At 58.6% G+C, this 56,089-nt stretch carries 53 protein-coding genes (1 of these 53 cut by a window edge); 33 read left to right on the top strand and 20 right to left on the bottom strand.

The genetic code is table 11. From position 1 onward, the window contains the following. The first annotated feature begins 28 nt into the window (after positions 1-28). Both ACQ4N7_RS17450 and ACQ4N7_RS17455 read left to right on the top strand, forming a co-directional pair. The gene (locus tag ACQ4N7_RS17450) at positions 29-1,456 is read left to right on the top strand and encodes an acyl-CoA dehydrogenase family protein (RefSeq protein ID WP_430712774.1); all 1,428 of its coding nucleotides are present in this window, start codon (positions 29-31) and stop codon (positions 1,454-1,456) included. A 223-nt stretch (positions 1,457-1,679) separates the two neighbouring features. Then, complete coding sequence (locus ACQ4N7_RS17455) at positions 1,680-3,611, top strand: primary-amine oxidase (protein ID WP_430712775.1); 1,932 nt, start codon at positions 1,680-1,682, stop codon at positions 3,609-3,611. 193 nt (positions 3,612-3,804) lie between these two features. Here the strand turns inward: ACQ4N7_RS17455 and ACQ4N7_RS17460 are convergent, their stop codons facing one another. Next, complete coding sequence (locus ACQ4N7_RS17460; RefSeq protein ID WP_430712776.1) at positions 3,805-4,635, bottom strand: pentapeptide repeat-containing protein; 831 nt, start codon at positions 4,633-4,635, stop codon at positions 3,805-3,807. Positions 4,636-4,872: 237 nt separating this feature from the next. Between ACQ4N7_RS17460 and ACQ4N7_RS17465 the strand changes: the two genes are divergently transcribed. The 7 genes from ACQ4N7_RS17465 (at position 4,873) to ACQ4N7_RS17495 (ending at position 12,724) form a co-directional block, all read left to right on the top strand. Further along, a complete protein-coding gene (locus ACQ4N7_RS17465) occupies positions 4,873-6,708 on the top strand; it encodes a DUF1989 domain-containing protein (RefSeq protein WP_430712777.1) in 1,836 nt (611 codons plus the stop codon). Further along, positions 6,705-7,220 carry a hypothetical protein gene (locus ACQ4N7_RS17470; protein ID WP_430712778.1) on the top strand — a complete coding sequence of 172 codons (516 nt, stop codon included), beginning with the start codon at positions 6,705-6,707 and terminating at the stop codon, positions 7,218-7,220. Before ACQ4N7_RS17465 ends, ACQ4N7_RS17470 begins: the two co-directional genes overlap by 4 nt. 315 nt (positions 7,221-7,535) lie before the next feature. Continuing rightward, on the top strand, positions 7,536-8,942 hold the full coding sequence (locus ACQ4N7_RS17475; protein ID WP_430712779.1) for an ammonium transporter: 1,407 nt from the start codon (positions 7,536-7,538) through the stop codon (positions 8,940-8,942). 38 nt (positions 8,943-8,980) lie between these two features. Further along, positions 8,981-9,415 (top strand): hypothetical protein, encoded by a 435-nt coding sequence (locus ACQ4N7_RS17480; protein WP_430712780.1) that lies wholly within the window; start codon positions 8,981-8,983, stop codon positions 9,413-9,415. 197 nt (positions 9,416-9,612) lie between these two features. Further along, positions 9,613-11,247 carry a CapA family protein gene (locus ACQ4N7_RS17485; RefSeq protein WP_430712781.1) on the top strand — a complete coding sequence of 545 codons (1,635 nt, stop codon included), beginning with the start codon at positions 9,613-9,615 and terminating at the stop codon, positions 11,245-11,247. 245 nt (positions 11,248-11,492) lie between these two features. Further along, a complete protein-coding gene (locus tag ACQ4N7_RS17490) occupies positions 11,493-11,783 on the top strand; it encodes a hypothetical protein (RefSeq protein WP_430712782.1) in 291 nt (96 codons plus the stop codon). A gap of 65 nt (positions 11,784-11,848) precedes the next feature. Further along, a complete protein-coding gene (locus ACQ4N7_RS17495) occupies positions 11,849-12,724 on the top strand; it encodes a DUF2267 domain-containing protein (protein WP_430712783.1) in 876 nt (291 codons plus the stop codon). Positions 12,725-12,891: 167 nt separating this feature from the next. On the opposite strand, the gene ACQ4N7_RS17500 is transcribed toward ACQ4N7_RS17495, so the two are convergent. Next, complete coding sequence (locus ACQ4N7_RS17500) at positions 12,892-13,812, bottom strand: vitamin K epoxide reductase family protein (protein WP_430712784.1); 921 nt, start codon at positions 13,810-13,812, stop codon at positions 12,892-12,894. Between the two features lie 185 nt (positions 13,813-13,997). Next, positions 13,998-14,843 carry a photosystem I biogenesis protein BtpA gene (gene btpA, locus ACQ4N7_RS17505; RefSeq protein WP_430712785.1) on the bottom strand — a complete coding sequence of 282 codons (846 nt, stop codon included), beginning with the start codon at positions 14,841-14,843 and terminating at the stop codon, positions 13,998-14,000. 382 nt (positions 14,844-15,225) lie between these two features. On the opposite strand from btpA, the gene rimO reads away from it, so the two are divergent. The 4 genes from rimO to ACQ4N7_RS17525 all read left to right on the top strand — a co-directional run bounded on the left by rimO (position 15,226) and on the right by ACQ4N7_RS17525 (position 19,165). Further along, on the top strand, positions 15,226-16,581 hold the full coding sequence (gene rimO / locus ACQ4N7_RS17510; RefSeq protein WP_430712786.1) for a 30S ribosomal protein S12 methylthiotransferase RimO: 1,356 nt from the start codon (positions 15,226-15,228) through the stop codon (positions 16,579-16,581). 56 nt (positions 16,582-16,637) lie between these two features. Next, complete coding sequence (locus ACQ4N7_RS17515; protein ID WP_430712787.1) at positions 16,638-18,047, top strand: DEAD/DEAH box helicase; 1,410 nt, start codon at positions 16,638-16,640, stop codon at positions 18,045-18,047. A gap of 223 nt (positions 18,048-18,270) precedes the next feature. After that, complete coding sequence (locus ACQ4N7_RS17520; RefSeq protein WP_430712788.1) at positions 18,271-18,468, top strand: hypothetical protein; 198 nt, start codon at positions 18,271-18,273, stop codon at positions 18,466-18,468. Between the two features lie 202 nt (positions 18,469-18,670). Then, the gene (locus ACQ4N7_RS17525) at positions 18,671-19,165 is read left to right on the top strand and encodes a Tic20 family protein (protein ID WP_194052492.1); all 495 of its coding nucleotides are present in this window, start codon (positions 18,671-18,673) and stop codon (positions 19,163-19,165) included. On the opposite strand, the gene ACQ4N7_RS17530 is transcribed toward ACQ4N7_RS17525, so the two are convergent. Further along, positions 19,162-19,938 (bottom strand): fumarylacetoacetate hydrolase family protein, encoded by a 777-nt coding sequence (locus ACQ4N7_RS17530; protein ID WP_430712789.1) that lies wholly within the window; start codon positions 19,936-19,938, stop codon positions 19,162-19,164. The two genes, ACQ4N7_RS17525 and ACQ4N7_RS17530, sit on opposite strands and share 4 nt — an antisense overlap. Positions 19,939-20,113: 175 nt before the next feature. Here ACQ4N7_RS17530 and rpsF point away from each other — a divergent pair, with 175 nt between their 5' ends. Both rpsF and ACQ4N7_RS17540 read left to right on the top strand, forming a co-directional pair. After that, positions 20,114-20,479, top strand: a complete 366-nt coding sequence (gene rpsF / locus ACQ4N7_RS17535) for a 30S ribosomal protein S6 (RefSeq protein ID WP_430712790.1) — start codon at positions 20,114-20,116, stop codon at positions 20,477-20,479. Positions 20,480-20,893: 414 nt separating this feature from the next. Next, on the top strand, positions 20,894-21,439 hold the full coding sequence (locus ACQ4N7_RS17540; protein WP_430712791.1) for an Npun_F5560 family protein: 546 nt from the start codon (positions 20,894-20,896) through the stop codon (positions 21,437-21,439). Between the two features lie 9 nt (positions 21,440-21,448). Here ACQ4N7_RS17540 and ACQ4N7_RS17545 read toward each other — a convergent pair whose 3' ends face one another. Next, positions 21,449-22,306 carry an S-layer homology domain-containing protein gene (locus ACQ4N7_RS17545; protein ID WP_430712792.1) on the bottom strand — a complete coding sequence of 286 codons (858 nt, stop codon included), beginning with the start codon at positions 22,304-22,306 and terminating at the stop codon, positions 21,449-21,451. 302 nt (positions 22,307-22,608) lie between these two features. Here ACQ4N7_RS17545 and ACQ4N7_RS17550 point away from each other — a divergent pair, with 302 nt between their 5' ends. After that, positions 22,609-23,340, top strand: coding sequence for a hypothetical protein (locus tag ACQ4N7_RS17550; RefSeq protein WP_430712793.1), 732 nt, complete (start codon positions 22,609-22,611; stop codon positions 23,338-23,340). A 205-nt stretch (positions 23,341-23,545) separates the two neighbouring features. Here the strand turns inward: ACQ4N7_RS17550 and ACQ4N7_RS17555 are convergent, their stop codons facing one another. From ACQ4N7_RS17555 to ACQ4N7_RS17565, 3 genes are all read right to left on the bottom strand, one after another. Continuing rightward, positions 23,546-25,075 (bottom strand): anthranilate synthase component I family protein, encoded by a 1,530-nt coding sequence (locus ACQ4N7_RS17555; RefSeq protein WP_430712794.1) that lies wholly within the window; start codon positions 25,073-25,075, stop codon positions 23,546-23,548. A 174-nt stretch (positions 25,076-25,249) separates the two neighbouring features. Next, entirely contained in the window at positions 25,250-25,678 is a 429-nt protein-coding gene (locus tag ACQ4N7_RS17560) for a photosystem I reaction center subunit II PsaD (RefSeq protein ID WP_430712795.1), read from the bottom strand. A 224-nt stretch (positions 25,679-25,902) separates the two neighbouring features. After that, positions 25,903-26,712 carry a glucose 1-dehydrogenase gene (locus tag ACQ4N7_RS17565; RefSeq protein ID WP_430712796.1) on the bottom strand — a complete coding sequence of 270 codons (810 nt, stop codon included), beginning with the start codon at positions 26,710-26,712 and terminating at the stop codon, positions 25,903-25,905. Between the two features lie 199 nt (positions 26,713-26,911). Here ACQ4N7_RS17565 and ACQ4N7_RS17570 point away from each other — a divergent pair, with 199 nt between their 5' ends. After that, entirely contained in the window at positions 26,912-27,589 is a 678-nt protein-coding gene (locus ACQ4N7_RS17570) for a potassium channel family protein (RefSeq protein ID WP_106920807.1), read from the top strand. 338 nt (positions 27,590-27,927) lie between these two features. Here the strand turns inward: ACQ4N7_RS17570 and ACQ4N7_RS17575 are convergent, their stop codons facing one another. Next, entirely contained in the window at positions 27,928-29,565 is a 1,638-nt protein-coding gene (locus ACQ4N7_RS17575; RefSeq protein WP_430712797.1) for a cation:proton antiporter, read from the bottom strand. Positions 29,566-29,888: 323 nt separating this feature from the next. Between ACQ4N7_RS17575 and ACQ4N7_RS17580 the strand changes: the two genes are divergently transcribed. Further along, positions 29,889-30,497 (top strand): CPP1-like family protein, encoded by a 609-nt coding sequence (locus tag ACQ4N7_RS17580; protein ID WP_430712798.1) that lies wholly within the window; start codon positions 29,889-29,891, stop codon positions 30,495-30,497. Between the two features lie 104 nt (positions 30,498-30,601). Here the strand turns inward: ACQ4N7_RS17580 and ACQ4N7_RS17585 are convergent, their stop codons facing one another. The 3 genes from ACQ4N7_RS17585 to ACQ4N7_RS17595 all read right to left on the bottom strand — a co-directional run bounded on the left by ACQ4N7_RS17585 (position 30,602) and on the right by ACQ4N7_RS17595 (position 34,008). Then, positions 30,602-31,714 (bottom strand): 4-hydroxyphenylpyruvate dioxygenase family protein, encoded by a 1,113-nt coding sequence (locus ACQ4N7_RS17585; protein ID WP_430712799.1) that lies wholly within the window; start codon positions 31,712-31,714, stop codon positions 30,602-30,604. Between the two features lie 190 nt (positions 31,715-31,904). Beyond that, positions 31,905-32,699 carry a hypothetical protein gene (locus ACQ4N7_RS17590; RefSeq protein ID WP_430712800.1) on the bottom strand — a complete coding sequence of 265 codons (795 nt, stop codon included), beginning with the start codon at positions 32,697-32,699 and terminating at the stop codon, positions 31,905-31,907. Between the two features lie 169 nt (positions 32,700-32,868). Next, positions 32,869-34,008, bottom strand: coding sequence for a Gfo/Idh/MocA family protein (locus ACQ4N7_RS17595; protein ID WP_430712801.1), 1,140 nt, complete (start codon positions 34,006-34,008; stop codon positions 32,869-32,871). A gap of 186 nt (positions 34,009-34,194) precedes the next feature. Here ACQ4N7_RS17595 and ACQ4N7_RS17600 point away from each other — a divergent pair, with 186 nt between their 5' ends. The 5 genes from ACQ4N7_RS17600 (at position 34,195) to ACQ4N7_RS17620 (ending at position 38,720) form a co-directional block, all read left to right on the top strand. Further along, entirely contained in the window at positions 34,195-35,535 is a 1,341-nt protein-coding gene (locus ACQ4N7_RS17600) for an efflux RND transporter periplasmic adaptor subunit (protein ID WP_430712802.1), read from the top strand. A gap of 131 nt (positions 35,536-35,666) precedes the next feature. Then, entirely contained in the window at positions 35,667-36,890 is a 1,224-nt protein-coding gene (locus ACQ4N7_RS17605; protein ID WP_430712803.1) for an ABC transporter permease, read from the top strand. A gap of 135 nt (positions 36,891-37,025) precedes the next feature. Beyond that, positions 37,026-37,496: a hypothetical protein gene (locus ACQ4N7_RS17610; protein ID WP_430712804.1), complete on the top strand. Its 471-nt coding sequence runs from the start codon at positions 37,026-37,028 to the stop codon at positions 37,494-37,496. A gap of 34 nt (positions 37,497-37,530) precedes the next feature. Next, positions 37,531-38,205, top strand: a complete 675-nt coding sequence (locus ACQ4N7_RS17615) for a VOC family protein (protein ID WP_430712805.1) — start codon at positions 37,531-37,533, stop codon at positions 38,203-38,205. Between the two features lie 41 nt (positions 38,206-38,246). Then, entirely contained in the window at positions 38,247-38,720 is a 474-nt protein-coding gene (locus tag ACQ4N7_RS17620; protein WP_430712806.1) for an N-acetyltransferase family protein, read from the top strand. Positions 38,721-38,749: 29 nt separating this feature from the next. On the opposite strand, the gene ACQ4N7_RS17625 is transcribed toward ACQ4N7_RS17620, so the two are convergent. Beyond that, complete coding sequence (locus tag ACQ4N7_RS17625) at positions 38,750-40,141, bottom strand: NAD-dependent malic enzyme (RefSeq protein WP_430712807.1); 1,392 nt, start codon at positions 40,139-40,141, stop codon at positions 38,750-38,752. Positions 40,142-40,437: 296 nt separating this feature from the next. Between ACQ4N7_RS17625 and ACQ4N7_RS17630 the strand changes: the two genes are divergently transcribed. Beyond that, positions 40,438-40,887 (top strand): SRPBCC domain-containing protein, encoded by a 450-nt coding sequence (locus tag ACQ4N7_RS17630; protein WP_430712808.1) that lies wholly within the window; start codon positions 40,438-40,440, stop codon positions 40,885-40,887. A gap of 237 nt (positions 40,888-41,124) precedes the next feature. Here ACQ4N7_RS17630 and ACQ4N7_RS17635 read toward each other — a convergent pair whose 3' ends face one another. Together ACQ4N7_RS17635 and ACQ4N7_RS17640 are read right to left on the bottom strand one after the other, a co-directional pair. After that, entirely contained in the window at positions 41,125-41,577 is a 453-nt protein-coding gene (locus ACQ4N7_RS17635) for a DUF29 domain-containing protein (RefSeq protein ID WP_430712809.1), read from the bottom strand. A gap of 109 nt (positions 41,578-41,686) precedes the next feature. Continuing rightward, positions 41,687-41,953, bottom strand: coding sequence for a hypothetical protein (locus tag ACQ4N7_RS17640; RefSeq protein WP_430712810.1), 267 nt, complete (start codon positions 41,951-41,953; stop codon positions 41,687-41,689). A 233-nt stretch (positions 41,954-42,186) separates the two neighbouring features. Here ACQ4N7_RS17640 and ACQ4N7_RS17645 point away from each other — a divergent pair, with 233 nt between their 5' ends. Both ACQ4N7_RS17645 and ACQ4N7_RS17650 read left to right on the top strand, forming a co-directional pair. After that, a complete protein-coding gene (locus ACQ4N7_RS17645; protein WP_430712811.1) occupies positions 42,187-42,342 on the top strand; it encodes a hypothetical protein in 156 nt (51 codons plus the stop codon). Between the two features lie 371 nt (positions 42,343-42,713). After that, a complete protein-coding gene (locus ACQ4N7_RS17650; protein ID WP_430712812.1) occupies positions 42,714-43,973 on the top strand; it encodes a DEAD/DEAH box helicase in 1,260 nt (419 codons plus the stop codon). A gap of 314 nt (positions 43,974-44,287) precedes the next feature. Here the strand turns inward: ACQ4N7_RS17650 and ppk1 are convergent, their stop codons facing one another. After that, entirely contained in the window at positions 44,288-46,498 is a 2,211-nt protein-coding gene (gene ppk1 / locus ACQ4N7_RS17655; RefSeq protein ID WP_430712813.1) for a polyphosphate kinase 1, read from the bottom strand. A gap of 270 nt (positions 46,499-46,768) precedes the next feature. Here ppk1 and atpD point away from each other — a divergent pair, with 270 nt between their 5' ends. Beyond that, positions 46,769-48,223 carry a F0F1 ATP synthase subunit beta gene (gene atpD / locus ACQ4N7_RS17660; protein ID WP_430712814.1) on the top strand — a complete coding sequence of 485 codons (1,455 nt, stop codon included), beginning with the start codon at positions 46,769-46,771 and terminating at the stop codon, positions 48,221-48,223. A gap of 69 nt (positions 48,224-48,292) precedes the next feature. Next, a complete protein-coding gene (atpC, locus tag ACQ4N7_RS17665) occupies positions 48,293-48,700 on the top strand; it encodes an ATP synthase F1 subunit epsilon (RefSeq protein ID WP_430712815.1) in 408 nt (135 codons plus the stop codon). Between the two features lie 154 nt (positions 48,701-48,854). Here the strand turns inward: atpC and ACQ4N7_RS17670 are convergent, their stop codons facing one another. Further along, entirely contained in the window at positions 48,855-49,193 is a 339-nt protein-coding gene (locus ACQ4N7_RS17670) for a 30S ribosomal protein PSRP-3 (protein WP_225887097.1), read from the bottom strand. Positions 49,194-49,240: 47 nt separating this feature from the next. Here ACQ4N7_RS17670 and ACQ4N7_RS17675 point away from each other — a divergent pair, with 47 nt between their 5' ends. Then, on the top strand, positions 49,241-50,056 hold the full coding sequence (locus ACQ4N7_RS17675) for a TIGR01548 family HAD-type hydrolase (RefSeq protein ID WP_430712816.1): 816 nt from the start codon (positions 49,241-49,243) through the stop codon (positions 50,054-50,056). 186 nt (positions 50,057-50,242) lie between these two features. Here the strand turns inward: ACQ4N7_RS17675 and ACQ4N7_RS17680 are convergent, their stop codons facing one another. Next, positions 50,243-50,986, bottom strand: a complete 744-nt coding sequence (locus tag ACQ4N7_RS17680; protein WP_430712817.1) for a DUF4114 domain-containing protein — start codon at positions 50,984-50,986, stop codon at positions 50,243-50,245. Between the two features lie 485 nt (positions 50,987-51,471). Between ACQ4N7_RS17680 and ACQ4N7_RS17685 the strand changes: the two genes are divergently transcribed. Beyond that, positions 51,472-52,416: a LysR substrate-binding domain-containing protein gene (locus tag ACQ4N7_RS17685; protein WP_430712819.1), complete on the top strand. Its 945-nt coding sequence runs from the start codon at positions 51,472-51,474 to the stop codon at positions 52,414-52,416. A gap of 152 nt (positions 52,417-52,568) precedes the next feature. On the opposite strand, the gene thrC is transcribed toward ACQ4N7_RS17685, so the two are convergent. Next, positions 52,569-53,675: a threonine synthase gene (gene thrC, locus ACQ4N7_RS17690; RefSeq protein WP_430712852.1), complete on the bottom strand. Its 1,107-nt coding sequence runs from the start codon at positions 53,673-53,675 to the stop codon at positions 52,569-52,571. A 327-nt stretch (positions 53,676-54,002) separates the two neighbouring features. Here thrC and ACQ4N7_RS17695 point away from each other — a divergent pair, with 327 nt between their 5' ends. The 3 genes from ACQ4N7_RS17695 to ACQ4N7_RS17705 all read left to right on the top strand — a co-directional run bounded on the left by ACQ4N7_RS17695 (position 54,003) and on the right by ACQ4N7_RS17705 (position 56,037). Further along, entirely contained in the window at positions 54,003-54,287 is a 285-nt protein-coding gene (locus ACQ4N7_RS17695; protein ID WP_430712820.1) for a hypothetical protein, read from the top strand. 148 nt (positions 54,288-54,435) lie between these two features. After that, complete coding sequence (locus tag ACQ4N7_RS17700) at positions 54,436-55,314, top strand: hypothetical protein (protein WP_430712821.1); 879 nt, start codon at positions 54,436-54,438, stop codon at positions 55,312-55,314. A 204-nt stretch (positions 55,315-55,518) separates the two neighbouring features. Continuing rightward, positions 55,519-56,037, top strand: coding sequence for a hypothetical protein (locus ACQ4N7_RS17705; RefSeq protein WP_430712822.1), 519 nt, complete (start codon positions 55,519-55,521; stop codon positions 56,035-56,037). 10 nt (positions 56,038-56,047) lie between these two features. Here the strand turns inward: ACQ4N7_RS17705 and ACQ4N7_RS17710 are convergent, their stop codons facing one another. Further along, on the bottom strand, positions 56,048-56,089 hold the 3' end of the coding sequence (locus ACQ4N7_RS17710) for a hypothetical protein (protein WP_430712823.1). 792 nt of this gene lie beyond the right edge of the window; 42 of the gene's 834 nt are visible here — the last part of the coding sequence; its start codon lies off the right edge, out of view; the stop codon is at positions 56,048-56,050.

The raw sequence follows: 56,089 nt of genomic DNA on the forward strand, positions 1-56,089 counted from the left end.
CCCCCTACCCATCCACCCATAGACCCCCATGTCCACCAAAACCTGGAACGGCCTTCCCTTTACCGGCCTGAGCGAAGATTTTGACCCTCAGTGGCTGCTAACGCCGGAGCAGCAGGAACTTCAGGCGAAGCTGATCGAGCTGTGTGCGGCGGTGCTCAGGCCCAATGCGATCGCCTCTGATCGCGGCCTGATCTACCCCCGCGCCAACTTTGAGGCGCTGGCCTCGCTGGGTTTGCTCAGTCTGTTCGTACCAAAAGAATGGGGCGGGCTGGGCGAAAACCACGTCTGCGCCGCCATGGTGGTGGAAACTATTGCTCGCTACGGCTGCCCGAGCACGGCGATGTGCTACACCATGCATCTGGGGGCGGTGGCGGCGGCCCTGTTTCGCGCCCACGAAAGTCCTGAACTGCAAAACCTGCTGAAGCGGCTGGATAGCGAGGTGCTGATCGGCACTCTGTCCTATTCCGACCCGGAGACGGGGTCGCACTTCTGGTATCCAGTGTCCTCGAAGGCGACGGCCACCCCGGACGGTTGGCAGGTCAATAAGAAAGCTTCTTGGACGACTTCGGCGGGGTTTGCCGACTGGTACATTGTGCAGACTACCAGCCCCCACTTCGACGGCGATTTCTCAGACCTGTCGTGCTTTTTGATCTATGCCGCCGAGGTGCAGGCCGAGCCCCACAAGTGGGATGCCCTAGGCCTGCGCGGCAACCAGTCGGGCACGCTGCTGGTGGATGGGGTCACGGTGCCCCGCGATCGCATGGTTGGCCCCGAAGGCGACGGCACCGCCAGCAACGACGAGATTGTCGACCCGTTCTTTTTGCTGTGCTCGTCGGCTTGCTGGAACGGCATTGCCCTGGGGGCGATCGACATCGCCAGGGGCCACGTCACCCGCAAAAAGCACGTGGATGTGGGCATGCGCGTGGCCGACTACCCCACCATTCAAGATTATTTCGGCGAAGCGATCATGGACACCAGCGCCTGTCGCATGTTCACCTTCTCGATGGGGCAATTGATGGATCAGCTCACTAACGGCTGTGACTGGGCGATCCACGCCGATGTGACGGCCCTGCCCCGCGCTGCCTACCTGCACTGGTACTGGCAAATTAAGTTCGAGGCGGCCAAGAATGTGGCCCAGGTCTGCGACAAAATGCTCCACGCCTGCGGCGGCTCTGGCTTTAAGAAGGACATGGAGATCGAGCGCTACCTGCGCGACGGCAAGGCGGGCTGGGTAATGGGGCCAACCAATGAGGTGCTGCGCCAGTTCGTCGGCAAGTCGGCCCTGCTGGGCTTCGACTCGCTCGACTACTGGAACCAGTCGGTGAACGAGCGCGTGCTGCACAACGAGCTGAAGAAGATGGATGCCGACGCCAAGCGCAAGCTGGCCGAGGCGCTGCTGGCCGATCTGGAAGAAGCGGAAAAACCTGCTACCCCTATCCCCGTCGGTGCCGCGTAGGGTGGGCATTGCCCACCAGAAGAAGTCCGCACCCCTCGATTTGCTCCCTTTACCTGTTGCTCGAACGGTGGGTTACGGCCAAACCAAAGGATAACGGCCCAGCAAAATTCGTCTAAGCCTAACCCACCTTCCCCACTCCATCCATCTCCCCATGCCCGGTACGGGCGCACAGCAGTGCGCCCCGACACCACCCCTCTCCAACTACCCCACAGGAGCGTATCCCATGACCATTGCCCAAGAACGACCCACCGCGATCGCCGTTGCCCACCCCCTCGAACCCCTCACCCCCGAGGAGATCGCCGCCGCCGTCGCCATTCTGCGCGAGGAAAAGTCGCTGGGGGCCAGCACCCGGTTTGCCACCGTCACCCTCAACGAGCCTGCCAAAGAAACGGTGATGGGGTTTAGGCCGGGGGATGCCATTGTGCGGGAAGCCTTCGCCATCATTCTCGACAACGCCACGGCCCAGACCTACGAGGCGATCGTGTCGCTGACCGAGGGCGGCGTCATCTCGTGGCAGCAGATCCCCGACGTGCAGCCGCCGATCATGCTGGATGAGTTTCTGGAGTGCGAGAATGCGGTCAAGGCTTGCCCGGAGTTCATTGAGGCGATCGCCAAGCGCGGCATTACCGACACCAGCCTGGTGATGGTCGATCCCTGGTCTGCCGGTAACTACGGGATCGAGGACGAAGACGGCATGCGCCTCTCTCGCGCCCTGTGCTGGGTGCGGGCCAACCCCACCGACAACGGCTACGCTCGCCCCATCGAAGGCGTTATCCCCGTGGTTGACCTTAACAAAATGGAGGTGATCCGGGTCGAAGACCACGGCGTGGTGCCCCTGCCCCCCAACGCCGCCAACTACTCCCAGGAGTACGTCAAAGACTTCCGCACCGACCTCAAGCCGCTCGAAATCATCCAGCCCGAAGGCCCCAGCTTCACCGTCGAGGGCCACGAGATTCGCTGGCAAAAGTGGAAGATGCGCATCGGCTTCACCCCCCGCGAAGGGCTGGTGCTCTATACCGTGTCCTACACCGACGGCGGCGAAGAGCGGCCCATTCTCTACCGCGCCTCGTTAGCTGAAATGACCGTGCCCTACGGCGACCCCCAGCCCCACCACTACCGTAAAAACGCCTTCGACGTGGGCGAGTACGGCGTCGGCACCCTGGCCAACTCCCTCAAGCTGGGCTGCGACTGCCTGGGCGAAATCTACTACTTCGACGCCTTTATGACCAACTCGCGCGGCGAGGTGGCCCAGATCGAGCACGCCGTCTGCCTCCACGAAGAGGACTTTGGCATTCTCTGGAAGCATGTGGACTGGCGCACCGAAGAGACCGAGGTGAGGCGATCGCGCCGCCTGGTGGTTTCCTTCATTGCCACCGTGGGCAACTACGAGTACGGCTTTTTCTGGTACTTCTACCAGGACGGCACCATTCAGTACGAGGTCAAGCTGACGGGTATGCTTAGCACCGCCGCCGTGCCCCCCGGCGAAGTGCCCAAGTACGGCACCCTGATCGCCCCGCAGCTCTACGCCCCCGCCCACCAGCACATCTTCAACGTGCGCATGGATATGTGCATTGACGGCATGCAGAACTCGGTGTACGAGGTGGATGTAGAGCCCGAAGAAGACGAAACCCTCAACCCCTACGGCAACGCGTTCTACGCCAAATCCACCCTGCTCGCCACCGAGCAGCAGGCTCAGCGGCTGATCGACCCCATGAAGGCCCGCTACTGGAAGATCGTCAACCCCAATGAGACCAACGCGATGGGCTACCCCACCGCCTACAAGCTGATGCCCGGTGAAAACACCCTGCCCCTGGCCCGCCCCCATGCCAGCGTCACCAAGCGCGCCACCTACATGACCAAGCACCTGTGGGTGACCCCCTACGCCCCCGACGAAAAATTCCCGGCGGGCAACTACCCCAACCAGCACCCCGGTGGTGAAGGGCTGCCCAAGTGGACCGAGGCCGATCGCTCTGTCGCCAACACCGACCTGGTGGTGTGGTACACCTTTGCCCATACGCACATTCCCCGCGCTGAGGACTGGCCGGTGATGCCCACGGCCTACGTGGGCTTTATGCTCAAGCCGCTGAACTTCTTCGACGAAAACCCCGCCAACGACGTACCCCCAGCCGCCAGCAAACACAGCTGCTGCAACTGATGCAGGAGACGTGCCTCCAGTACCCATGACGTACTATGGGAATACTGGAGGCGCTGGGGTGCTGCCGCAAAAATGACCACAACGTCGAATCAAGATCCCACCATTGAGGGATTATCAGCCCAGATGCAAAGTTTGTCTGACAAAATAGACAAGCTCTCTACGGGTATGGAATGCTCCAACGACAAGTTTGACGTTAATCCCACTGGTGTTGTCGAGCTTCATAGACTATCTCTTGAGCCTCTTCGAGGGAAATATCATAGCGAGCGCTCAAAAGTTGAGGAATGCGAGCGCAGTCGCGATCGGGATTTACGTCTGGTCGGCTCGAATAATCAGGCAGTGCAACGTTACACAAAAAAGGCGACTGTTTCGCCTCTAGCTGAATTGGTTCAAGATTTAGAGTTTCTCGTGAATTGATAAAAAACAGCAAGGCCCCGCTGAGGTTAGCATCGCTGAGGTTGGCGTCGATGAGTAGGGTGCAGTTGAGGTCAGCCCCGCTGAGGTTGGCATGTCTCAGATCGGCTCTGCTGAGGTTGGCATATCTGAGGTCGGCATTGCTGAGGTTGGCGTATCTGAGCTGAGCACTGCTGAGGTCGGCCCCGTTGAGGTTGGCCCCGTTGAGGTCAGCCCCGTTGAGGTTCGTGCCGCTGAGGTTGGCTCCGCTGAGGTTGGCCCCGCTGAGGTCGGCCCCGTTGAGGTCAGCACCGCTGAAATTGGCCTCAATGAGGTTGGCCCCCCTGAGGTTGGCTGTCTCTGCATTTTTGCTAGCCGTGCGGGAACTGAGAAGCAGCACGGCTCCACCGGCAACCGTTGCGATCGCCCCAAAACCGCCGATGAGGGTGTCACGATAGGGGTGAGCAAGGGTTATTGTTTCGTTGTGGGATAGGCGATCGTGCTCTAGCGGAAGACTACGCTCGGGGAGTATCAACCACACCACCCAGAGAAAAACTGGAGTGGCGATCGCCCCCATCACCCACCATCTGCTGATCCTATTCTTTGACGACCACTGCTTGAATCGCTCCCGCATGCTTGAGACTCCCTCGCTGCTGAGTCCATTATCGCTACCCTGGCTGTGGAAACGCTCTAATCTTTAGGTACGCTTAACCGCCCCCATTCACGCCTGCTCCCAAAAAGTGCGCCATTCATTTTCAAGGGCGTGGCAGGCGCTGCACATAAAAATGAGCGATCGCCGCCAGCATGAGATCGACCGGGTTCTGTAGTCTGCACCACTGCGGCGGCGGTTAGCATTTGGTGCAATCTTGTTATGACAACTGCACTTAAGATTTCACCAACTGAACCGTTTACCGATATTCCGCCGCCCCTGGGCGAGGTGGTGGCGGAGTACCGCGTTGCGGCGGGGGATGCCGTTGCCTACCCCGTCACCGCTGGGCAACACATCCAAATTATTGATGTCGAAGGCTCCCAGTGCTCCGACTTTTTGGCCTTTGGCGGCGATCGCTACCATGACCCACTCGATGCCACCGTGACCCGCACCCTAACGGGACTAGCGGTACCTCAGGCGGGGCTGCCCAGCAAGGTCTTTTCGCAATCAATGCAGCCGCTGGTGGAGGTGGTGCAGGATACCTGCGGCGCTCACGACAGTTTTTTGCTCGCCTGCACCGCTCGCTACTACGAAGACTCGGGCTACCCCGGCCACCCCAGCTGTAGCGACAATTTCAACCGATTGCTGGCCCCCTACGGCATTGCGCCGCGCTCCGGCTGGCCGGCGCTTAACTTTTTCTACAACACCAGCATTGACGGCCACGGGGCGATCGGCTTCGAAGAACCGCTCTCGCGCCCTGGTGACTACGTGCTGCTGCTGGCCCATCAAGATTTGCTCTGCGCCAGTTCGGCTTGCCCCGACGATATTGACCCGGCCAATGGTTGGCACCCAACACCCGTTCATGTGCGCGTTTATGCGGCAGGGCAAACCTTTGCAAAAGCGATCGGGCGGCGGGTGGCGGCAGACCTGCCCCTGCGCCTGACCCAGGACAGCGCCTTTACCCCCAATATTCGCCAGCTCACGGATGATTTACTTGAGTACAACGGCTTTTGGGTGCCGCGCAGCTTTGCCCACCAGGGCGACCAGGCCGAATACTGGGCCTTGCGCCAGCGGGCGGCGCTGATGGATCTCTCGGCCCTGCGCAAGTTTGATATTCATGGTAAAAATGCCTTTGCGCTCTTGCAGTATGCCTTTTCGCGCAATTTAGAAAAAGTCGCGGCGGGGCAGGCGGCCTACGGCTGTTTGCTCAACCCCCACGGCGGCATTGTGGATGACGGCATTGTGTTTTGCTTTGGCCCCGCCCGCTACCGCTACGTGGGCAACTGCGACACCGATGGCGACTGGCTGCGAAAAATAGCTCAGGAGAAGACCTGGTCGGTGACGGTGGAGGCAGTCAGCGATCGCCTGCACAATCTTGCCCTGCAGGGTCCTCTCTCCCGCGACATTCTCAAAACCCTGGTGCCAGAGGTTGTAGACCTGGGCTACTTCAACTTTATAGAAGCCCAGATTCACGGCATTCCGGTGCTGATTTCCCGCACGGGCTACACCGGGGAGCTGGGCTATGAGCTGTTTGTGCATCCCCAGCCAGGCGCGGCCCTTTGGGAAATTCTCTTGGCGGCGGGAAAGCCGTTGGCCATGCTGCCCCTGGGCATGAAGGCGCTCGATCGCGCCCGTATCGAAGCCGGGTTGCTGGCCATGGGCCACGAGTTTGATGATTTGACCTCGCCCTACCAGGCGGGCATTGGCTGGGCCGTGGCGATGAAAAAGCCCGACTTTATCGGCAAAGCAGCGCTGGAGGAGATCCGCCGTCATCCCCCCAAAATAGCCGTGGGGCTGGTGCTGAAGGGGCCTGAGGTGGTCGCCCACGGGCAATCGGTATTTGCGGCTGGAGAACGCTGGCGAGTGGGGCAGATTACCAGCGCCACGTTTTCGCCCATGCTCAATGCCAGCATTGCGATGGCCCAGGTCGTCCCTGAGTATGCCGAACCGGGAACGATCGTTGAGGTCGGCCTGCTGGATGGGATCAAGCGCCGGGTACGGGCCACGGTGGGACCGCTGGCGGCCTTTGACCCGACTAAAAGCCGGGTGCGAATATGAACAAATTCACAGTCTTGCAGCCCTGGGATATGGCGGGAGCCGATGGTCTGGTGGCCGCGCGAGCCTTGTTTGGCGAGCAGGTAGATCACCTGGCACCGTTTCAGTCGATGGAGACCAAACTGGATGGGTTGCCCTGTGCGGTGCTGCGGCTGTGCGATCGCAACTTTCGCGTCACCTACTCAGGACCTTTTGATCAGCAGGTCGCAGCCCTCAACCTCAACCTGTGGGTCAAGCAGCTCGATTGGCTGGGGGCGATCGCCCTACCAGCGGAGAATTTGCCTGCGATCGCGGCACTGGCTACAGTTCGGGCACCTCATCGACTTTTCCCGTTACCCCTGCACTGTGCCGTGCCGATTCAAATAGGCAATATTGCAGTGCTGGTTTGGCACCATCCTTTAGGGGAAAATTCTGCGTTGGAATTACACCTGGCCCGCCACCAATTTAAAGGTTTTTGGGCTACGATTCAGTCGCTCAACTGCAGTTCAGTATCGCTCACTACAGCCTTTACCTAGGTTGCATTGCACACTCTTGACATAACAAGTTAGTTAAATTGTCTCGACTAACTTAGTTATGCCAAGACCAGCTCAGGATACAGAGTTTTCTCTCGGCAAGCCTTCCTTCTGGCCTTGGATGTGGTCTGTTTAGGTCTGGCTTTGTTCCAGCTTCAATAAGTCCTCCAAGTGAATCGCAGTGCTTCCCCTTGGCGCAGCGAACTGACCGCACTAGCCAGTTTTCTCCACCTATTTAGCCCGCTTGTAGTTCACAGGTTGGTCGTTCCATTTGAGTCAGTGTTCTCGTACAACTTAGTTGATAGCTAGGAGTGATCTATGTCTCCTGAATCGCAAGAGTTTTTAGCAACTTTTGTCTCAGAGTCTTACTACTACTGGGCCTCTGTGCTCATGGTGCTAATTCACGTGGGCTTTTTAGCGTATGAAGGTGGCGCAGCCCGCTCCAAAAACGTTCTGGCCACTATGGTCAAAAACTTGATGACCCTATCGCTGGTGGGGCTAACCTTTTTCTTCTTTGGCTGGTGGGTCTACAACGCCTTTCCGCTGTTTCCGCTCCAGGGCGGCATCGTTGGCCCCTGGACTGACCCGGCTGCCGATGGGGTCGTGGGTGACGTTTTGGGGCTTGTTCAGGCCTCTTACCCCTGGTCGCCTGCTCTGGGGCCAAACCTTGCCGACAACCTGACGGGCGTGTTCTGGTTTGCCTTTGCGCTGTTTGCCATGACCACCGCCTCGATTTTGTCTGGTGCCGTCATTGAACGCATCAAGATTGGGGCTTACGGTATTTTGGCCATTGTGCTGGGCTCGTTCACTTGGGTCGTGGCCGCTGCCTGGGGCTGGAACCCCTACGGCTGGTTCTTTACCCAAATGGGCTATCACGACTTTGGCTGCTCTGCCGTGCTTCACGCTGTCGCCGGGTTCTTCGCGCTGGGCGTGCTCATTAACCTCGGCCCCCGCATCGGTAAATTCGATGCCCAGGGCAAGCCGCGCGTCATTATGCCCCACAATTTGCCCCTGACCATGGTGGGGCTGATGCTGATTTTTGTCGGCTTTTACGCCTTCCTGGCCGCCTGCGTCATTTTTGTGCCGGGCCAAACCGGCGCGATCACCATCTACGGCACGCCGATGACGCTGTCCTCCATTGGAGTCAACACCACCCTGGCCCTGTCGGCAGGTCTGGTGGGGGCCTACATGGGGTCAAAAGCTGATCCGTTCTACACCATCTCGGGCGGTCTGGCCGGGATTATTTCTGTGGGGGCAGGCATGGACCTCTACAGCCCGGCGGTTGTTATTTTGCTAGCCTTTATCGGGGCCTACACGATGCCTTTTGTGGGCAACGCCATTGAAAAAGCCGGTATTGACGATGCTGTTGGCGCGTTTGCGGTGCACGGCTACTGCGGTATGTTTGGAGCCCTGATGGTAGGTATTGTTGCCGCTGGTTATCCTCAGCCTGAGGGCGTTCCGGCTATTAATTTTGGAGCCCAGCTAATTGGGGCCTTGATCTGTTCTATCCTGCTGGGCTTTGTCCCTGGGTATGGCGTTAGCTTCGTGCTCAAAAAACTGGGTATGCTGCGCGTTTCTGAAGCCGAAGAAATTGCCGGTCTAGACCTTGCTGACTTTGGTATCGGTGGCTATCCAGAATATTCGATTTTGCCTGAGCAAAACGGTCACTCTACGATGCCCTCCATGGTGCCTGAGGCAACCATTCATAAGGCTTTAGATGCGTAGTTTGACAGAGTGCTTAAAAACTTTGAGGAGCAAGTGCCATGTCAAGTCCATTCTCTACCTACGAAGAGTTTGAGGGGGCCATTGATGGCCCGACCGGAGGTGCCATTTACACCTTTGCTAACAGCCCGGCTATCAACACTATTCTTTTGTTAATTTGCGTTGGGCTGTTCATTTGGTTTTTGATTAGAACCTTTAAAACCCACTACGAGGTGCCTGCGGTCGATAAATCGCTAAACCACCTCAGCGCTTTTATTGTGGCGGGGCTGCTTTCGCTGGCCGGGGCAGAGTACCGTCAAACCCCTCAGCCTCATCAGGCTACCGAAGCTCAACCTCAGGCTATGATGCAGCGACCTGGCGCTAAATCGGCACTGGGGCTGCTGGGGCTGGCTGGGGTTGGCCTGCCGCTGCGATCGCGAAGCACCAAGGCATCGCGTCGCAAAGGTCTTTACCGCGATATCACGTCGTCTCGATAGAGCAGTAGCTCTGCGGTTCTAGCGTTCACTCGTTAGCGTTCAATAGCGTTCCACACAAACCCACTCTTGCCCCGCTGGTGTCTTGCTAGCGGGGTCTTTTTTTGGCAAATGTGGAACATCGGCCAAAAAATCGGCTCTGGCAGTATTATTGAGCGTAGCGGAGCGCAGGATGCTTCTTTCTGGTGAATACTACCGATTTGACTGAATCAGCCGAGAATCGGGCTGAAACTTCAGGCCCGTTTGCCGAAGATCCGTCTTTGCAGGCCATTGCTCAACTAATTCGTAACGCAATCGACGATCGCCAGGTGCGGGTGGAGGTTTCTCGCCGCGATCGCACTCTCTACATTTTTCTCACCCAGGCCGAGCCGCCGCTGCTGGAGCGCTATCTGTCATGCATTCACGCTGCCGTGAGCGCGCTGGGCCTGGAAACCATCACCCAACTCAAAGTGGTCGACGGCACCGACAAGCGCCTGCTCAACCGCTGGCAGTACGTCTTTGACCTGCAGCCTAAACGGCCTGCGATCTCGACACCACAGGCTACTGTGCCTGACCCGGCGGTAGCGGCTAGTGATCAGGCTAAACCCGTGGCGCTGACTGTAGCACCGATTGTTGCTTTAGAACCAAATACGGTTTGGCAGCGCGATCGCCGCTGGCGGTGGGTGGTGCTACCGAGTGCGATCGTACTGAGCTTTGGGCTGGCAGCCGGGGTTACCCAGTGGCGCTACAACCAGCGTGCCGCTGACCCAGCCGCAGTTGTCACCGTCTCGGCGGCCACAACGTCGGTAGAACCCGCTGCTTCCACCCAGCCCATTCAATCCCTGCGGCTGGATGAGCGGGCGGCCAGTCTCACCTCACCGCCCCTAACCGCGCCAGTTGCCCTCACCATTAAGGCAGTCGGCGACATCATTCCCGGCACCGACTACCAGCGCTACCGACTGCCCGACGAGTGGCAATACCTGTTTGGCGGCATTCAGTACCACCTGGGCGATGCCGACATTACCTTTGGCAATTTTGAGAGCACCCTGACCGAGGTACCCCACAGCGCCAAAAACACGGCTAGCGCCAACACCTTTGCCTTTCGCACCCCGCCCTGGTACGCCAGCGTGCTGGGGGCGGCTGGGTTCGACGTGCTGAGCGTGGCCAACAACCACTCGATGGATTTTTTTGAGCAGGGCTTTGAAGACACCATTGCCCATATCGAAGCGGCGGGAATGAAGGCCGTGGGCCGCAAGGGCGAGGTTGTCGTGGTCGAAGCCCAGGGGCAACGGGTGGCCTTTATTGGCTTTAGCAACTATGCAGAGCACAACCGGGTGCAGGATCTGGAGGGCGCGATCGCCCTGGTAGATGCCGCCCAGCAGCAGGCCGACATGGTTGTTGTCTCGTTTCACGCGGGCAAAGAGGGCACCGACGCCACCGTCACCCGCGACCAGGACGAGCTGTTTTACTCCGAAAATCGCGGCAACGTCGTGCGCTTCTCTCGCACCGTCATCGACCACGGGGCCGACCTGGTGCTGGGCCACGGCCCCCACGTTCCGCGTGCGCTGGAACTGTACAACGGCAAACTGATCGCCTACTCCCTGGGCAACTTTTTGGGCTACCGCAGCCTCTCAACGGTCGGTCCTCTTGGTACGTCGCTGATCTTGCAGACTAATCTGGATAGCCAGGGCAACTTCGTCAGCGGCCGCATTATTCCTGTCGCCCTCGATCGCAACGGTGTGCCCTACCTCGACGATCACTTCGGCGGCGTGGTGCTGGTGCGTCAGTTTACCCAGCGCGACTTTCCCGATACCCCGCTTGCGATCGACGACCTGGGCTACGTCTGGTCCCGCTGATCGCGCGGCTGAGCAAAACAAGATTAGGCCCAGCAATACAGGCAGTTTGGGGATAGCACGTCACGTCAAGATCTGGCTAAAGGCGGAAGGCGAATAGGTATGAACTGCTCCCAACGACAGTGTTGTGCGCTGCGGTGGCCACGTTAGCTTGTCTGAGAAATGTCGCAGTTGCTGGCAGCAAGCGATCGCCCTGGGCGATCGGCGGGCCTCAGCACCGCGACAGTTGTAACTAACCATTAGCCCCTATGACTGACGACAAGACTCGGCCTCAGCAGGTCGGTAATCCCAAAGAAGCTGAGCCTGGCCGTGGCGCTCCCGGCAACCAGTGGGCTGTGCAAACCGCGCAGTCAACCGACGTCAACCCCGCCGATGAAAAAATTCCATCCAACGTGGATGTAGAGCAAAACCAGCAGCAAATCGAAGACTACGCGGCCCAAGAAGAGGGCACGCTGCCTACATCTCACGGATTCGTGATCGATGAGTCTGGCAGACTTGATAACTTCCCTGTTGAACCCCCCATGTACGTCGAAGAGTAGCGATGGTGGCCGGGCTACCGGCAGCGACGCTGACTAACCTATATCTTCATTTCAAAGGAGGCCGTATGCCAATTGCTATCCGCGACGACGCAGTGTTCATTATTCTCAGAAAAATCGACGAATTTAACCAGGGCGACGGGCAGAGAGACATCAATTTTTCTGCCACCGATTTCACCGGTCTGGGGTTAACCAAATCTGACCTGCTGGGTCACTTAGACTATCTAAACCAGCGGCAGTACATCGATGCCGAATTCACCGGCAATGCCTACGGCAATCAAGAAGATGTGCCCAGCGTGGTGGATTCAGACGAGGTCGGCTTTCGCGTGGCCAACACCTATGGTGCTGAAGATGGCCCCCTGCCCCACCTGATTACCTTCAAGCGAGCTACCCTCACCGAAAAGGGGAAAAGCATGCTGAAGGATATGGAGGAGAACCCGCCTAAGGATCTGGATAAAGGGCCGAGAGTGCCGCTGATTACCGAGCACACTCCTTTTCTCGAAAAGGTCAAAGTCAAGGGTGGCCTGCCCGATATCTACGATGCGCGGGATATTACTGAAACAGTCTTTCGCGTTATGCGCGACGTGATGTCAACAGCCGAGGCTGACCGAGTGCAGGCAGAACTGCACGACTCTGCTCTGCCAACCGACGAAAAAGCCCTCCAAATGGAGGTGGCTGATCTTTGGAAAGACAGGAATCCCATTGTGGGCTTGCTGAGCCGCATTCGCCCCCCGCTGAAAGGGCCAGCCCCTATCGGTATTGACTCCAAGCTGTTTTTGACGCGGGTAGATAACGAAGGTGGTGTACCCAAAACGGTCAATGCAGAAATCGTAGTCTCTGCCGTATTTTCAGCCACCAAAGATGAGCTGTCCCAAGACCGCATTGAGGCCGTGGCCCAGTGGCTACCGGAAGGCAAAGTGCGCGAAATTTGGCAAGCGGCCTAGCGCAATTAGCTAGTTCCATCAACCTCAAAACAGAAAGGGTGCATCACCAGCCAGCGGTGATGCACCCTCTTTTATTTATTGCCCCCGTATGTAGGGACATTGGCTATGCACCTACCGGGTATCGGTTTTAGATCGGGGTATTGTGATGCAGAGTCGAGATCAAACGGCTAGCGCTGGAAGTTGGTTGGCCCGCTGTAGCCCGAGAGCTCAGCCAATCGCGCCAGGCTCTGGGTGCCCGAGTAAAACTCACCGTTGATTTCCCAGGTGGGGAAGCCGGTAATCTCGGGCTTAGAGCGGCACAGATCAGGCTGAGGATTTTGGCCGTCTTCGGCGCACTCAACGTAGTTGAAGGTCTGGGCGGCTTCAGCCCCGAATAGCTGCTTTTGATCGTGGCAGTGGGGGCACCACCAGGCACCGTACATGGTGGCACCGATGTCGTTGAGGTGGTTGGCCAGGGCGACTTCGGCAGGGCCAGAGGCGGTGGTAATGGGTGGCCCGGCCTGCCCCGCGACATCGGCGCTGGGGCTGTTGCCAGCGCTGATGGGGGCATAGATAGCCAGCGTAGCGACAATCGTCACTACGCCAACAATCAGGCCAATAAAGGCAAGCTGGCCCAGATCGTCCCAGCGGTTGCCCAGCAAGATAATCACAAACATGGAGAGGGCAAACAGCGCCGAGCCAATGCAGTAGGGACAGACGGCCTGTAGTTCAAAGGCCAGTATCGTCATCAGGTAGCCGCTAAACACCAGCATGGCCGAGGCCAGCATAAACATCAGCGGCCAGGTCCAGGTTTCGAGCTTCTGGCGCAAAGCCTTGTTTTGGTCGGCATTGACCAGCAGAGGCACAACGGCCATCACCAGCATGGTGCCGTAGGCCAGAAAGCCAAATAGCGTCAGGGGCAGGCCGAAGACAGTACCCCAGGGGCTAGAGAGCACGCGATCGCACCCCTCTGTGGGGCAGGCTCCGCCGCCCGTCAGCTTAGCAATAGTTAGATAGCCTGTACCCAGGGCACCAATTAGGGCAATGCCAGCCACTAGCCAGCGCGACCAGCGATGAATCCAACGGCTCTCCTGACGACGACGTCTCATGATGCGTCTCTCTTCCACAACAATTGACCCAAACTCTAAATGTTCAACCAGGGTAGCCAATCGCTTGCTAAAACGTGTCTAACCCCGTGTCTATCTTAATGCCTAGGCCTTAGGGTGGTCAGCCAGGCCCTTGGCGAGCCCCAGTCCATCATTTCTAGAATGTCATTTTCTTTAAGACAGCATCCCTAAGACCGCACCATGGTCGGCAACGGCAGCGTACCCTCTAGGGCCTGCAGGCCTTCCTGCATTGCCTCGACAAACTGCCCCACCCGAATCGGGTCGATGGGCTGGTTGATGTCGCCCTGGCGCTTGAGAGAGCTGGCAACAATTACGCCATCGGCGGCTTTCATTAGGGTGCCAATGTTGTCAACATCGGCTCCGCTGCCGATGAAAACGGGGCGATCGCCCGCTGCCGCCTTGGCCAACTCCAAATCTTCGAGGCTCGGGGGGCTGCCCGTAGCCCAGCCCGACAAAATAATGCCGTCAGCTAACCCCCGGTGCAGAGTTTCCTGCACAGCTGTGGTCAGGTTGGGCGATCCCAGCGGGCGGGCATGCTTGACCAGCACGTCGGCCAAAATTTTCACTGAGCTGCCTAGCTCTTTGCGGTAGCGCAGCAGGTCGTGGGCGCAGCCCTCGATCAGTCCCTGGTCAGTAGCCATCACCCCGGTCAGCACGTTGACGCGAATGAAGGCGGCCCCGGTGCAAGTGGCGATCGCCAGGGCGCTGCGGGCGTCGTTGCGCAGCACGTTGATGCCCAGCGGTACCGTAATCAGGGTTTGCAGGCGCTGCACCACCAGGCCCATGGCGCTGACCACCGCCGGGTCAACGGGACCTTTGGTGAAGGGGGCGTCAAAGAAATTCTCGATGATAATGCCGTGGACACCGCCCGAGGCGAGGGCCGTAGCCTCTTGCTCAGCGCGATCGACAACGGCCTGTAAATCCCCCTGCCAGCGGGGTGAGGTGGGCAGGGGCAAGAGGTGTAGAACCCCAATGACCGGGTTATGGGTGTTGAAGACTTCGATTAAGTCCACGTGAATTTTGCCTGGACTCGCAGAACGTTAAAGAACAGTGGCAGATTTTAGCTCATCGCAGCACCAGCCACGACAAACGCCAACCCACCCTATCAGCATATCAACCCCTGGGGCTCGATTTAGGACACCCCTTGCTTTTGTGTTGTATTATTTATGAGTGTTAATTTGTATTGCCCCCTGGTGCCGCTGGCCAAAATATTTGCTGGGCAATTCGTCAACACAGGATTGATGGATGCCTGAGCTGTAATGTCAGGGTGTGTCGTTAGGAATGTCAGCGTTTGCTAGCGTATTGCGCGATCGCCTGAAGGCGGTTGAGTTACCCACCCCAAGCTTTTGGCAGAATTGGCGTGTTCATTAGATTATACGAGACACAAAGGACACCATGGGGCTAAAGCCAACGGTTGCATTCAACCACCTGGGCTGCGAAAAGAACCGGGTTGATACCGAGCACATGCTGGGTCTGCTAGTGCAGGCTGGCTACCAGGTCGACGCCAACGAGGAGCTGGCCGACTACGTGGTGGTCAACACCTGTAGCTTTATCGAAGCGGCGCGGGAAGAGTCGGTGCGCACGCTAGTTGAGCTAGCCGCCGCCCAAAAGAAAGTGGTGATTACGGGCTGCTTGGCTCAGCACTTTCAGCACGAGCTGCTGGAAGAAATCCCCGAAGCAGTCGCCCTGGTCGGCACTGGCGACTACAACCGCATTGTCGAAGTGATCGAGCGGGCCGAGGCGGGCGAACGGGTGAAGCTGGTGTCGCCCGAGCCCACCTACATTGCCGACGAAACGGTGCCCCGCTACCGTACTACGGCCTCCAGCGTGGCCTACCTGCGGGTGGCCGAGGGCTGCGACTACCGCTGCGCCTTCTGCATCATTCCGCACCTGCGCGGCAACCAGCGATCGCGCTCCATCGAGTCGATTGTGGCCGAAGCCCACCAGCTTGCCGCCGAAGGGGTGCAAGAGCTAGTGCTGATCTCCCAGATCACCACCAACTACGGCCTTGATCTCTACGGCAAGCCCCGTCTGGCTGATCTGCTGCGCGCCCTGGGCGAAGTAGACGTACCCTGGATTCGCATGCACTACGCCTACCCCACCGGGCTCACCCCTGAGGTCATCGCCGCCATTCGCGAAACCCCCAATGTGCTGCCCTACCTCGATCTGCCGCTGCAGCACTCGCACCCCGAGGTGCTGCGGGCCATGAACCGCCCCTGGCAGGGTCAGGTCAACGACAATGTCATTCACCGCATCAAAGAGGCTTTGCCCGAGGCCGTGCTGCGAACGACGTTCATCGTCGGTTTTCCAGGCGAAACCGAGGCCCACTTCGAGCATCTGCTGGCCTTTGTTGAGCGGCATCGGTTTGACCACGTGGGCGTGTTTAGCTTTTCTGCCGAGGAGGGCACCCCGGCCTACGATTTGCCCGACCAGGTGCCCGAGGCCGAGCGCGATCGCCGCCGTGAAATCCTCATGCTGGCCCAGCAGCCGATCGCCTGGGAGCACAACCGGGCTCACATTGGTCGCGTGGTCGATGTGCTAATCGAGCAGGAGAACCCGGCCACAGGCATGGCGCTCGGACGATCGGCCCGCTTCGCCCCTGAGGTAGACGGCCTGGTCTACGTGAGCGGGGCCGCACCCCTCAACGCGATCGTGCCCGTTGCCATTACCGCCGCCGATACCTACGACCTGTTTGGTGAAGTTGTCCCTGTAGCCCCAGCGCTAGAGCCTTCGCTGAGCCTGGCCCCCTGAGGTCTGCCCACACCCGTTTGACCCATACCCTTTGTCCATCGTCCCGAGGAATCACTATGACCTTATCGTTTACTAGCCTGGGGTTGTCAGAAGCCCGCGTTACCCACCTAGAGAGCATGGGCTACGCAGAACCCACGGCCATTCAGGCGGAGGCCATTCCCCATCTGCTCTCGGGGCGCGATCTAATTGGTCAGGCCCAGACCGGCACCGGCAAAACCGCCGCCTTTGCGCTCCCGCTCATGGAGCAGGTTGACTCCAGCAACCCTGCCGTACAGGCCCTGGTGCTCACCCCCACCCGCGAACTGGCCATTCAGGTCTGTCAGGCCATGCGCGGCTTTCGCATCAGCGGTCGTCCCAAGGTGCTGGCTCTCTACGGCGGGCAGTCCATCGAGCGGCAGCAGGAGCAGCTCAATCGGGGTACTCAGATTGTGGTAGGTACCCCTGGGCGCGTGCTCGATCTGCTCAACCGGGGCAGCCTGTCGCTCAAAGGCCTGGGCTGGCTGGTGCTCGACGAAGCCGACGAAATGCTTAACATGGGCTTTATTCAAGACGTCGAAAAAATTCTCAGCAAGGCCCCAGCCAATCGGCAAACCGCCTTTTTCTCCGCCACTATGGCCCCCGAAATTCGCGAGTTGGCCACCAAGTATCTTCACTCCCCAGTGACGGTGACGGTGCAGTCGCCCAAGGCTTCACCCAAGCAAATTCAGCAGGTGAGCTACATCGTGCCGCGCGGCTGGACCAAGGTGCGCGCGCTCCAGCCCATTCTGGAGCTGGAAGACCCCGAGACCGCCATTATTTTTGTGCGCACCCGCCGCACCGCTGGCGACCTCACCCGCCAGCTCCAGGCGGCAGGCTACAGCGTTGACGAGTACCACGGCGACCTCAGCCAGTCTCAGCGCGAGCGGCTGATGATGCGGTTCCGTCAGCAGCAGGTGAAGCTGGTTGTTGCTACCGACATCGCCGCCCGTGGTCTGCACGTCGATGACCTCACCCACGTGATTAACTTCGACATGCCCGACGCGATGGAAAACTACGTCCACCGCATTGGCCGTACCGGACGGGCCGGTAAGCATGGGGTGGCCATTTCTCTGGTCACACCCCTGGAGAAGTACAAGCTGCGGCAGATTGAGCGCCACACTAAGCAGCCCATGACCCTGATGAAAATCCCTACGCGGGCTGAAATTGCCGCCCGTAACCTGGAGCGGCTGCGCAGCCAGGTGCGTGAGGCGATTACGAGCGAGCGGCTGGCATCGTTTTTGCCGATTGTATCGCAGCTCAGCGAGGAGTACGACCTGCGTACCGTAGCGGCGGCGGCGCTGCAAATGGCCTACGACCAGACTGTACCCGCCTGGCAGCGGGAGCACCACAGCAGCGATGCCGAGGTGTCTGAGCGGGGTGTGCCGCTACCTAAAAAGCGCAAAGGTCCGGCTTCTGAGTCGCGAGAAGTCAGTAACGCCAAAGAATAGTGGGCGGCGATTCCTGAAAGGATACTCATTCTGAGTCAGGTCCTGTTTCTGGAATGCCGTGGGCTAGACGCTAACGCCTAACGGGCAAGGCCACCTCTACTTGACAGGAGGTAGCTTTGCCCGTTTGCGTTTGATTGCGTATGCCAGCACACAGCAGCTTCTGTAGGGCATTCTAAGATTAGGAAAAGATCAGGTTAACCCTGGCCCACGGGAGGTAACCGCGATGTTGGTCATGATGACGGATAGCCAGCTAATTTCACCCCAGACAGTGTGCTGTAACTGCCTGATGGCCGATCGCCACGGTCAGCCCCGCTGGCAGCAGGGGGTACTGCGCTGTGGTCGACGGGTGGCGGGGTTAGACCAAACCCAGCCGACCCAGTTTGAGTGCCAAATGGGCTTTCGAGTCGCCGATATTGAGTAGACGGGAAAGGACTGGAAGGGGCTAAGCGTCCCCAAGACCAACACAGGAAAGCTTGTGTTTGGGCCAGGCGTGGCAGCACTGATGGAGTAAGGCTCGTGGCCAGAATCGATGACACGACCTGAGCTGCTCCGGCAAGTTATAGATTTACGATATGGTAAGGCTATAGCCCGGTAGCCCTTAGAGTTTTGTCTGGAGAAAATTCATGACCTGGAGCAGTTCCCCCAACCCTACTATTCTGGATCGCATTCTGGCGGCCCTGCCTTATATTTTGCCGGTTACCGCTGGGCTACCCTACGGCCTGCAGCTGATTAGCCAGTTTCCGGTGTTTGGGTTTTTGCTGCTGCCTCTGGCTCCGCTGATTACGGTCTACGGCACCCTAGAGCGGACCATTCCCTTTTTTGGGCTGATCGTGTTTTTTGCGCTGATTTTGCTGGTGGTACGCAACGAAAATATCAGCCGGTTCATTCGCTTCAACACGATGCAGGCGATTCTGCTGAGCATTATTTTGGCGGTGTTTAGCCTCATTCTCAGCCTGCTCGACCCCAGCGTGTTTGGGGAACTGCTGTTTAATACCCTCTCTAATGTGCTGTTTCTAGGCATGCTCATTTCAGTTGGCTTTTCCCTCGTGCAGACCTTTCGCGGTCTCTATGCCGAAATTCCAACCATTTCTGAAGCGGTACATATGCAGGTACGCTAGGGCCTTAGCGCCACGACATTGTCGAGCGTGCCTATGCCTTCGATCGCCACCCTGACCTGATCACCTACGGTCAGTGGCCCCACTCCGGCGGGGGTGCCGGTTAAAATTACGTCTCCCGGCAGCAGGGTCATAATCTCGCTGATGTAGGCCACCAGGTAATCGGGGCTGAAGGTCATTTCGTCGACTGAGGCAGACTGCACGGGCGTTTCCTGGTTGTTGAGAAAGGTTTGCAGCCTGGCTCCAGGGCTAAGCTCGCGCACAATCCATGGTCCTAGGGGGCAAAAGGTGTCAAACCCTTTAGCCCGCGTCCACTGACCATCGCGTTTTTGCAGGTCGCGGGCGGTGATGTCGTTAGCGATGGTGTAGCCCCAAATCTTGGCGCGGGCCTCGTCGGGGGGCACGTGGGCGCAGCGATCGCCAATGACCACCGCCAGTTCGCCTTCGTAGTCAACCTGTCCAGACTGGTTGGGGTAGTAGACGGGGGCACCCGCTGCCGTCACCGCGGTAGAGGGTTTGATAAACAGCAGCGGCTCAGAGGGGGTTGCGGTTCCCATCTCGGCGGCGTGGTCGGGGTAGTTTTTGCCAACGGCCACCACCTTAGAGGGAGCGCAGGGGGCCAGCAGGTCGTAGCTGCCGGGCAATAGCTCAACCTCGGTGGGTTGCCCCTGGAGCCACGGCGGCGCGTCGAGCACCTGCACGCTGCGATCGGGGCGCAGCAGCCCATAGTGCAGCTGCCCGGTTTGAGACTGAACCCTAACGTAGCGTTGCGCCATAATTTTCTAACTCTTGATTTTCTAACTCTGGGCCTGCTAATTCTTGGTATGATTGTAGATCCTTGTCTTTGCGCCAATACCTAGGGCGTGGGTAAGCGCCTGGCGGCATCGCTGTTAGCGCTTATTTATGCCCATTTTTGGCTGCTAAAGGCCACTATGTCCATAAGGAGTTTTCATGAGAGCTTACATGTACGAAACCATGTACATTCTGCGGCCCGACCTCAACGACGAGGCCATTGATGCCACTATTGGCAAATACCAGACCATGCTGAAGGATCAGGGCGCTTCTATTTTAGAAACCCAGCACCGGGGCAAGCGCCGCCTCGCCTACGAAATCGACCGCAACCGCGAGGGCATCTATATTCAGATGAACTACACTGGGCCTGGGGCCGCGATCGCGCCTTTAGAGCGAGCTATGCGCCTTAGCGACGAAGTTATTCGATTTTTGACGGTTAAGCAAGAGTCTGACGAACCTCTGCCCGCTGAGGTCGAGGAGCCGGTGGAAGAGGCTGCCGTTACTGCTGCCAGCGAAGAAGAATAATTGCCTGGTTGCCAGTATACTACCCAAGCAATAGTCACACAGTGGCGCTGGTCAGTCTGCCCCAAGGGTGAGACCGACCAGCGCCACTGTGTTGGTGGCATTGTGGTGTGGACACTTACGGAATGCCTGTACTGAATCGGGATGCAAAAATCCTGATTCAGTAGCCAGTTCAGCGTCAACCCTCAGTTGCCGGGCCAGCGCCATAATTTATTGTGCCAAAATTTATTGTGCCAACTTTCCTGACAGGTGCTATAAATTAGCAGCAACTCATCCACCCTGATTAATCTGGGCCTGATCAGGCCGGTTTCGGCTTTTAACCCGGCTGTTCCTCAGCCCGGTTAAAAGCCGAAGGGTGGTTCAGGCTTTGGGGCATCGAGTAGTAGGTTTAGTTGTAGGTGTGGGAGTAGTAGTCTCGTGGCGCAGTCTTCATATTCAGACATGAACGAACAGCAGGCAGAGATCGCCCGGCTTGAGTCGGAGCTAGCTATTCGTGATCAGCTGGTGCAGCAGCTCTCGCAGGAGCTGTTTCGGCTGGTTAAGGGCAACGCTGGGTTTGTGCCCAGCCCCGAAGTGTCTGAGCAGCACCAGGCCGAGATGTCGGCGCTGCGCGACCAGCTGCGCGGCGTCGAAAAGCAAATTGACTTTTACCAGGGGCAGCTCGAAGAGCGAGACAGCGAAGTGCTACAGCTGCGGCAGACGGTGCAGGAACTCACCGATCGCACCCGTATGCTGGAGCAGGTGGTGCAGGAGCTGCCCACGGTCTATCGGCAGAAGTTTGCCGATCGCATGGCCGCCGTCAAGCAGCGGGTCGCCGAGATTCAGCGCGAAAATCGACAGCTTCAGGCTGAACTTCAGAGCGTGAGCTACCGCCTGGCCATGCGGACTCGCCGCAGCCAGCGCCTGGAGCTACCCACCCTAGAGCAGGATGGGCTAGACGGAATTTCTCTACCTTCATTTTAGTTAGCGCTGTTACTGAGACTCTGGCAGCCCTACCACGTATGGGGACGGCACATTTGGCAGGGTGCCGGTATAGACCAGTGCTCGGTGCAGCATAACCGCGACCTCGGCCCGGCTGGCGATTCGGTTGGGGGCAAGCTGGTTGCGATCGGGGTAGTTGACTACCAGTCCTGCCTCTGTGGCTGCTACTAGCGAGACAAGCGCCCAGGGCGGCACCTGGTCTTGGTCGCTGTAGGGCTCAAGTGCTGTCGTCGGGCTGCGGCTAGATTTCAGCAGTAGCCCGTTGGCCAAAGCCACAATGACGTGAATGCGGCTAATGGCTTGGTCGGGCAAAAAAGTGTCGTCGGGATAGCCGCTAAGAAACCCCATCTGTACGGCCTGCTGTACGTTGCCGTAGGCCCAGTGGCCGGGGGGCATATCGGTGTAGAGAGTGGTTCCCTTCAGCCGCGATCGCTCCACAGGCAGGTTAAACAGCTGGGCGAGCTGAGTTGCAAACTCGGCTCGACTCACGGGGTCAGCGGGACGAAACGTGCCGTCGGGATAGCCCGCGATCGCGTTTCGCTGGTTCAGATCGTTCAAAATTGGCCAGGCCCAGTGCTCGCTGTTGAGGTCCGTGAAATCGGACTGCCCCTGCACCAGCGGCAGGTCGGGCCAGGCCTGCTGGGGTGGCAGAGGGCGAGGCAGCATCGGCAGCGGTACCGTCAACGGCGGGCTTTGGCGTTTACTGCGGTTGAACAGAGCCCGTAGACCACGGGCTTGACCAATGGAGGCCACGGGTACCAGGGTAGATTTTGCCCGGAAGGGATATTTAGCGATTGCGGTGACCAGGGCTAAGATGACCGCGATCGCCGCCAGCCCAGCAGGTGCCAACCGCCGCCACCGAGCACCGGGCTTTGTCCTAGATGAGCGCTTCGATCGGGGCAATGGGCGAAACAAGGGTTGAAGGGGTGGCGGCATTAGGGGCAGTAGGCGGCTACTGCTAAACTAGAGCAGCCGGTCACAATATTGACTGGACTTGCCCATTATGATAATTCTTGCCTAGGGTTTAGGCCCTTCTAGTGCTAGATTTGGGGCTAATTTAGTCCAGGGCGCTGGTTTACGATCCCGTTTCGGGGGAGTCGTGCCCCTGCTGGTCACACATTAGCTTGAGTTCACCCACCGGATTAGGAGTAATGGTCAAAGGTAGACAAAAACGCTTGGGAGCGGTTGCAGCGATCGCCGCAACTGCGTCTATTGTAGGCCTGGCGGCGGTTGGCTACGGCCAGCGGCCAGCGGCCCAGGCGACTTACGGTCAGACCACTGCTGCACCCAAGCAACCGTTCTACTACCGCCCCAAGGCCAGTACGCTGCTCGATGGCGTGCTGGTCCCACTCAACTCGCTACGGGTTATGCAGCGGGCGATCGCCCTGGCCCCCGGAGCCGATGCCGATCGGGCACCCACTCTGGAGCTACTGGCCGCCCCGCTCAAGACCACCGGCCTTGGCCCCATTCGCATTGGCATGAGCATAGAGGACCTCCGGGCCAAAGGGCTCAAACTCGTAGCTATTGCCGAAGCTAGTCAGGGCCAGTGCCAGTACTACAGCATTCGGGACTACAGCGAACCCCTGGGTCTGATGGCGATTGACGATCAGATTTTGCGCGTCGATGTCTGGCCAGGCAGCCTGACAAGCACCCGCAGCGGTATCAGAATTGGCTCAACTGAGCGAGACCTGGTTCGGGTCTACGGTCAGCAGCTAGAGGCCACTAGTAACCCTGCCACCCTCGGTAAAACAATTATCTTTACGCCTCAAGACCCCGGCGAGGATGTCTATCGGCTGGTGTTTGAAACCAACGACCAGGGCCAGGTTACGCAGTTTCGGGCTGGGCAGTTTCCCTCCGTCACCTGGGCCGAGGGCTGTTTGTAGGGCACTGTACCGACAGCTTGGTTGCATACCCCTGACTGGTTAGTAGGGGCACCGAGTTGTTCGCCCGTTCAAGGGCCTGTTTTATCGCTGTAGCCAATTGGGTATAGGACGCCTGTCAGATAGCGTTCAAACGTTTGAGCGTTTTTAGGCTTTATCGATGTCCTACCCCCGGTGACTCTGGCTATAATTCAAGATTTTTGACTCGCTAACCCAAACAGCGGATGGCCTCCAGCATACCCCGCGCCTTATTGAGGGTTTCCTGGTATTCCAGCTCTGGTACAGAGTCGGCGACGAGACCGGCCCCAGCCTGGACGGCAACGCTGCGGCCACCCTCGGGTAGCGACTGCACCACCATGGTGCGAATGGTAATGGCGGTGTTGAGCTGCCCCTCAAAGTCGTAGTAGCCGTAGACCCCGGAGTAGGGGCCGCGACGACAGGGCTCCAGGTCGTGAATGATCTGCATGGCGCGAATTTTGGGCGCGCCGCTGACGGTACCCGCCGGAAAACAGGCCTTGAGCAAGTCCCAGGCGGTTTTGCTGGGGCTGAGCTGGCCTACCACATTGCTGACAATGTGCATGACGTGGGAATAGCGCTCAATTACCATCAGCTCGTCGACCTGCACGGTGCCGCTGAGGCAAACCCGGCCCAGATCGTTGCGGCCCAGGTCAACCAGCATGACGTGCTCAGCCCGTTCCTTCGGATCGGCCAGCAAATCGTGTTCGTAAGCGGTGTCTTCGGCGGCGGTTTTGCCGCGGGGGCGGGTACCGGCGATCGGGCGCACGGTGGCAACGCGGGGCTGGTCGGGGTCGTCAGCCAGGGTGGCCTTGACCATGACCTCAGGGCTGGAGCCAATCAGCTGCCAGTCGTAGAAGTTGAAGTAGCACATGTAGGGGGAGGGGTTGATCTGCCGCAGCGATCGGTACAGATCAAACGGATCCCCGCTGTAGGTCGTGCTCAGCCGTTGGGAGATTACTACCTGAAAGATATCCCCAGCCTGGATGTGAGCCTTAGCCCGTTCGACGCTGGCGCAAAACTCAGCAGGGGTACGGTTGCTGGTATAGGCCACAGCGGGCGTGCTGCTGGAGGGGGGGTGCCAGGGCAGCGCCGCTGGGGCCGCAGTCAGCGGTAGCGTGAGCTTGTGAAGCAGCTGCTGAACGCGATCGCATGCTCCTTGGTAGGCTGCCTGCATGTCTAGCCCCGGCTCGCGCAGGTCGGCATAGGCCACCGCCCAAATCTTGCGCTGCACCTGGTCAAAGATCAGCAGGCTATCGACCTGCATCCACAGGCCGTCGGGCAGATCGCCGTCATTCAGCGGATAGATTGGTACCGTCGGCTCGATCCAGCGGATCAGTTCGTAGCCCCAGAAGCCAAACAGGCCGCCAATACCGGGAGGCAGGGCAGGCAGCTTGACCGGATGGTAAGGAGCGAGGCAGGCGGCCAGCGTGTCGAAGGGGTTGCCCGCGTGCTCGACAACGCTGCCGTCGCGGTGGGTTTGGGTTGACTGGTCGCCCCGGCTTTCTAAAACCCACAGCGGATCGCAGCCCAAAAAACTGTAGCGGCCCAGGGTTTCACCCCCCTCTACCGACTCCAGCAAGAAGCTGTAGGGCTGGCCGGCGCACACCTTATACCAGGCCGACACAGGCGTATCTAGGTCGGCCAGCCACTCCTGGTAGACCGGCACAAAGTTACCCTGAGTGGCATAAGCCTGAAACTGCTCAAAGGCGGGAAAAATCATGGCACTTATTCTACTGCCCCAGCGGCGTTAAGAAGATATTAGCCTGGATTGCAAACGGGCCTGGATAGCAAAAGGGGCCTAGCCTAAGCTACGCCCCTCACAACACAACAGTCACAGTTAGCACTTAACAGAGTTTTACCCTGGTTCACAAGGCTGAAACCAGGGTAGAAAAACCTACACTTCGTAGGGAGTTTTGCCGCTAAATTTAATGGTGGCGGGGTCGGGGTTAGCCCCGATATTGCGGCCAATGGTATTGACCTGGGCGCGGCCTTCGTTGACCTTCTCAGGGAAGACGCCGTCAGCGGGGTGCAGGTACTGGGTTTCACCAGTGGCGTAGATGCGATAGACCTTGTAGTTTTCGATCCTGGGCTTGAATTTGGCGCGCAGCTGGCGAGCCAGGGCCAGGCACTGCTCTTTGCGAGCCAGGTACAGGAGGTTATCCCCTTCGTTCATGATAGCCGCACCACCGGTAGGCATTTCAAAAACCTGTTTCTTGGGGCTAGTCCAGGTAATGGCGTATTTTTCTTCAACAGAGGCCTTGGTGAGGAGACCGCCGGTGCTGCCTCCAAAAATAGGTGTTTGACCTGTAAGCGTTTCAGTCATGAAATCCTATCTCTCAACCACTTAATGGGCGTTTGATGGGCATCGTATCATCGCGAGAGTGGGGGTTAATACCGATTGTTGAGGAAGTGTAACAGTTCTTCAGGTAAGGGGTAGCAGACCTGTGGTTGGGGGATCCGCTGACGGTGCAGGGTGTCAGGCGCAGGGTGCATGGCATGGGACGGAACCACAAACCCTAAACTCTTCCTATACCTTGATCCCCTTGCCTAGGCCGACCAGGGTTCCTGAAAATCGGCATACAGGGTGAGCCCGCCGTCGATATAGAGGGTTTGCCCGGTGATGTAGGCGGCCTCATCGGAGGCGAGAAAGGCGACGGCGGCGGCCATTTCTTCGCTGGTACCGGCTCGGCCCATGGGAATGTGGCTTTCGACCTCGGCTTGTTTTTCAGGATCTTCGGTCCAGTCTTCGTTGATGGGGGTAACGGTGGCCCCAGGGCCAATGCCATTCACCCGAATGCCTTTGGCGGCGTACTCCAGGGCCAGGGTGCGGGTCATGTTGCCCATGCCCCCCTTGCTGATGGAGTAGCTGAGGTACTGCGGTCTAGGAATGATTTCGTGAACGCTGGAAATGTTGATAATGCTGCCGGGACGGTTTTGGGCCAGCAGGTGCTTCAGGGTCTCGCGAGCACATAGATAGGCTCCGCGCAGGTTGACCCCCAGTACCTTGTCAAAACTGTCGATCGCGATCGCATCGGAGGGGCTTTCGGTTTGCACACCCGCGTTGTTGACCAAAATATCGAGCTGGCCAAAGTGGTCAACGGTCTGCTGCACCAGGGCGATCACGTCTTCTTCCTTAGAGACATCGCCCTGCAGCAGCAGGGCTTTGACGCCGCAGGCCTCAATGTCTTTACAGGCTTTTTCCATAGCCTGACGGCGGGTGTCTTCGGCCCCATCGCTGTCGCTGCGGTAGTTGATCACCACATTGCAGCCCTCTTCGGCCAGGCGAATGGCGATCGATTGGCCAATGCCCGATGAGGCACCGGTCACGAGGGCGGTTTTGCCGGTCAGTCCTTTCATGGGGTAGCTCCGTGGGGTGGTCGTTGATGTTGTGGTGCGCGAGGGTGGTGCGGGGCGTATACCGCTAGAGATACCGTGCATGGGCCTGGTGTCTCTACTCGGGTGAGCATACTAAAGCCTAAAACTTTGGTATATCCGTCTGGGGGGTTAATTACTCTCTAGAGCAGCTTGACCGTCTTTGATTAAGGAGTCTTTAAGCATGTACGTTTTAATTGGCGGTGCTGGCATGCTGGGCCTGGAGCTGGCCAAAACCCTGCTCGATGAAGGCCACACTGTAGCTGTCGTCGATACCGACCCGCTGGCCTGCCAGTATGCCCGCGAAAAAATCGGCGTGATGGCCTTTGAGGGCAGCGCCGTCAACACCACTACGCTGCTGGAAGCGGGCATTCGCAAGGCCGATGCGGTGATTGCGGCCCTGCCCGAAGACGCACTCAATCTGGCGATTGTCACCCTCTCTAAGCACTACGGCGTGCCCCAGACGGTGGTGCGCATGAGCGATCGCGACTTTGCTGAACCCTACCAACTGGCCGGGGCGACCCACACCATCAGCACCACCGAACTCACCATCAACCGCATGGTGAGCGCCATTGAATATCCCCAGGTCGAGGCGATGATGCACTTTGAGCAGGGCCAGGTGGAGGTGCTCAAGCTGCCCATTCCGCAGCAGTGCACGATTGTGGGGCGCTCGGTCGCCGAAATCGCCCAAGACTCTCGGTTCCCCGCTGGGACGCTGATTATTGGCTACCAGGCTCATCCCCACGAAGATTTGACCATTCCCAACGGCAGCACGATTTTGGAAAGCGGCTCGACCATTTTGGCGGTGACCAAACCCGGCCTGGTGCGAAAAATGCTCGACTTTATGGGGCTTTGTACCTGATGCGTCTTTAGAACCAGCAGAACCAGTGCCAGAACAGAGGCTATTTAGCGGCGGCGGGTCAGTCGACGGCCCTCGGCCACAGCCTCGTTGCTGCGCTTAACCGCATTTTTAATCGCCTGCAGCCCTCGGCCCAGTGCTGAACTCATGGCTAACCCTCTCAATGTATTTTGTGCATCTCATTCATTCGATTGAAGTCATAATGACTACGCTTAAGCTAGCAAGCTTTGGCCTAGGCTGTCAATTCAGCCAAAGGAGTAGGTTCTGGCTGTTTTTGGGTTCGAGCGTGGCGACGCTAATGGGGTAGGGACTGTAGCGAGAATGGATGACACGCTCTGGGGTCAGTCGTCCTTGAGGGAGAGCAGCTTTTCGTTCAGCACTCTAACGTAGGCCTGGCTGGTTTCCTCAGACAGCAGACCTTTGCGCAGGGCGTCGTTGACGGCCCCTTTTTCGGCCAAATACAGGCGGCGACGCAGGCCGTCGAGGTGGCTTTGATCTTCTAAGTGGGCGGCATCATTGAGGGTGCGCTGGTTGTAGAAGTCGCGCAGGTCGCGATCGGCGGCGGCAATTTGGGCCTGGTAGGCGGCAAACAGCTCTTCGTAGAGGTTTTTAGGCAGGCTGCCCGACTGCAGCAGGTTAGCTAGCTCCTGCTGGGCGGCTTTGGCGGCAATCAGGTTGAGCTGAAGGGTTTCGAGCCGCTGCTTAGTGAGCGAGGGATTGCTCAGCCGCAGCCGCTTGACCAGAAAGGGCAGGCTCAGCCCCTGGCCCACCAGCGACACCAGCACGGTGCTAAATACCAGGGCGACCACCTGCGATCGCCCCGGCAGGCTGAGGGGCAAACTCAGCGCCAGCGCCATCGACAGCGACCCCTTGATGTTGCCTAAAATCAGCACGTGCTGCCAGCGCAGGGGCAGGGGGCGATCGATAAAGCGCAGCAGGTACAGCAGTGGGTAGGTGGTCAGAATGCGGCCCGTCTGGTAGGCCGCGATCGCAAACAGGGCCGCCGGAATGGTCTGCAGCAGCAGGCCGGGGTCAACCTCAATGCCCACCAGCAAAAAGATAAACGTATTGACCCCAAAACCCGCGTATTCCCAGAAGTTGAGCAGCGTGACCTTGGTTGAAGCCGAGGTTTGGCGAAAGCCCAGTTCACCAATCACCAGCCCGGCAATCACGACGGCGATCGCGCTCGATACCCCCAGCGCCTGACCAATCTGAAACGTACCCAGCGACACCGCCACCGTCAGCAAAATGTTGCTGAGGGCATCGTCGAGCTGCTGAAATAGGCCCACGCACAGGTAGCCCAGCCCCAGCCCCAGCGTGCCGCCGCCCACAAAGGCAATCACCAGCTGCTGCATCCCTTCCCAGACCGTAAACGACCCCTGCAGGTAAATGGTGGTGATGATGCCCAGCAGCACCAGGGCAATGCCGTCGTTGAAAAGGCTTTCGCCTTCCACAATGGTGGCCAGTCGGGGCGGCACCGGCACCGTTCTAAAGGCCGCAATCACCGACACCGTATCGGTAATTGTCAAAATCACCCCGATCGCGGCAGCGGTAATGGTAGCCAACCCCAGGCCCCACTGCAGCAGGGCGGCGGTAATGATGGCCGCCAGCAGCACCCCCGGCCCCGCAATCAGGGCGATCGGCTTGATGGTGCTGCGCAACCGGCTGATGTCGGTATTGATGGCGGCTTCAAAGATCAAGATGGGCAGAAACAGATTGAGAATAATCTCTGGGTTGAGGCCCACCGACCCCGGCAGCAGCGATTTAGTGATCGTCAGCCCCGCCAGCACCAGCCCCACCACGTAGGGAATCCGCAGCCGCCGGGTAATCAGCGCGACCACCGTGGCCACCAGCAGCAGCACAATCAGGGTGTTGACCAGCCCAGTGACATCGTTGCCCGCAGCGGGCCGGGCTGGCAGCACATCTACCCCAGGAGATACCTGAGCCAGCCGCCAAAACAGCATTGAAGTTGTACCCATGGGGCTAGACAACGGCTAAAACGCTAAAGCTATCCCCCATCCTAGGGGCTGAACCCATCTCCCGCCTAACGAACTAAAGACGCAAACAAAAATTGCGCATTCCCCACTTGTTGATACTCAGGGCGGTACTCAGGCCGTAAGATGAGCCAAGGGGCAAGCCGCAGCGGCGGGTGTTCCCTATTTATGGGGTGGCTGGTTACACTGGGGTTAAACCAAAAGCAGCTTCAGACAGCATGGTCAGGCTGTGGGCAATCCACTCGCTTGGTCATCAGCTGAAGTTGGCTAATGTTGTTAAGTCGTCTGGGGGCTGTGGGGTTTTGCAGATGAGCGACCAAAATTCGTACGAACTGCTGGGGCTAACCGAAGCCTCAACCTTTGAAGAAATTCAGGAGGCCCGCGATCGCCTGGTCGATCAGTATGCCGAAGAGCCCAAGCAGCAGGCCGCAGTAGAAGCCGCCTACGACGCCATTTTGATGGAGCGGCTGCGGCTGCGCCAGGAGGGTAAAATTAAGGTGCCCGATCGCATTCGTTTTGCCGAAAACGTGCCCGAGCCACCGCCGCCGACCAAGACCGCTCCCAGCCTGCCCCGCCCCGAATGGCTCAGCGGCCTGGTCGATACCCCCAGCCGAGACGATATTCTCTGGCCTGCTGTCACCTACGGCGGTTTGGCACTGCTGGGCTTTGCCGCGCCGTCGCTGGCCCTGGCGGTGGCGATTGGGGCCGCAATTTACTTTCTCAACCGCAAAGAGAATAAGTTCTGGCGATCGGTGCTGCTCACCATTGGCGGTCTGGCCGCTGGGTTGGCCCTCGGCCTAACGGTTGGCCAGCTGCTGATCCCGCAGGGGGCACAGTTTGCCTGGGCCAGCCCTGATGCCGTTGCGGCGGCGGTGACCTGTCTGTCGCTGTGGACGGTGACCAGTTTTCTTCGTTAGCTGACTGGCGATCGCTCAGGGTTTAAGGTCTAGGGTTTAGGGTTCAAGGTTTAGCCCTATACCCTGTCCGTTAACCCTAGACCCTGCTATTCTCTGGCCTCCTCCTAGGCGAGGCTGCCCCGCTTCATCTGCTCGCGCTCGATCGCCTCGAACAGCGCCTGAAAGTTGCGCTCGCCAAACCCCTGGGCCTGCACCGCCTCCTCTTTGAGCTGCACGACCTGGCGCTGAATCAGCTCAAAAAAAATGGTTGGAATGCTCAGCAGCGGTTGGGTAAAGGTTTGCAGCAGTCGCGCCTGGGGCAGGTGCGGCTCCCAATCGACCAAAATTTGCAGCCGGGCAATGGCCGCCTCGCGCTGACGCAGCCACTCTGAAGCGCTATCGCCCTGGGTCTGATAGCCGGGGCGCAGCCGCAGGGCCTCGTAGTAGCTGGGCGGCACCGGCAAAAACCCTACCCCCCCGGCCCGCAGCTGCCCCACTGTGTGCACAATGTCGGCGGTGTGCAGAGCCACGTGCTGAATGCCGCCCCCCCGGTTGTAGTCGAGAAACTCCTGCACCTGCGAGTTGGCCGTGGCGGGTTCGTTGATGGGCAGCTGGGCATGGCCCTGGGGGTGGGCCAGCACCTGACTGCGCAGCCCCGAGCGAGGCGTATCGATAGTAAACCGCTGCCGGGGCTGAAAGCCAAGCTGCCTGGCGTACCAGGCGATCGCCTGGGGCAGCTCTCCCTTCGGCACGTTGACAACGGCATGGTCGATGGCGGTAATTAGGTTGCCTTTAGGGGCGGCGTGTCTGCGGCTGTCGGGAGCGATGTTGGGTACCCAGCTCTCCGGCCGCCACGACTCGATCAGCGTGTGGGTGAGCGATCCCCAGCCCTGAATTTTGGCCCAGCGGCCCCGGCCCCAGCGATCGCGCTGAATTGGCTGCACCAGGTTGCCTCCGGCGGCCACTACTTGTTCCAGAACCGGGTCCAGCGCCTTGACCCGCAGCGCTACATCGCCAATGCCGGGTGGATGCTGCTGTAGATACTCGCCCACTACGGCGGCATCGGCCACAATCAGCAAGGGCACTCGGCCAATGTGCACCAGCGCCCGCAGCTGAGTTTTTTGCTCAGCGGTGGCCCCAGCGGCTGGCTCAGAGCAAACGCCTCCCCAGGCGTTGACAAACCAGTCGCGCCAGGGGGCTACCGCCTCCACATAAAAACTCAGATGGTTGAACTCCATAGGGCCAGGTTTTGTGGTGATCTCGCTGTTATTGGAGCACAAACCTACTCCCCAACGTCCTATCCTTTGAGAAGATTTTCTTTTAGATACTTAAAACTACCGACAATTTTAGACCATGCCGCTGGCTATGCCAGAGTTTCTGGAGCCGCTTGGCTGCCGTACCTGCCACCCAGTCCTTCCTCAATCAGGGTTAGTTTCCGGCTACGGCCACCACCTGGTCCTGGTTTTCGGCGGTGTAGCTGTTGGGGGGGTAGCGATCGAGGTGGCGAAATAGGGCAACGGGCTTTTGCACCCGGCAGGAGTAAAACTCCACAATCACTTCGGCATCTTGACGCAGCACCACCTTGGGCGAAAAATCTTCGGGCATTTTGGTGCGCCACTGCCACGGAATTTGCTGGGGCGGGGCGGCCACAAAGCGGTGGTGCGCCCAGCGGGCGTAGCGGCCAAAACGGCCAAATTCTCGCACTTCGCGGGTAAAGATCGAGGCCGTAAGAAACGAGGCCAGCGAACCGTCACCCTCGATGCCCGCCATCAGGTTGGGCAGTGCCCCCATAGGTTTGGGCACCTGGTCGGCGGCGGTAATGGCGGTGATGGCGTCTTCTAAATATTCGGTGGTGCTGAGCAGCCCCGGTAGGGCAACGGTCGCCCCCAGGCCGCCGTTACTATCCTGGCGCAGGTAGGTAACCAGGCGAATGCCGGGCCGCATCCACAGCCCCGGCAGCTTGGTCAGCGCGTTGGCCGGGTCGAGGGTGCTGACAAACCAGCGCCCCTCGGCATTGGGGGCAGGCACGTTGTCTTCGGGCAGATCGCCCACCCGAAACAGGTCACCCAGGGCGTTGAGCGAATCGGGTATGGGGCCATCATCGTCGTCGTCTTGAGGGCTGGGCTTGCTTGGCTGTTGTTCGTGGGGAGGCAGCACCAGCGTTTCACGAATAAACTGGCTTACCTTTTGAACTGTAGCTAGGGGATATCGTTGAAACGCCATGAATCACCGGAGCAGTGGCTAAAGAGTAGGTGGTGAAAACTGGTTTGCAGACTAAGCCACTGGCATCGTTGCAGCCACCTTCAATCGCGTACTGATAGTTTAGGATGCCCTTGAGGATACCCTTTAGCCCCAATTGCAGCATGGCTACCGAACTAAATCGGGAACATTTCTATACTTGTGACAGAGTCTGAGACAGAGGGTTGGGCACCTCGACCCAGCGGTTTTCTCGGTGGGAGCGATGGGCTAAATCCATCAGGTGCTGCGATCGCACCCCGTCCCAGATTGAGGGAGCCGTCATCTGCCCCCGGTCCATATCGCTAACCCAGTGGTTAACCACCCGCACAAAGGGAGCAATGCGACCATCGCTGTAGGTGGTGGGAAACTGGAGGCGATCGGGAATGGGGAGTTCTGCCAAAGGTGCGCCTCCCTGGCTGCCCCACAGCTTAAACCCGTGTACGTAGTCGCCCAGGTTATCGCTGCCCAAGACCAGGGTGCCGCCGTCGCCATAGACCTCGACCCAGTGGCCTCGACCGGCATAGGTGATCGAGCTGATCGCCACCTGGCAGGGAGCTCCGTTTTGCAGATCCAAAATGAGACTACAGGTGTCGTCGGCATCGACAGGCTGGAGGGTGCCAGCGGCATCGGGCCGCTGGGGAATGGCGGTGCTGAGGCGGGCGCACAGCCGCTGAATGGGTCCAAACAGCCAGGTGATGTAGTCAAAGCTGTGGGAGGCAAAGGCCCCCAAGGCCCCGCCGCCCTGGTCCTGGCGCGAGTACCAGTTCCAGGCGCGGCTGGGGTCGGCGCGGCCCGGCACCGTCCAGGTGATGTTGACAAAGCGCAGGTTGCCGACATAGCCCTCGGTCAGTCGTTCGGCTAAGTACTGCCAGGCGGGCACAAACCGAAATTCAAAATCCAGGGTGGCAATCAGGCTGCGATGGCCCTCAGGGGCCGGTCTCCGACCATCGCGGGCCAGCTTCGCGATCGCCTCGGCTTCGGCCCCCGACAGCGCCGTGGGTTTCTCCAGCAGCAGGTGCTTGCCCGCCTCGAGCACGGTTTTGGCCTGGTCGTAGTGCAAAAACGGGGGCGTGGCCACGGTGACGGCCTGCACCTCCGGCAGGGCCACGATCGCCTCGACGCTGTCGCAGGCGTGGGGAATGCGGTGGGCAGCGGCGATCGCCTGGGCCTGGGCCAAATCGCGATGGTAGACCGCCACCACCTCGGTACGGTGGTGAGCCTGTAGCCCCGGAATGTGAACCTTCTGGCCAAAACCAGTGCCGACTACTGCCACCTTCACGGGAGTTTCTGCCATAGCGCCCTCACCCATTCCCTCTCAAGATTTCGATCAATGCTCTAGGCAGGGCTGATAGCCATTGCCCTATCTCAGAGTAAGGGTCGAGCTGCGATCGTTACAATTAAACTAATCAGTTTAATTTTGTGCTGTGTTGCTGTGCTTCGAGCGCTGGAGCCCGAGGCAAACGTCAGGATTTTTGGGTCTATGCAGGTTCCTCTAATGGGTAAGGTGCGTCGTCCGCTGGTTTGGCTGGTGGCGGGGCTGGCGGCGGCTACGCTGGTGGCTGGGGCGGTGGGCTTTGGCCTCTGGCGCAGCCGCCAAAACGCCTACGACGTAGGCGAATTTACCACCCAGGCGGCGATCGAGCCGCTGACGGTGCGGGTGTCGGCCAGCGGTACCGTCAGGCCGGTGCAAACCGTTAACCTCAGCCCTGAGAATGCTGGCGTTTTAGAGGAGCTATACGTCGAGCAGGGCGATCGCGTCGAGCCTGGCCAGCTGATCGCCCGCATGCGCAACCGCGACACCGCCGCCCAGGTGCAGCAAAATCAGGCTGCCGTGGCCGAAGCCGAAGCGGCCCTGGCCGAGCTGCGTCGGGGCAGCCGGTCCGATGAAATTGCCCAGGCTGAGGCCACCGTTGAGGCCAACCGGGCCCAGGTGCGCGATGCCCAGGCACGCGTCGATCTGGCCGCTAGCGAACTGGCCCGCCGCCAGCAGCTGTTTGAGCGCGGAGCGGTAGCCGCCACTGACCTAGATACCGCCAGACGCGAGCAGCGCAGCGCCCAGGCGGCCCTAGAGCAGGCCCAGGCCCGAGTCACCGAGGCCCAGCGGCGGGTCGATGACCTGCGCCGGGGGCCACGGCAGGAGTCGATCGCCCAGGCCGAAGCCCGCCTGGCCCAGGCCCGCGCCCAACTCGAAGGGGCCCAGGTGCGGCAAAATGAATCCTTCATTCGCGCCCCCTTTGGCGGCACAATCACCCAAAAATTTGCCACTGAAGGGGCGTTCGTCACCCCAACTACCTCTGCTTCGGAGCTGTCGTCGGCCACCTCCACCGCGATTGTCGCCCTGGCTCAAGATCTAGAAGTGCTGGCCGAGGTGCCCGAGGCCGACATCAGCCTGATTGAGCCGGGTCAGCGGGTAGAGGTCGTGGCCGATGCCTTTCCTGAGCAAACCTTTGCGGGCCGGGTCAAGCTGGTGGCCCCCGAGGCGATCGAGCGGCAGAATGTCACCCTGTTTCAGGTGCGCATTGAGCTGCTGGACGGCAAAGACATTCTGCGATCGAATATGAACGTCAACGTGGCCTTTATTGGCGATCAGCTGGCCGATGCTCTGGTGGTGCCCACGGTGGCCGTGGTGACCCAGGCGGGCGAAACAGGCGTGCTGGTGCCCGGCGAAAACAGCGAGATTGTCTTTCAACCCGTTACCCTGGGGCCGCAGGTGGGCGATCAGATTCAGGTGGTCAGCGGCGTAGAGGTGGGCGATCGCGTCTTTGTCGACCTGCCCCCCGGCAAATCGCTCGAAAATATTACCGTGCGACAGCAGCAGTAGCCCCAATGGCCCTTTGAGCCCTCCAGTCTTTTCTCAGAAGAGCCGGTTTAACCCCAGAACGGCTCCAGCCCTAGTTTAAGTTTGATCTAACGCTTTCAGCCCACTCCTTCAACCAGTCGCAGGATGCACCTATGAATCTGCAAGAAAGCCTGTCGATGGCGACGAAAACCCTGGCTGCCAACCGGCTGCGCAGCACCCTGACCATGCTGGGCATCATCATCGGCAATGCCTCGGTGATTACGATGGTGGGCCTGGGCGAGGGGGCGCAGCGGTTTGTCAACGCCCAGCTCGAAACCCTGGGGCCGAACGTGCTGTTTGTGGTGCCGGGCAGCCGGGAAACGCGGGAGCTGGGATCGCTGGAGGTGCCTCGCACGCTAGTACTGGCCGATGCGGAGGCGATCGCCCAGCAGGTGCCCTCGGTTGCCGCCGTGGCGGCTGAGTCGAGCGGTCGCCAGCTCGTCACCTTTGGCAACCGCAATGCCAATGTCAATGTGGTCGGCGTTAGCCCCGACTTTTTGACGGTGCGCAGTTTTGAGGTGGCCAGAGGCCGCTTCATCAGCGATCTAGATATGACTCGCAGCGCCCAGATCGCTGTCATTGGCGAAACCCTGCGGGAGCGCCTGTTTGATAACCAGCCCGCCCTGGGCGAGCAGATTCGGATTGGGGGCGTCACCTTTGATGTGGTGGGGGTGTTGGAGAAGAAAGGCTCTAACCTGGGCCTCGACTACGACGACGCTGTGATGGTGCCCCTGACCACGAAAGATAGCCGTCTGGCCGGGGGCGAGCGATCGCCCTATGGCATTCAGGTTTCGTTTATTACGGTATCGGCCCGCGATCGCGAGAGCATGGCCACCGCCGAGTTCCAAATTACCAACCTGCTGCGCCTGCGCCACAATATTCGCGACGACGACGACTTCTACATCAGCAGCCAGGATACCTTGCTCACCATCGCCAACACGATTACCGGAGCGCTGACGATTATGCTGGCCGCGATCGCGGGAATTTCCCTATTTGTAGGCGGCATCGGCATTATGAACATCATGCTGGTGTCGGTCCGCGAGCGCACCCAGGAGATCGGCCTGCGGAAGGCGATCGGCGCATCCCAAAGCGATATTTTGGGTCAGTTTTTGATCGAGGCCATCATCCTCTCGGTAGCGGGCGGGGTAATTGGTACAGGTCTGGGGGTGAGCGGCATTCTGCTGATCGGGGTGCTTAGCCCCTTCGAGGCGGGTATTTCTGTCGGGGCCATTGTTCTGGCCGTTAGCATTTCGGGCGGCATTGGTCTGTTTTTTGGCGTGTTTCCCGCTCGGCAGGCCGCCAAACTCGACCCCATTGTGGCTCTGCGCACGGCCTAGCGCACCCACGCACACCGCCCTGACCCAAATTTTTAACCCAAATTTTCAATTTGAGCGAAATTGCGCCCTCTGTCAGTGAAGTTATTCCTCCTGAGAGTTTTCTCTTCACTAGCGTTTACTGACAGAGTTACGTTCATGAACAGCCCCCTTCGCTTCCTCTGGCTGGCGGCCTTAGCCACCCTGGCCGCTGGCGCTGGCCTGGCCCAAAGCCATAGCGCTGCCTCCTCTACCCTGCAGGTGCCCACGGAAGTAGACTCGCCCACCGGGCAGCTGCGCTGCCGAGCCGTTCTTACCGCCGGAGAAGGCAATGCCGCCATTTCTACAGGTCTAGAGTTTGTCTACCCCCAGCTGCGCACGGCAGAATACCTCAATGTGCAGCTAACGTCGCCCACCTCTGACACCGACCCCGATGCCGTCGAGCCAGAGCTGCAAAAAGCCTGGTTTAGCACGCCTGGAGAAGACAGCCACTGGACCGTGCCCGTTACTCTAGGCCTAGCACCAGTGGTGATTACGCTGGTGGCGGCCCCCCGCGAGCCCGTCAACGATCGCTTTGTCGCGAGTTTCTGCGGCAGCCCTGCGGTTCCGATAGTCTGTGATCCGCTGTAATCGCCACATTCCCAGCCCAGGTGAGCACAGAGCAATGGCCTTTGAAATCGATCATCTCTTTATCTGCACCGCAGCGGGTGCCCCTGCCGCTGAAAAGCTGATCCAGTTTGGGCTAACGGAGGGCAGCGCCAACGTACATCCTGGCCAAGGTACCGCCAACCGCAGGTTCTTCTTCCACAACATGATGCTGGAATTACTGTGGGTGCACAGTGCTGCCGAGGCCCAGGCTGCAACTACCCAGCCCACCTATTTGTGGGAGCGTTGGGCCGCTCAGCAGCCCCAGACCTGTCCCTTTGGGGTGTGCCTCCGGCCGTCTGGGCACCCCGCCCCCGATGCGTTGCCGTTTTCCACCTGGGACTACCGCCCGGCCTACTTGCCGGAGGGTTTGGCGATTCCGGTGGCAACCAATGCATCAGTGTTGAGCGAACCGATGCTGTTTTACCTGCCCTTTGCCCAGCGACAAGACAAGTATACGGGGGCTAAAGCTGAGCCGTTAAACCATGCGATCGCCCTTCAAGCGGTCACTGGCGTGTCGCTAACGCTGCCCCTGTCAGCGCCGCCTTCGACCCCGCTACAGGCCGTGGCCGAGGCTGGGCTGATCACAATTCAGCCAGGGCAGAGGTATCTAATAGAAATTGACTTTGATCAAAACTCCAAAGGTCAACACCACGACTTTCGCCCGGCACTACCTCTGGTATTTCGCTGGTAGTGTCACCGCTCCGGCCCCCGTCCCTATTCAGTCATGAACCCATGCATATTCGTACGGCTACCGCATCAGATCTACCTGCCCTGGCTGCGCTGTACCGACAGACAGTGCTGGCTAATGCTCCTCAACACTACACAGCGGCCCAAACCGAGGCCTGGGCCGCCGTAGATGCTGCTACCCCTCGCTTTCGCCAGTTCATTCTAGGCGTCACCACTTACGTAGCCACAGACGAGACAGGCATGCTTGGCTTTGCGGGCCTGGGTGAAGACGGCCACGTTGCTTCAACCTACGTTCGCCATGACTGCTTACACAGGGGGATTGGGTCTACCCTGATGCAGACACTGCTAGACCATGCCGAGCGCGAGCAGATTCAGCGCCTTTACGCAGAGGCTAGTGAGTTTAGCCTGGGGTTATTCCAAAAATTTGGCTTCAGCCAGTACGACACCGAAGTGGTAAACCACAACGGGGTGCAGTTTACCCGCTATCTAGTAGAGAAAATTTTGGTCGAAACCCCGTAGGGGCACAGCCTGTTGCCTACGGGGTCTTTTCACTTTCTGGCAACGCCATCGACTCGGGCAGCGTGCTTAACGGCTGAGGCCACGGCAGCGGCAACCCGCTCGTCGAACACTGAGGGAATGATGTGCTCGTGGGTTAGCTCCTGGGGGCTAACCAGGGCCGCGATCGCATAAGCCGCCTCTAAGTACATCGATGGCGTAATCTCCTGCGCCCGACAGTCGAGCGCACCGCGCAGCACCCCAGGAAAAGCCAGCACATTGTTGATCTGGTTGGGATAGTCGCTGCGGCCCGTGGCCATCACCGCCACCTTGCCCGTCACCAGCTCGGGCTGAATTTCGGGAATCGGGTTGGCCATAGCAAACACAATTGGGTCTGCGGCCATCGAGGCCACCATCTCAACACTTACCACCCCCGGCGCGCTCACCCCCAAGAAAATGTCGGCCCCCACCATGGCGTCGGCCAGACTGCCCGACTGGTCTATGGCGAATTCTAGCTTTTGGGGATTCAAGTCGTCGCGGCTGTGGCTCAGGATGCCCTTTGAGTCGCACAGCACGATGGTGCTGGCCCCAGCTTTTTGCAGCAGTTTGGCGATCGCCACTCCCGCTGCCCCGGCCCCGTTGATCACCACCTTGACCTGGGTGAGCGATTTGTTCACCAGCTTGAGGGCGTTGATCAGCGCCGCCAGGGTGACAATGGCGGTGCCGTGCTGGTCATCATGAAACACCGGAATATCCAGCTCTTTGCGCAGCCGGGCCTCGATCTCAAAGCAGCGAGGGGCGCTGATATCTTCTAAATTGACCCCGCCAAATACAGGGGCCAGCTGCTTTACCGCCGTCACAATGGCGTCGGTATCTTGAGTGTCGAGGCAGATGGGGAAGGCGTCTAGCCCCGCAAACTTCTTAAATAGCAGCGCTTTCCCCTCCATGACGGGCAGGGCGGCGGCAGGCCCTAGGTTGCCCAGCCCCAGTACGGCGCTGCCGTCGGTGACAATCGCTACCGTGTTGCCCTTGATGGTGAGGTCAAACACGCGATCGGGGTGCTCGGCAATCTCTACGCACACCCGCCCGACGCCGGGGGTGTAGGCCATGGCCAGGTCGTCCTGGTTGTGCAGCTCGAGCTTGCTCTCAACGCTGATCTTGCCACCCTCGTGAATGGCAAAGGTGCGATCGCAGATTTCTAAAATTTCCACTTCGGCCACGGTTTTAACCGCCGCGATGATGTCTTCGACGTGGTCTTCGCTGGAGGCATCGACGTGCAGCACCCGCACCATGTCGTAGCGGCTGCGGCTGATCAGCTCAAAATCGCCCAGGTTGCCCCCCGCCTCGGCAATGGCCTGGGTAACTCGCGCCAGCATGCCGGTTTTGTTGGGCAGCTTGAGCCGTAGACTGAGACTGTAACTGGGGTTGGGGGTAAGAGTTGCCATGCCAAAACCTTTGGGCGATCGCGCCAGCGAAACAAAAATGCTGTCTTGAGGGAATGCTAAGAGTGCTCCACCTAAATAACTATCCTTTTTGAGTTCGCAAACTCGGCCTTTTGGGCCTGCTGCCGTAAACCTCTGGATTCAGTAGTTAGCTGGAACACTCTAAGACTAACCTCCCAGTTTAAGCGACTGAGCCGCCTGATCAACTGGGCCTCCCTCCTCTGCACATCCCCAGTGTGTGTGAAGATAGCAGTAGCGACTGTTACCCACGCACGGTTCCTGGCTACCCCCTCACTGCCATGCCCAGCCTCTACAGCGAAGTCACCATCAACGCTCCCCGTTTTGCCGTTTGGGATGCCCTTGTGCGCAAAGAAGAGTGGCATCGCTGGAACACCTTTCTCTACGACTGCGACCCCAACCGGCCCATTCGTCCCGGCGGCGAAATCTTCCTGGCCCTGCGGCGCTTAGAGGGTGAAGACGAGACCGAGTTTCAGCCCCGCATCCTGGCGGTGCAGCCCAACCACTACCTGCGGTGGATTTCCACCGGCCCTGGTTTCAAAAGCGAGCATGTCTTTGAGCTAGAAGACGTTGGCCCCAACCGCACCAAATACATTCACCAGGAGCGCATTTCTGGTGTTCTCTCTCGCATGTTTCTGCCCTTCATTCGCCGCGACGAAAAAGAAGGCATTCGTCGGATGGCGCGGCAGATTAAGCGCTACGTCGAGCATCACTATCGCAGGCAGTGGTGAGCAGGGAGTGGGTGAGTAGGTGGGTAGGCGGGTGGATGAGTAGGCAGATGAAACCAAATCCAAGTTCAAAAAAACTGGATCAAAACAGGTATCCCGTAGGGGCAAACGGTCATTTGCCCTCAACTAAACGGGGTGCAGGTACCCAAGGTTGAGTATGTGAAGGCAATCGAGCGAGTAGGATTGAGGCGAAACCTTTGACCGGCCCTCGATAGACGTCTTTACAGCCCAAATTACGGATTAAGGCAAAAAACCTTTGGTCATAATCTGGCTGACGGTGTAAGGACAATCTTTAGGAAAGGCCATTTCAGACAAGCCAGTTTCTGCTGCCGCTCGTTCTACAGCGTTTTCATAGGCTCTGGTGAATATGGTTTCTAAGTAAGGCTTTAGGCTAGGCGATGCCTCCAAGCCATCCTCTAGACGCTGGCGGTGTTCAACGATACTTGCCTTCCAGCTATTGCTTTGTTTGTCAGGCTGAAACTGCCATTTCAGCAAATGTAGGAGCAAAATCACCAGGTTACTTTTTAGACGTTGTCGCTCCCGTCGTCCCATGTCTTCAATTTCTTCGATCACGTTTTCCCAGTCGATCGCGCCATAATCCCTGCGCTTGAGGGCGGCGGCAGTGGCTTCTAGCCAGCTGAGGTAGTCGGCTTCGTATAGAGAAATCGCTGAGGCGGGCCGAGCTGGGGTCATGCGATCGCCAAGAAACACGCTTAATTGGCCACAGTCTAACATTTACCCCTGAGGCTCCAGTGGTAGGAACCTCAGGGGTAAATGCTGAAATTGGGAGAGCTTTCTCGGCCTACGAATCGCTAAACACGTAGCGGGTAAGCACCCGCATTGACTCCTGCTGGCGATCGGTGGGAATGGGTTTACTCCACTCAATTGAGTCAGAGAAACCCACATGGCTCATTTCTAAAATCACTCGATTTACCGCCGTCGGACGGCCAATGACGAGAATGCGAACTTTGTCGCGCTGGTCAAAGACTGGCCCTTTAGAGCCATCGCCTGTAGAAGGCGTTGCTTCATCTTCCGATGGAGTGCTGGCGTATAAGAAGGTTTTAGGCATAGTGGGTTACTGGATAGGGGGTTCAACATACAGCTGCGGTGACGACTCAGGCAGTGGTTAAAACGTTGAATACCCTGTGGGGAAACGGCTACAGGCGAATTCCCAGGCATCAAGGCACACCTATCCCCAGCGTATTCACAATACCGAAAAGCGGAGGTCTGGCTAGGGGAATTTGCAGAGGCTTTAAAGTTGAGAACGAGCGCTAATTCGTCAGATATGGCCCAGGATTCTGAGTGAAGGTTGAATCTGCCCTGATACTGTTTTTGACGACATTTTTTGGCCTTATCGGAGCTTTGCACAGGCAGGGGAAAAAGCTGACAAAAGATTTTAGCGCAGCTGATTTGGGCGCGATCGCAGTTACAGCCCTGACCCAAGTGCTTAAAGCATGAGTCAGTTATCAATTGCTAAAAGCTGGTGTGCTAAAAGCTGGTGGTCACAAAACCCGATCAGCTGTCTGGCTTGCAGTGGTCGAGGGGTTCTTGCCAAAGCCGCCCTTACCTGTAGGGCGCTTGAGGTGCCACTATTTTGCCCCCCTCAGTCCCCTTCTCTTCGAGGTGGCTATGTGTCACCAAGCTGAATTATCTGCCGTCAAACCTATTTACCAAACTTATCTGCTAGGATGTAGCTTCGCCAGCCATCCGGTCTGAGCTGGCCAACAGAATTTGCTTAGCAGCCATTCTTTTGATTACAGTTCTCTGCTCTTATGACTGGGCCCAGGTAGTTGATTTGGGATAGGGGCACCATTCGGAGCAAAAATTAAATGACATTTGAGCAACTCGGTCTTGCGGCCGGTCTACTTCGCGCGGTTGCCGATCAGGGCTACACTTCGCCAACCCCCATTCAAGAAAAGGCGATCCCCGCGATTTTAGACGGACAAGACATCCTTGCCAGTGCCCAAACGGGGACCGGCAAAACGGCGGGCTTTACCCTGCCCCTGCTGCAGCGGCTAGCCGAAACTAAAACGACGGGGCGACGCATGCCTCGTGCCCTCATTCTTACCCCCACTCGCGAGCTGGCCGCCCAGGTCGGTGACAGCGTCACCACCTACGGTAAGCACCTGCCCTTTCGCGCTGCGATGATCTATGGCGGCGTTAGCTTTGGCGGCCAGATTCGCCAGCTGCGCCAGGGCGTCGATATCTTAATTGCCACCCCCGGTCGCCTGCTCGACCACGTTGGCCAGGGCACCATTGACCTCAGCGCTGTGGAAATTTTGGTGCTGGATGAGTGCGATCGCATGCTTGACATGGGTTTTATCCACGACATCCGCAAAATCATGGGCCGCCTGCCTGACGAGCGCCAGACCCTGATGTTTTCGGCCACCTTCTCAAAGCCGATTCAGCAGCTGGCCCACACTCTGCTGAAGTCGCCGGTGCAAATTGAGGTAGCCCCGCGCAACACCACGGCTGAGCGGGTCGAGCAGGTGGTGCACCCCGTCGATCGCCATCGCAAGCGGGAACTGCTGTCGCACATGATTGGTTTTTACAACTGGGAGCAGGTGCTAGTGTTTACCCGCACCAAGCACGGGGCCAACCGCCTAGCCGAGCAGCTGGCCAAAGACGGCCTTAAAACCGCCGCCATTCACGGCAACAAAACCCAGGCGGCCCGCGCCCGCGCCCTCAAAGACTTCAAACAGGGCCGCGTGCGGGTGCTGGTGGCTACCGACGTGGCCTCTCGCGGCATCGATATCGACCAGTTGCCCTACGTGGTCAACTTTGAGCTGCCCAACGTGCCCGAAGACTATGTACACCGCATTGGCCGCACCGGGCGGGCGGGGAATGAAGGCCGCGCCGTATCGCTGATTAGCGACGATGAGCTACCCCTGCTGATGGGGATTGAGCGCCTGCTCAAGCAGTCGATCACTCAAGATATCGTGCCCGGCTACGAACCCTCCTTTTCCTCGGATACGACGACGGTGAGGGCTGCGGGTGCTCCCAGCAAGCCTCGGCGTCGGCCTCGGCGTCGCAGTGGCGGCAGCAGCGGCAACAGCGCCCCTCGCCGGGCTGGGGCTGGGGCAAGGTAAGCCCAGCTTTACGTATCGGCTTTAGCCGAACCACAAACGTCCCCCTGTGCTGCTTGATCTGAGTACAGGGGGACGTTTGGTTAGCAGGGGCTTATACCAAATCTTGTCTGTGTATCCCCGGTTTGTAGGGGCATTGCACTGCAATGCTCTCTACGAGGTATCGGTTTCAAATCAGGGTTGTGTGACTCGAATTTGACATTCTACGAAATCCGATTGGGTAAGCCCTAATTCATGATCTAGGAATCTCGTAGGGGGCAGCACGCTGTACCCCTACAATTTGGGGTAGTCATCCGGGATTTGCTTTAATCAGCAAGCTAAAGTTGGCGATCGCGCTTCAGCGCGTAGGCCATCAGCGTTGCGTGGGTGCCGCGCTCCTCCTCACCTTTTTGGGGGCGGCGCTGGACAAACGTGCCGTCGGCGGCCATTTCCCACGCCTGGCGGTTGTCGGCTAGCAGCACGTCGAGAATGGTCTGTAGCTCTTTAATCAGGGTGGGGTCTTCGATGGGCACTACGGCCTCTACCCGGCGATCGAGGTTGCGCGTCATCCAGTCGGCGCTGCCAATGTAGTACTCGGGCTGACCACTGTTGTGAAAGTAGAAAATGCGAGAGTGCTCTAGAAACTGACCAATCACGCTAATGACGCGAATATTTTCGCTCACCCCCGGCATGCCAGGCCGCAGGCAGCAAATGCCGCGCACGATCAGATCGATCTCGACGCCCGCCTGGGAGGCCTCGTAAAGTAGCCGAATAATGCGAGCATCCACCAGGGAATTCATCTTGGCGACAATTTTGCCCTGGTCACCCTTGTGGGCGTGATCGATCTCGCGGCGAATCAGCGCTTCCATGCGATCGCGCAGGGTCAGCGGTGCCACCAGCAGCTTGCGGTAGGCCTTCTGGCGCGAGTAGCCGGTGAGAAAGTTAAATAGATCGGTCAGGTCAGCACCCAACTCCTCCTGACAGCTCAGCAGCCCCAGGTCGGTATACAGCTTTGAGGTTTTGGGGTTGTAGTTACCGGTGCCAATATGCACGTAGCGGCGAATTTCGCTGCCCTCTTCGCGCACGACCAGCGTGGTTTTGGTATGGGTTTTGAGCCCGACGATACCGTAGACCACGTGCACCCCGGCGTCTTCAAGCTTTTTGGCCCACTCAATGTTGTTGGCTTCGTCAAAACGGGCCTTGAGTTCGACCAGCGCCACCACCTGCTTGCGGTTTTCTGCCGCCGCAATCAGCGCTTTGACAATGGGCGAGTCGCCCGAGGTGCGGTAGAGGGTCATTTTGATCGCCAGCACCTTGGGGTCGTTAGCCGCCTGGGTAATAAACTCCTGCACCGAGGTTTTAAACGACTCGTAGGGATGGTGCACCAGAATATCGCCGTCCCGCAGCGTGTCAAAAATGTTGGGGGGATGCTCGGAGTAGCTGCGATTGCCGTCCTCGTCGAGGTCTACGATCGGCTTGAGCCGGGGCGGCACCAGCGCTGACCAGGGCTTTTCCTTTAGCTCCGGCAGGGGCAGCGACATAAAAAAGAATAGATCTTTGAGGTTGAGCAGCCCGTCGATGTCGTAGACGCGATCGCCATCCACTCTTAACTCGCGCATCAGCCCTTCCTTGAGATCGGGGGGCATGGTGCTCTCTAGCTCGACCCGACAGACAAAGCCCTCTAGCCGCCGCTTGTTGATCTCTTTTTCGATTGCAATCAGTAAGTCATCGGCCTCATCTTCTAAAACCGGGAAGTCGGCATCCCGAGTAATGCGAAACAGGTGGTGCCCCACAATGGTCATGCCCGGAAACAAGGAGCCCAGGTTTTCGGCAATCACCTGCTCTAGCGGCACGCCAATCCAAAGGCAGGGTTCACCTTTGTGAGTACACAGCGGCTCGGGCATGCCCACAAAGCGAGGCAGGCTGCTCGGCACCTTAACTCGGGCAAAGCGCTCAACCCCGGTATCTGGGTCGGCCACCGTCACCGCCAGGTTCAGGCTCAGGTTCGACAGGCGGGGAAAGGGGTGCGATGGGTCAACGCTGAGGGGCGTCAGCACCGGAAAGATGCGCTTCTCAAAGTAGTCCTTTAGATAAAACCTCTGCTCTTTACTGAGGTCGCGGTAGTTTTGTAGGTAAACCCCATGCTCTCTCAGCGCTGGCAATAGCTCGTGCTTAAAGGTCTGGTGCTGCAGCTGCACTTTTTCGACCAGGTGCGATCGCATCACCTCTAGCTGCTTTACTGGCGTCAGCTTGTCGGGCGTCTCAGGGTGAACTCCGGCCTCCGCCTGATCCATCACCCCGGAAATGCGCACCATAAAAAATTCGTCCAGATTGGCGCTGTAGATCGCTAAAAACTTCAGTCGCTCCAGCAGCGGCGTGCGGGGGTCAAGGGCCTCGTGCAGCACCCGCTCATTAAACCCCAGCCAGCTCACCTCACGGTTAATGTAGTAGCGCGAATCGCTGAGATCAACGTCCTGTTCTGCCCTCTGCGCTGGCCCTTGCTCTGCTTTCTGCTCCGCCCCCTTCTCTAAGCGCTCAGCCTTTGTCATTGCGGTGTCTACGCCCCAATTTGGTCTATGAGGGTATTTTAATGATTCAATCTGATGGTTTGGTTAAGGGATAAAGCCACGCCACCGGCCATCTCACCAAAGCGATCGCCCCGCCTGGGCAGGCCAAAACCCTAGAGGTTTAGATAAAGTCAGCGCGATCGTCAGTAGGCTGTCACGCTCTAGTGATACTCTGAATGGTGGCGCTTTAAAACGTAACAGTCACTCAATAAAGCGACCAAAACAGCTGATCATACGAGATAGGCGCAAGGCATGGTCACCACAGCAGAAAAAACAAACGTTGGTTACGTCACGCAAGTCATTGGTCCCGTCGTAGACATCAAGTTTCCGGCCGGCGAAATGCCCAAGATCTACAATGCTCTCCGCATCGAGGGCACCAACCCCGCCGGTAATGACGTTGCCGTTACCTGCGAAGTACAACAGCTTTTAGGCGATTCCCAGGTTCGAGCCGTGTCGATGAGCTCGACCGACGGCTTGGTGCGGGGCATGAAGGCCGTAGACTTAGGCGCTCCCATCAGCGTGCCCGTAGGCGCAGCTACCCTGGGGCGCATTTTCAACGTGCTGGGTGAACCCGTTGACGAAAAAGGCCCCGTCAACGTCGAGACGACCTCCCCCATCCACCGATCAGCGCCTAAGTTCACCGAGCTAGAAACTCAGCCTTCGGTGTTTGAAACCGGCATTAAAGTGATTGACCTGCTGGCTCCCTACCGTCGTGGCGGTAAAGTTGGCCTGTTTGGCGGTGCAGGCGTAGGCAAAACCGTACTCATTCAAGAACTGATTAACAATATTGCTAAAGCCCACGGCGGTGTGTCAGTGTTTGGTGGGGTGGGCGAGCGCACCCGCGAAGGCAACGACCTCTACAACGAATTCATCGAATCGGGCGTTATCAATGCCGATGACCTCAGCCAGTCGAAGGTAGCCCTGGTCTACGGTCAGATGAACGAACCCCCTGGGGCGCGTATGCGAGTGGCTCTCTCGGCGCTAACCATGGCCGAGTATTTCCGCGACGTCAACAAGCAAGACGTGCTGCTGTTCATCGACAACATCTTCCGCTTTGTGCAGGCGGGCTCTGAGGTGTCGGCACTGCTGGGCCGCATGCCCTCCGCTGTGGGCTACCAGCCCACCCTGGGTACCGACATGGGCGACCTGCAAGAGCGCATCACCTCTACCCTAGAGGGGTCGATTACCTCTATTCAGGCGGTGTACGTGCCTGCGGACGACCTCACCGACCCCGCTCCGGCCACCACCTTTGCTCACCTTGACGCCACTACGGTGCTGTCTCGGGCGCTGGCGTCTAAGGGCATCTACCCCGCCGTAGATCCCCTCGACTCGGCTTCTACCATGCTTCAGCCCAGCGTGGTGGGCGAAGAGCACTACGCAACCGCTCGGGCCGTGCAGTCGACCCTACAGCGCTACAAAGAGCTGCAGGATATCATCGCCATTCTCGGTCTTGATGAGCTTTCTGAAGACGATCGCTTGGTGGTCGCCCGCGCCCGTAAAATTGAGCGCTTCCTGTCTCAGCCCTTCTTCGTGGCTGAGGTGTTCACGGGTGCTCCTGGTAAGTACGTCTCCCTGGAAGACAGCATCAAGGCCTTCAACCAGATTCTCTCCGGCGATCTAGACGAAATTCCTGAGCAGTGCTTCTACCTCAAGGGCGGCATTGAAGAAGTGCTAGAAGCCTACGACAAGATCAAGGCTGAAAAGTAAGCTCTGTCGGGGGCAGGTAAGCTACCTGCCCCCAGTCCCGTGTGATAGATAACCTATTTCATCCTTGTTATGGCATTAACCGTTCGTGTAATTGCCCCAGACAAAACCGTCTGGGACTCTGAGGCCGAAGAGGTCATTTTGCCCAGCACTACCGGTCAGCTGGGTATCTTAGCTGGCCACGCCCCACTGCTAACGGCCTTAGATGTAGGGGTAATGCGGGTCAGATCTGACAAAGAGTGGGTGCCCATTGCGCTCATGGGCGGCTTCGCCGAAGTTGACAGCAACGAAGTGATCATTCTGGTCAACGGGGCTGAGCGCGGCGATGCGATCGACACGGCAAAAGCCCAAGCGGCCTATCAAGAAGCCGAAACCCGCCTGAACGAGGTCGATCCTGAGGACAAGCAGGCTACCATTCAAGCTCGTCAGGGTCTGAAGCGGGCTCGGGCTCGGCTTCAGGCCGCCGGAGGGCTCAAGTAACCCTCCTGGTTTGCCTATCTAAAAAGCCCACGGCCTTGATAAAAACCAAGGCCGTGGGCTTTTTGTTAACGTTAATGCCCTGGCTAGGGCATAACGCGAGGAATGTAGCCTGTACCGAGAGCTGCTGGTGAGAACCCGCGCCTCGGTACAGCCATCACGAGCTACCGGTAAACGTGATCTCGGGAAAGCGGTCTTGGGCTTCGGTGAGGGGTTTACCCTTACCTTCCTCCTGCCAATAGTTAATGATCTCGGTGGCCTGGTTGAGAATTTCAACCCGCTCTTCTTCCTCGATCCAGGGCTTTCCCTCTAGCTCGGTTTTCATTTGTTCCCAGGCATCGTTACGGGGCCAGAAGAAATAAGAGGTGAGCGGGCTGGTGCCCTTACCTACCACCTGATCAACTGCCAGCGCAACGTCATTTTCTAGCCAGAGTACTTTTAGGACAAATCTGGACAAGTAGACCTCCGCCGCAATTCCAAAAATACTACAGTCTATAATCCTATCACCTCAACTCCCTCAACTCTACCCCAAGTATACATACCATGACTTCCTCGGCTGCTCTCCGCGCGATCGCGGTGTTTGATATTGATGGCGTACTGCGGGATGTCGGTAATTCTTACCGTCGCGCCCTGGCCGATACCGTGGAGGAATTTACTGGCGGCGGGTATCGACCCTCGACCGAAGACATTGACCGCCTCAAGGGGGAAGGCATTTGGAACAACGACTGGGAAGGATCGCAGGAGCTGGTCTACCGCTACTTTGAAGCTCAAGGCAAACGCCGAGAAACCGTTGCCCTCGACTACGACGACATTGTTGAGTTCTTTCAGGGGCGCTACCGGGGGCCGCACCCCACCGACCCCAACCAGTGGACCGGCTACATTACCCAGGAGCCTCTGCTGGTCGAAAAATCGTACTTTGAAAATTTGACCCGCGATCGCATTGCCTGGGGATTCTTCAGCGGCGCTACCCGGGGCTCAGCTAACTTTGTGCTGCAGCGTCGCCTGGGCCTGAGGGCACCGCTGCTGGTGGCGATGGAAGATGCTCCCGGCAAGCCCGACCCCACTGGGCTGATGCAGGTGGCCGACCAATTAATCCCACGAGGTTCAGGGCTCGATGGTCTACCTATTATCTATGTGGGCGACACGGTTGCCGACATGCAGACCGTTGCGAGGGCCAAAACCGCCTATGCCCAGCGGTGGTGGCTGGGCATAGGCGTGCTGCCGCCCCACATCGTCGCCAGCGATGACGCTTACCGCGCTGACTATCACGATGCGCTTAAAAGGGCTGGGGCCGATCGGGTCATTAGTCGGGTGACCGAGCTTACCGCTGACTATATTCAGGCTCTGATACAGGCCTGAGAGCCCCAGTGTAATGGCTGCGCTGGGTGATGGCTGCGCTGAGAGCTGGCGATCGTGGTCTAGTACTCGCCGAAAAGAACTGGCTAAAAAGAAAACGGGAGGTGAGTTATCTCACCTCCCGTCTACCATCAGGGTGCATCACTTTGACAGAAGGCGCTATCAGCGCCTTGAGCTAGCTCGATTGAGCTATTCTGCGGCCACTTTGCGGCGACGCAGGGTGGTAAAGCCACCAACGCCTAGGGCTAGTATGCCCAAAAGAGCAGAGGGTTCAGGCACATCTTCGGCAGGCGGTGCCCCATGCTGAATGCCGCGCACCGCAAAGATCACGTCGTTGTAGTCGCGATCGCCGCCGCCGACAATATCCTCAAAGCCCAGGATGATCCAGTCTTTGTGCTGAAAGGCCACGACGTGCTGAAGACCATTGGGGTTGGCGGCGTTGTTGGTGCCCAGCATAGTAGTGCCGCCGTTCTTGCCGTCCGACTTAATCATAAAGTCGAGCTGGGTAGCGCCGACAAACCCACCCAGGCTGACGCCTTGGCCCAGCGCCAGCGGGCCGTTCTTTTCGCTCAGCTTGCTGTCGGGAGACGAGATATCGTCAAAGATTTTGCCGTCGCTGATCAGGCTGCCGGAGCTGTCTTTAGCTGTATAAAAGAGCTGGTTACGGTAGCCTGCGCCCTCGTTGATAAAGTACACCTCAACAGGGTCTACCCCATTCCAAAACAGCTTGCTGGTATCGAGCTGGTACTGAGATAGAAAGCTCTGGGAGAGGGCATTGGCCTCGTTATTAATCAGCTTTTTCAGCTCTTCTAGCGTGGTAGAAGACTCCAGCAGATTGAGTGACTTGAGGTTGTCAAAGCCGAGACTGGTAGAGAACTGGTTGGGAGTAAGACCGGCTGTGGGTAGTTGGGCTTGGGCGGGGGCAGTAGCCACAACGCTAACAGATACTGCGGCTGCCGCCGCGAGCCCTGCTTCTAAAAGGTGACGATTGAAAAACATCTCCTGGTACCTAGTTAGTAATTGAGTGTGGTTACATCGGACACCCGCCGCTAGGGGAGGGTAAGGTGAGCAGACTGGTCCACAGTTGCGGCCTAGGGCTACTCTTGGGCCAGCTCAAAGACTGGCACAGTATGGTTCTAATCTACTTGTCTGTCTGCGGCCTGGCCTGAGTAGATACCACAGTTCATAAATAAAACTTCCGTGACTTAGTTGGTGAACTAGGTAAAAAGTATGGCCAAAAATACGGATGGCGCTGGCATCATGGCCCGCTCCAATGCTCTTAGGAACCGCAGGTGAAACTGTCTTGCAGTTGGGGATGCCGCAGAGGCGGCAGAAAATCTTGGGAAATGTCTATCGCCCAGGGCCATTCAGGGGTTAGTGTCTAGGTCTAGCCTATCTGAATCACGTAGGACAGCACAATGGCTAAAGCTGACCCCCATCGACTCAAACTCTCACAGCTGCGGGCGCTAGTGGCCATTGCCGATCAGGGATCCTTTAGCGATGCGGCGCTGCATCTAGATCTGTCTCAGTCGGCGGTGAGCCACGCCATCGCCACCCTGGAGGAGGAGCTAGGGGTGCTGCTGCTCAATCGGGGTCGGCAGGGGGCCGTGCTGACTCCGGTGGGCGAACAAATAATTGAGGAGGCGCGGCAGGTGCTGCGATCGCTCCACAGCCTGTGCCACAAAGCCGATCAGGCTAAGGGGCTGGAAACGGGCGAAGTGCGGATTGCGGCCTTTCGCAGCGTAGCCACCCACATTCTGCCCGAGGTGATTCGTCAGTTTCGGCAGCAGTTTCCGGGCGTGGCCATTACAATCGACGAAAAATTTCACTACGAAATGGTTGAAAGCGACCTGCGCCAGGGGCGGGCCGACGTGGGGTTTACCTACCTGCCCACCCAGGCCGAATTTGACCAATGGGAGCTGCTGCGCGATCGCTACATTGCGCTGCTGCCGACTGGTTCGCCCACGACCTCTCAGCCGATGACCTGGGCCGACCTGGCGGCCCACCCGCTGATTTTGCCGCCCCCCGACGACGGCGACAGGCAGTATGTCGATCGCCTGCTGCAGCGATCGGGGCAGCACATACAGCCAGCCTATGTCGTGCGCGAAGACTCGACTATTCTCAGCATGGTCGAACGGGGGCTAGGCGCAACGATTATGGCCTCACTGGCCGCGGAGCCGATCCCGCCTGGGCTTCGGGTCGTAGAGTTGCCCCAGCCGCTAGAGCGAATCATTGGGATGATTGTGCTGCGCGAAGCCCTGCTGCCGCCGCCGGTATATGCCTTTTTAGACCGGCTCAAGGCCATTTGGCCTCAGGTGCGATCGGGGCCATCGTCCGATATTCTGGCGGCTGAGAAGCGGTAGCCCCAGGGCGGCTCGTCCATTAAAAAGCCCCAGCGCTGGGCCGGGGCAGAGGGTCGTTGTTGTTTTGGAGGGACGCTGAACGCTGTTCGCAGTCTCCAGCTATAGCTACAGGTCACCTGAGTCAGTTTACGGATGAAACGCAGACTTTATTGTCAGAACCCCATTGCCCTGGCCAGGGTAGCGGTATCGGGGTTGAGACCGCCCTTCACCTGGTTGTTGCTGTGGGCGATCGCGGTATCTGGGTCTTTTAACCCGTTGCCGGTGAGCACGCAGACGATGTTAGCCCCGGCGGGCACCTGATCTTTGACTTTCAATAGCCCAGCTACTGAGGCGGCGCTGGCGGGTTCGCAAAAAACACCTTCCAGGGCCAGCAGACGATAGGCGTCTAAAATTTCGTCGTCGGTAACGGCATTGAACGTGCCCTGGCTGGCGTCGCGCACCGCTTCAGCCTTAGTCCAGCTGGCCGGGTTGCCAATGCGAATGGCGGTAGCCAGAGTTTGCGGGTCGCTCACCACATGACCGCTGACGAGCGGAGCGGCCCCAGCGGCCTGAAAGCCCATCATGCGGGGTAGGCGGCTGCACTTGCGCTGCTGGTGGTACTCGCAGAACCCCATCCAGTAGGCGGTGATATTGCCCGCATTGCCCACCGGAATGCAGAGCCAGTCGGGAGCGTCGCCCAGGGCATCGACTACCTCAAAGGCTCCGGTTTTTTGCCCCTCTAGGCGGTAGGGGTTGACTGAGTTGACCAGGGTAATGGGGTAATCCTTCGCCAGCTCGCGCACCATGGTCAGGGCATCGTCAAAGTTGCCGTTGATAGCCAGCACTTCAGCGCCGTAGAGCAAGGCCTGAGCCAGTTTGCCAAGGGCCACGTAGCCGTCGGGAATGAGCACGAAGGCCCGCATGCCGCCCCGGCGGGCGTAGGCGGCAGCGGCGGCGGAGGTATTACCGGTACTGGCGCAGATAACGGCCTCAGCTCCGGCCTCCTTGGCCTTAGAAATAGCCATGGTCATGCCCCGGTCTTTGAAGCTGCCGGTGGGGTTGAGGCCGTCGTACTTGACCCAAACTTTGACATCTTTGCCAATGTGCCCTGCCAGGCTCGGCATTGGAATTAGGGGGGTGTTGCCCTCGCATAGGGTGACCACCGGAGTTTGATCTGTCACAGGCAGGTAGGCTCGGTAGGCCTCAATGAGCCCGGGCCAGGGCTGTAGCCCGGTGGCCTGGGGCCGAGAGACTGGGGTGGTGGCAGCGGCAGGATTTATGCTTAGGGTCACGGTAGGTCTAAAGTACTAATAATTGAGAAGGTTAATGTTTGAGAGCGTTGCAGGCCCAGGGGATCGGCAGCTCGACCCGAACACCAGCTTTTTGTTTTCTAGTTTACCGTGAGCCTTGACCTCAGCGGATCAAGTGCCGTAGTTTTGCCGGGGTAACTGGGGAGTCGGCTTGACCAAGCCGCTATCCGGTTTGCAAACTGCCCAGGTTAAACCAAATGGCCGGAAGGGATTGGTTTAAGATTGCCCTCTGGACAGTAGGGTTAAAATGCCTTAACTTTCTGACTGAGTACAATTTCCTATCGTATTACTTCTCCTATGAACGCCCCCCTAGACCAAGCCAATGCTGAAGCTGCTGCTCCATCTAGTAAGACAGCCTTGAGGGCAGCGCCAGAGTTAGCCTTCGGGGCTGCAGGGCGTGAGACGACCCCCGCCCTCGACGACAAAATTTGCTGGATTGAGGTGCACCAGGCCCCTTACCCTCCCAATCAGCAGGTGGAGCTGTTGCACCTGCAGGCTGAGGCCGAGGCTCTGCTTCTACAGCTACAGGCCATGCACCAGCGGCGGCATAGAACCCGCGCGATCGCGGCCGAAAACGTTTAACCGCGCCTCAGGGTCGAAAGTTGATATTGCGCTTGGGATCACGCTGCGATCGCATGCCCTAGCCGTAGCGATACTAAAGTGCGCTCGAAATGCGCCACTTTCTGCAGAATTCGCTAATGTTAGGAGAAAATTGTGGGGAGATGCTGCGATGACCTACTCTGCCAAGCCCAGGCCAGCTGGGGAAACTAAGCTCAACGGCCTGTCTAAGCGCAAGCTGTACGCCGCTATTTCGGGTGGTTTGCTGCTGGCGATCGCCGCAGGGGCAGCGCTCAAACTCACGATGGGCAGCTCTAGTCCTGAGGCGGCTGGGGTAGATTCCGAAAACTCTGACCTGATGGCCACCGACACGGCCTCGGCTGATCCCCAGGAAGCGCTGGTACCCCAAACTGACGAATCAGCGACGCCGTTTCAGTCCAAGCCTTTCTTCCAGCCTTCGGCCCCTCTGCGTTTGGCCGAGCCTAACCTGCTGCGCTCAACCTCTTCCCAGGCTCGGGTCGAAGCCGTGGCGGCGGGTCGTCCTGACCCCTTTGCCTCGGTGGTGCTGCCTGGCCCCAAAGCCTCGCGCCCTACCCCAGCGGCGGCTGCGCTAACGCCGGTACCGGCCGCTGTCGCGTCTAGGGGGCTGCCGACGGTGCCCGTAGTGGCTACCCAGAGCCTACCCCCTCTGCCCCAGGCTCCAGCTCAGTCGGTGGCGTTGCCCAATTTGCCTGCTCCCTTCCTGCCGGGTAGCGTGCCCCCCCTCCCCACCGATATTGCGGTTGCCCCCACCGGCAGCCCAGTATTTCAAAACCTGGTTGATCAGGTCGTCGTCAGCGGCGTGGTGCAGGTGGGCAGCGGCGTCAGCGTGATTGTGACCGAGCCGGGCAGCACCGTGAGCCGTCGAGTCAGCCAGGGCGATATGCTGGCAGGCGGGCGGATCAAAGTTAAGTCGGTCGATATGTCTGGGCAAGAGCCTGTGGTGATCATGACCTATGAGGGGCAAGACTACACCCGCACCGTAGGCGCACCCATGGTTAGCTCGCTGTAGCGTCGCCCTGTAGCCTTATTTTGAAGGATAGATAAGCGGGGAGAGCGATCGCGGCTTACCCCTGGGCTTAGCTGTATCGATTAAACTTTAGGAGGCTGTATCAGATCGCCTCCTAAGCTGAGTCAGATGTGGCTGAGTTCTGTTAGGGGCTATCTGGTCAGCACCGTACCCAAAATAGCTAGCCAATTGGGTTGAGGATTGCCTATGGGCAGCAGCAAGATAGCGTCAGGTAAGCAAAAAACGCAGCGGCTGCTCGGTCTCGACGGGGCCGATAGCTACGATTGCCCTGTCTGTCGGCACGGGCAGATACAGCCTATGGCCCTTATGGATGCCTACGCCTGTAGCTTTTGCCGCCATATTTTCGACGTCAACCTGGACCAGCAGACGGTGCATGTCGTCGATAGCGTGCAGCCCATGGGGTGGCGCTGGCAGGGATGGCGCTGGCAGCCGCTCTACCAAAGCCGTAGCGATATTACCCTCACTCTGTGGGTAGTAGGTCTGGCTCTGGTGATTTTTCCCGCCGGAATTGTAGCGCTGGGGGGGTACGTGTTTCCTCCGCTAGAAGAGAGCGCGGGCATCAACTGGTCTTTGGCCTGGGCCATCGGCACCCTGGTCGCCCACGGCACGATGGTGGGCTGGCTGGTGGCTGAGCACTACCAGTTTCCATTTTATGTTATGACCAAAATTCGCCTGCAAAGGCTAATGGAGCGGCTGCCGGGCTAGGGTGCCGCAGTTAGGGGCGGCTGCCGGTTTGGCAATCGGTAGCAGAAAACCA

This window comes from Nodosilinea sp. AN01ver1 (genome assembly GCF_050565655.1).
Classification (GTDB): Bacteria; Cyanobacteriota; Cyanobacteriia; order Phormidesmidales; family Phormidesmidaceae; genus Nodosilinea.

What these genes read in the sequence shown, in the direction of transcription:
- ACQ4N7_RS17450 (WP_430712774.1), top strand. Translation starts at nt 29, where the DNA reads ATGTCCACCAAAACCTGGAACGGCCTTCCCTTTACCGGCCTGAGCGAA.
- ACQ4N7_RS17455 (WP_430712775.1), top strand. Translation starts at nt 1,680, where the DNA reads ATGACCATTGCCCAAGAACGACCCACCGCGATCGCCGTTGCCCACCCC.
- ACQ4N7_RS17460 (WP_430712776.1), bottom strand. Translation starts at nt 4,635, where the DNA reads ATGCGGGAGCGATTCAAGCAGTGGTCGTCAAAGAATAGGATCAGCAGA.
- ACQ4N7_RS17465 (WP_430712777.1), top strand. Translation starts at nt 4,873, where the DNA reads ATGACAACTGCACTTAAGATTTCACCAACTGAACCGTTTACCGATATT.
- ACQ4N7_RS17470 (WP_430712778.1), top strand. Translation starts at nt 6,705, where the DNA reads ATGAACAAATTCACAGTCTTGCAGCCCTGGGATATGGCGGGAGCCGAT.
- ACQ4N7_RS17475 (WP_430712779.1), top strand. Translation starts at nt 7,536, where the DNA reads ATGTCTCCTGAATCGCAAGAGTTTTTAGCAACTTTTGTCTCAGAGTCT.
- ACQ4N7_RS17480 (WP_430712780.1), top strand. Translation starts at nt 8,981, where the DNA reads ATGTCAAGTCCATTCTCTACCTACGAAGAGTTTGAGGGGGCCATTGAT.
- ACQ4N7_RS17490 (WP_430712782.1), top strand. Translation starts at nt 11,493, where the DNA reads ATGACTGACGACAAGACTCGGCCTCAGCAGGTCGGTAATCCCAAAGAA.
- ACQ4N7_RS17495 (WP_430712783.1), top strand. Translation starts at nt 11,849, where the DNA reads ATGCCAATTGCTATCCGCGACGACGCAGTGTTCATTATTCTCAGAAAA.
- ACQ4N7_RS17500 (WP_430712784.1), bottom strand. Translation starts at nt 13,812, where the DNA reads ATGAGACGTCGTCGTCAGGAGAGCCGTTGGATTCATCGCTGGTCGCGC.
- rimO (WP_430712786.1), top strand. Translation starts at nt 15,226, where the DNA reads ATGGGGCTAAAGCCAACGGTTGCATTCAACCACCTGGGCTGCGAAAAG.
- ACQ4N7_RS17515 (WP_430712787.1), top strand. Translation starts at nt 16,638, where the DNA reads ATGACCTTATCGTTTACTAGCCTGGGGTTGTCAGAAGCCCGCGTTACC.
- ACQ4N7_RS17520 (WP_430712788.1), top strand. Translation starts at nt 18,271, where the DNA reads ATGTTGGTCATGATGACGGATAGCCAGCTAATTTCACCCCAGACAGTG.
- ACQ4N7_RS17525 (WP_194052492.1), top strand. Translation starts at nt 18,671, where the DNA reads ATGACCTGGAGCAGTTCCCCCAACCCTACTATTCTGGATCGCATTCTG.
- ACQ4N7_RS17530 (WP_430712789.1), bottom strand. Translation starts at nt 19,938, where the DNA reads ATGGCGCAACGCTACGTTAGGGTTCAGTCTCAAACCGGGCAGCTGCAC.
- rpsF (WP_430712790.1), top strand. Translation starts at nt 20,114, where the DNA reads ATGAGAGCTTACATGTACGAAACCATGTACATTCTGCGGCCCGACCTC.
- ACQ4N7_RS17550 (WP_430712793.1), top strand. Translation starts at nt 22,609, where the DNA reads ATGGTCAAAGGTAGACAAAAACGCTTGGGAGCGGTTGCAGCGATCGCC.
- ACQ4N7_RS17555 (WP_430712794.1), bottom strand. Translation starts at nt 25,075, where the DNA reads ATGATTTTTCCCGCCTTTGAGCAGTTTCAGGCTTATGCCACTCAGGGT.
- ACQ4N7_RS17560 (WP_430712795.1), bottom strand. Translation starts at nt 25,678, where the DNA reads ATGACTGAAACGCTTACAGGTCAAACACCTATTTTTGGAGGCAGCACC.
- ACQ4N7_RS17565 (WP_430712796.1), bottom strand. Translation starts at nt 26,712, where the DNA reads ATGAAAGGACTGACCGGCAAAACCGCCCTCGTGACCGGTGCCTCATCG.
- ACQ4N7_RS17570 (WP_106920807.1), top strand. Translation starts at nt 26,912, where the DNA reads ATGTACGTTTTAATTGGCGGTGCTGGCATGCTGGGCCTGGAGCTGGCC.
- ACQ4N7_RS17575 (WP_430712797.1), bottom strand. Translation starts at nt 29,565, where the DNA reads ATGGGTACAACTTCAATGCTGTTTTGGCGGCTGGCTCAGGTATCTCCT.
- ACQ4N7_RS17580 (WP_430712798.1), top strand. Translation starts at nt 29,889, where the DNA reads ATGAGCGACCAAAATTCGTACGAACTGCTGGGGCTAACCGAAGCCTCA.
- ACQ4N7_RS17585 (WP_430712799.1), bottom strand. Translation starts at nt 31,714, where the DNA reads ATGGAGTTCAACCATCTGAGTTTTTATGTGGAGGCGGTAGCCCCCTGG.
- ACQ4N7_RS17590 (WP_430712800.1), bottom strand. Translation starts at nt 32,699, where the DNA reads ATGGCGTTTCAACGATATCCCCTAGCTACAGTTCAAAAGGTAAGCCAG.
- ACQ4N7_RS17595 (WP_430712801.1), bottom strand. Translation starts at nt 34,008, where the DNA reads ATGGCAGAAACTCCCGTGAAGGTGGCAGTAGTCGGCACTGGTTTTGGC.
- ACQ4N7_RS17600 (WP_430712802.1), top strand. Translation starts at nt 34,195, where the DNA reads ATGCAGGTTCCTCTAATGGGTAAGGTGCGTCGTCCGCTGGTTTGGCTG.
- ACQ4N7_RS17605 (WP_430712803.1), top strand. Translation starts at nt 35,667, where the DNA reads ATGAATCTGCAAGAAAGCCTGTCGATGGCGACGAAAACCCTGGCTGCC.
- ACQ4N7_RS17610 (WP_430712804.1), top strand. Translation starts at nt 37,026, where the DNA reads ATGAACAGCCCCCTTCGCTTCCTCTGGCTGGCGGCCTTAGCCACCCTG.
- ACQ4N7_RS17615 (WP_430712805.1), top strand. Translation starts at nt 37,531, where the DNA reads ATGGCCTTTGAAATCGATCATCTCTTTATCTGCACCGCAGCGGGTGCC.
- ACQ4N7_RS17620 (WP_430712806.1), top strand. Translation starts at nt 38,247, where the DNA reads ATGCATATTCGTACGGCTACCGCATCAGATCTACCTGCCCTGGCTGCG.
- ACQ4N7_RS17625 (WP_430712807.1), bottom strand. Translation starts at nt 40,141, where the DNA reads ATGGCAACTCTTACCCCCAACCCCAGTTACAGTCTCAGTCTACGGCTC.
- ACQ4N7_RS17630 (WP_430712808.1), top strand. Translation starts at nt 40,438, where the DNA reads ATGCCCAGCCTCTACAGCGAAGTCACCATCAACGCTCCCCGTTTTGCC.
- ACQ4N7_RS17635 (WP_430712809.1), bottom strand. Translation starts at nt 41,577, where the DNA reads ATGACCCCAGCTCGGCCCGCCTCAGCGATTTCTCTATACGAAGCCGAC.
- ACQ4N7_RS17640 (WP_430712810.1), bottom strand. Translation starts at nt 41,953, where the DNA reads ATGCCTAAAACCTTCTTATACGCCAGCACTCCATCGGAAGATGAAGCA.
- ACQ4N7_RS17650 (WP_430712812.1), top strand. Translation starts at nt 42,714, where the DNA reads ATGACATTTGAGCAACTCGGTCTTGCGGCCGGTCTACTTCGCGCGGTT.
- ppk1 (WP_430712813.1), bottom strand. Translation starts at nt 46,498, where the DNA reads ATGACAAAGGCTGAGCGCTTAGAGAAGGGGGCGGAGCAGAAAGCAGAG.
- atpD (WP_430712814.1), top strand. Translation starts at nt 46,769, where the DNA reads ATGGTCACCACAGCAGAAAAAACAAACGTTGGTTACGTCACGCAAGTC.
- atpC (WP_430712815.1), top strand. Translation starts at nt 48,293, where the DNA reads ATGGCATTAACCGTTCGTGTAATTGCCCCAGACAAAACCGTCTGGGAC.
- ACQ4N7_RS17675 (WP_430712816.1), top strand. Translation starts at nt 49,241, where the DNA reads ATGACTTCCTCGGCTGCTCTCCGCGCGATCGCGGTGTTTGATATTGAT.
- ACQ4N7_RS17685 (WP_430712819.1), top strand. Translation starts at nt 51,472, where the DNA reads ATGGCTAAAGCTGACCCCCATCGACTCAAACTCTCACAGCTGCGGGCG.
- ACQ4N7_RS17695 (WP_430712820.1), top strand. Translation starts at nt 54,003, where the DNA reads ATGAACGCCCCCCTAGACCAAGCCAATGCTGAAGCTGCTGCTCCATCT.
- ACQ4N7_RS17700 (WP_430712821.1), top strand. Translation starts at nt 54,436, where the DNA reads ATGACCTACTCTGCCAAGCCCAGGCCAGCTGGGGAAACTAAGCTCAAC.
- ACQ4N7_RS17705 (WP_430712822.1), top strand. Translation starts at nt 55,519, where the DNA reads ATGGGCAGCAGCAAGATAGCGTCAGGTAAGCAAAAAACGCAGCGGCTG.